Below are 53707 nucleotides of genomic sequence, written 5' to 3' on the forward strand. Positions count from 1 at the left end.
TTTTAAATATTCTACGCCAAAATAGCCGATCAGAAAGGAGACTAGTGGAAGTAGAAGAACCATATTAAATATGAAATAGATTTTTTCTTATCTTAGCACAACATCAATTTCACTTCAGGCTAAGTCTCTTGCACACATAAAAAAGCCATGACTTCAAACTGAAATAATTCCGTCAACTTGCTGTCATAAAGAACTGTTGAAATCATTCATGATCATTTTCAATAAGGAATATATCATGGCTGGATTATCAATTTGGCACGTACTTATTTTCGCAATTGTCGTTTTACTTTTGTTCGGTACGTCTAAGCTAAAAAATTTGGGTAAAGATGTTGGTGGTGCGGTTAAAGATTTTAAAAAATCAATTAAGGATGACGAAGACCAGAGCACATCTGCTCAATTAAAAGAACCACGCACGATTGAACATCAAACATCTCATGATTTGAATTCAACAGCGAAACATTAAAGGTAGGTAACAGTAATGCTGAATATTGGTATGGCTGAACTATTAATGTTTGGCATCATTGCATTGCTTGTTCTTGGACCTGAAAAGCTTCCTGAGGGTGCGCGATTTGCTGGTAAATGGTATGGCAAAATTAAGCGTATGGTCAGCAATGTACAAAATGATATTGATCGTGAACTAAGAATGTCTGAACTTAAAGAACAAATGCAGACTGAAATGAAGCGCATTCAAGAATTAGAAGAAAAAATGAAGGCGCAAATGCAGGAAATTGAAAAACACACAGCATTAAGCGATGAACATTTACATCCACCTATCCATCAACAGGTTCGCTCTGAAACAAGCCCTGTTTATGTGTATTTAATCGTTCAGCAAAGTACAGCAGTTCCTTTTAGAGGACATGCTACACCTAAGCAAAGCTCCATTTCTATTCAAAATTCAGCGCAACACAATAAACCGTATGTAGTCTTAGCGGAGGCAGTATGAGTCACAATACTCTCCCAAATATCATCTCTTCAAATGAGGAAAATCCTCAGCTTGAAGAAATGCCAATAACCAAGCATCTTATTATTTTAAGAAAATATTTATTTAGAATAGTTGGGGTCATTCTCGTTTTATTCTTTTGTTTATTACCATTTGCAAATCAAAGCTATCAAATGATGTCTGAGCCTCTTAGAGCTCAACTCCCAATAAATTCATCAATGATTGCAACTGATGTCACCGCGACATTTATGGCACCATTTAAGTTAAACTTCTTCGTTGCTCTAATGATCGCCATGCCATTTATCATTTATCAAATATGGGCTTTTGTCAGACCGGCGCTATATAAAAATGAGAAAGCTTTAGCTCTACCATTACTCATCGGAAGTATTACATTATTTTATGCGGGTGTTGCTTTTGCTTACTTTATAGCCCTCCCTTCGATTTTACATTTTTTCATTAGCGTTGCACCTGAAACGGTTGCACCCATGACTGACATTAATAGCTATCTGAGTTTCTGTTTAAAATTATTCTTGGTTTTTGGTTTAACTTTTGAAATTCCAATTGTGACTTTATTACTCATTATGATTGGGGTAGTTACCACAGAACAATTGGTTGAAAAAAGACGTTTTATTATTGTAGGTTGTTTCTTCATTTCTATGTTTGTGACGCCGCCAGATGCACTCTCGATGATTATGTTAGCGATACCAATGTGGATGTTATTTGAATTGGGACTTTTCTTTGGAAAATTACTCGAAAACAGAAGAGCAAAGTCAGTACTTTGATATCTTGACCCTTTTACACATAGGCGAGTCTAAAGACTCGCCTTTTTCATACTCTTTAAATAAAAGCTTAATTCAACTGACATAAATCTATCACTTGATTGTCATGATTGCGCATTAAGTTGTTTGTGACGCTAAAAACTACCAAGCAAGATGCTAGGAACGAACATGACTGATTTAACACCTTTTAACGATGATTACGATAGCAATGATTCGGGGAATCCAGAATTTCACCATTTACTTGAAAAGCAAATTACGCGTAGAGATCTCATTAAGAAGACTGCTGGTGGTGCAGTAGCATTGACAGTAGCGGCTTCAGTCGCAGGCTGTAACAGTGACGACAATAACAATAACAACTTAAATCCTTCTCTACCTGAATTCGACAAATCAAAAACGCCAACTGAACTAACATTTAAAGCGGTTGATAAAAATATTAAAAATGAATTCACAGTGCCTGAAGGGTATGAAGCACGTGTTATTTATGCACTAGGAGACCCGCTTTTTGAAGGTATGCCTGAATGGGATGCAGATAATATTCCGAGTGGTGCTTCATTTACCATGCGCTCAGGCGAATGTCATGACGGTATGACATATTTCGGCATGAAAAATAGTCGTTATGATCAAAATGAGTCAAATGTAGGTTTACTGGTACTCAACCACGAATATGTAGATAACAAAGCGATTTTGCATCCAGCGAATAATACCATTTCAGCGGATATTCGTTCTGAAGATGAAGCATTACGTGAAATCAATTGTCACGGCGTTTCAGTGATTGAAGTACAAAAAAATCCTACAACTCAACAAGTCACTCTAAACAAACGCTCTGTATTCAACCGTCGAATTACAGCTGCAACACCGATCGATTTCGCTGGTCCTGTAAAAGGGCATGAATTGGTACAAACCAAGATCAGTCCAGAAGGCACATTTACATTAGGTACGATCAATAACTGTGGTAACGGTTATACGCCTTGGGGCACATACTTAACCACTGAAGAAAACTTTAACCAATACTTTACTCGCGATGATAAAGATCGTTCTGAAAAGGATTTGGAGTCGTTAAAACGCTATAAAATTGCTTCAAATAGTTCTTATAAGTGGCACACAGTTCAAGCACAACTGTTCCCTCAAGATGTTTATGAGCGCTGGTTAACTAAAGTCTCTGCATCTTCTGCAACTCAAGATTTTAGAAACTCACCAAATACATTTGGTTGGATTGTTGAAATTGACCCGTTTGATGGTCGTCAACGCCCAGTAAAACGTACAGCTCTTGGACGTTTTGCACATGAAGATTGTCGTGTCAGTCGTGCCATTCCTGGGCAACCACTAGCCTTCTATATGGGGGATGACTCTCAAGGCGAATATATCTATAAATTTGTTTCAGATGCGGTTTGGGACCCTAAAGATATCAACGGTGGTTATGCTGCTGGCGATAAATATATGAATAACGGTAAATTCTATGTTGCTAAATTTAACTTTAATGAAGCAACTCAAAAGACGTCTGGTGAGTGGATTGAACTCAATATCTCCAATCCACTAATTGCTAGTTATTCAAAATACAAATTTACAGATCAAGCTGATGTATTGGTAAATGCCCGTTTAGCAGGTGATGCAGTTGGTGCAACCAAAATGGATCGTCCAGAATGGGTTGCAGTAAACCCAGAGAATGGTGAGGTTTATGTCACCTTAACCAATAACTCATTACGTGGAAGTGAGCATACAATTGATGCTGCCAACCCTCGTAATTATGCTGATAATGATAAAGGTGGTAGTCCTCGTGGTAATATCAACGGACATATTATCCGTTTCCGTGAAACTGGTGATACTGTTACAGCAAAAACATTTGTATGGGATATCTTCTTATTTGGCGCAGAAGAAGATTCACTTCCGGGTGTAAACCTATCTGGACTCACATCAGCAAATGATTTCTCAAGTCCAGATGGCCTATGGTTTGATCCACGTGGTGTTTTATGGGTACAGACTGATGATGGCGCTTATACAGATGAAACGAATTGCATGATGCTTGCTGCACTTCCAGGTCAAGTAAGTGATGGTAAAGTGACTTCTGCAAATGCTGGTTCAAATAATGCCACTCAACTTACTCCTGCTGGCGCACAGCTTGATGATTCAAAGTTACGTCGTTTTTTAACAGGCCCTTCAGGCTGTGAAATTACAGGTGTAACGATGACACCAGACTATAAAGCTATTTTTGTGAATGTTCAGCATCCAGGTGGCACTTGGCCTGCAAATCACAGCAACACTATCAGCGGTGGTAAAGGTACACGCCCTCGCTCTGCGACGGTCGTGATTACACGTAAAGACGGTGGCGAGATTGTTGGGGAAAGTCTAGAAAAGAAAGAAAACACTCCTGCTGCTTAATTCAAACATTGAAATAGAAAATGCCGACTACGATGTCGGCATTTTTTTTGAGAGATGCAAATCAATTTTGACTATTTGATTCTGATGCTTACCTTGCTGCATTTTTTCAAGCCAAGTCCATTGATTTCTTTTCATCAATAAATAGTTTGAACATCGTGTTCCATATATTGGGCTTCGTATAAAAGTAGAAGATAACAGCTGCTCCATTTCCACCGATATGCCCGTTTGAGGTAATAAATCTAAATCAATTTTTCTTTCATCTTGTAAGATATCCCAAACGGCGTGCTCTAAATCATACGCTTTTTGAGCATTGGGATTTAATTGCAATAATGGTAAGAACTCTTGTGTAAAGCGTTTACGCAAATGTTTGGTTTTTTCCCATGGATCACTTAATACACCATTGGAAACCACATATACACCTTTGGCAAGAACTTGTGGAGATTCACCACGATTACTCATATAAACCGCTTGATCAGAGGTTCCGATAAAAAGGTTAAATCCAGCGTAATCACATTGCTTTTTTTCTAATTCTTGGGCAAATCGGATCGGTGCTAATTCAGACTCCAGATATTGCTGAATGATATGTCCTCTTGAAGTTGGATATTCCTTCTTATCATTTGCATCACGGTAATTTGTCACAAGTGCCCAACGCCCTGCAGCAGTAATCCCCATCCATGTCCCACCAGATTGTAAATCTTGACCTGCAATAATTGGGCTATTTTCCCACTTATGAATTTGTGAAGCAGGTCGGTGATAAAACTCATCCCGATTTGAAATTAAGCATAATGGTGTTTCATCCAACACTTGCCATGCGATTGCTACAATACACATCGTTGCATCCTTAGAACTTTACACATTGAATGTACAACATTTTTTCAGTCTTTCCGTTAGAATCGACACAAAACATAATATAAAGGAAAAGCAATGCTGACCTATCCTTCTATTGACCCAGTGGCAATATCTGTGGGTCCATTACAAGTTCACTGGTATGGACTCATGTATCTACTCGCATTTTTATTTGCGTGGGGCTTGGCAACATTCCGTGCTAAGCAACGAGGATGGACACCAGACATGGTCTCTGATCTCATCTTTTACGGTGCATTAGGTGTCGTGATTGGTGGTCGAGTAGGCTATGTGTTCTTTTATGGTTTTGATCAATTCCTTGCAAATCCGATATGGTTATTCCAAGTTTGGACAGGTGGCATGAGCTTCCATGGCGGCTTCTTAGGTGTCATGTTGGCCATGTTATTGTGGTGTAAAAAATACAAAATGACTTGGTTCCAAACACTGGATTTTATTGCCCCATGTGTTCCAACAGGTCTGATGTTTGGTCGTATTGGCAACTTTATTGGCGGCGAACTTTATGGCCGACAAGTCACAGATCCAAATTTCGCATTGGGTATGATTTTCCCTACAGATCCTTTACAACTCGTACGACATCCATCCCAACTTTACCAAGCACTCTGTGAGGGTTTGATTCTTTTTATTGTTCTGTGGTGGTTTAGTTCTAAACCTCGTCCACGCATGGCTGTTTCTGCTCTATTCTTAATTGGATATGGTATCGCTCGCTTCACTGTTGAATTCTTCCGTGAGCCAGATAATGGACAATTATTTATCGGATGGATGAGCAAAGGACAATTCCTTACAGTTCCAATGATTCTCATCGGGCTATGGATGCTTTGGTATGCCTACCAAAAGAAAGTATATGACTGGGGTCCTCTACAAAATAATGGCAAATAAGTAAATCATGCCCTCAAAGGTGAACATCTTGTTCACCTTTTTTTGTGCTAGAGTTTTGACTTATTTACTTTGATTCAGATTACTATGCTCGAGTTTTGGTTTGATCCTAAAGTTTCAATACAACACAAAGCTTTATTTTTTATTTTGATTGCGAGTGCTACCGCTACGTTATATTGGATGCAACCGCTTAACTTCGATGCGATCTTAATGTTTGTGGGCACAGGTATAGTTTTTCTTATTTGCCGTTACTGTAAAATTCATTTCGCTTCACACCATCCAACAGGGTTGATGTACCGATTATTTACTTGGATTCCTATCGCTCTGCTACTTGCCTTAATTTTCATGCATGCAAAGGATGGAGAAATTCTTTTACCTGGCGCTCAAGGATTAGGATTTATGGCTTTATCTATTTGCTTATTTTCCCCACTGTCTCTACTTCATCAACATCAGCATTAAGACTTCATTATGTTAAATTTCTGGTATTCGGAACGATGCACACGCACGCTTAAATTGATCATTTGTATATCAACGTGTGTAATGATTCTGTTGACAGCTGAAATTAAAAAACTTGATTTTCTATCGACACTAATGAGCTTATGTTTAGGCTTAAGCGTACACATTACTCATCATGTTTTGATCCAATCTAAGCGTCTAAAGCATCAGCTGAAAGCATATTATGCTTTTAGTCCTTTCGTATTGATTGTATATTTTATCTTCATGCTTTCAGCGCTGAACTTTCAAAATAGCAGAGAGTTTTTTGCACTTTTTGTACAACTCATGGGTTATAGCGCAGTGGGATTGTTCGTAGTGAGTTTATATGCATCTCGTACACCCCGCTGAATTTCAAAACAACTAAGCAAATGAAAATAAATATAAAATTAATCACACTCACTTAACGCTTTGCTACAGAACAGTATTATTTCTACTCCAAAACTGTGCCTATACTCAAAGGACGTATCTAATTTAGATTAAATGGAGTACATCATAATGAGTCAAAATTTAACGACCGTATCTAACTTCCAACTTGAACGCTATTTAGGTACTTGGTATGAGATTGCACGCTTACCAATGAAGCATCAACCTGAAGACAGTACGGATATTTCGGCAGTCTATACCTTAAACAGCGATGGAACCGTACGTGTTCAAAATCGTTGTCTTGATGGCAACAAAGAACTAGATGAGTCTATTGGCGAAGCCACAGTTGTAGATGCTGAACATGGCAAATTAGAAGTCAGCTTTTTGCCTGAAGGATTTCGTTGGATTCCATTCACTAAGGGTGACTATTGGGTACTTAAGATCGATGAAAATTATCAAACTGCTTTAGTCGGTGAACCTAATCAAAAATATCTTTGGATTCTGCACCGTGAACCTGTGTTAAATGAATCTATCAAACAAGCGTATCTTGCATATGCTCAATCCATTGGTTATGACCTAAGCGATTTAATTCATACTGTACATACAGGACACAAAACTGCTTAAGCCCTAAAATTTTGTGTTAAATGAGAGCACCCTAAAGGGTGCTTTCTTATTTCTTTAATTACTCGCTTTCAAAGATTCTATTCCATAAGGAAGATATTAAAAAGCATGCTGCTTTAGTATAAACTGATGCCAATGAAATTTTTGGCATTGGTTTATTCTTCAAATGCCACATTCAAATCGATCAGGAAATTTATGAAAGCGTATTTAGACCTACTACAACATATCCTCGACAATGGCGGTGATAAAGGTGACCGTACTGGTACAGGTACTCGTTCTGTATTTGGTCATCAAATGCGCTTTGATCTTTCTAAAGGTTTTCCTCTACTGACCACAAAGAAAGTTCACTTCCGTTCAATCGTGATTGAATTACTTTGGTTCCTTAAAGGTGATACCAATGTTAAATATCTTCAAGATCATAAAGTTACAATTTGGGATGAATGGTCGACAGCTGAGCAGACTGCTCGTTTTGGACGTCCTGAAGGAGAGCTAGGTCCAGTATATGGACACCAATGGCGTAACTTTGGTGCAACTAAGAAAGACGATGGTTTATACGAGCAAGATGGATTTGATCAAATCAAATGGTTAATTAATGAAATTAAAACCAATCCAAACTCCCGTCGTTTGATCGTATCAGGTTGGAACCCAAAAGAAGCTGGACAAGTGGCACTCCCTCCTTGTCACACGCTTTTCCAGTTTTTTGTTCAGGATGGAAAATTATCATGTCAGCTTTATCAACGTAGTGCTGATGTTTTTCTTGGCGTTCCATTTAATATTGCAAGTTATGCACTTCTCACCCATATGATTGCGCAAGTCTGTGATCTAGAAGTCGGTGATTTTGTGTGGACAGGTGGTGATACTCATCTTTACGCCAATCATTTCGAGCAAGCACAACTTCAATTAACACGTGAACCACTTCCATTGTGCCAACTCAAACTGAATCCTGAAATTAAAGATATTTTTGATTTCAAATTTGAAGATATTGAAATCGTAAATTACGAATCGCATCCTGCAATTAAAGCACCTGTTGCAGTTTGATTTTAACTAAGGTCTTTTGGGATCACCGTTGGTACCAATCGTGATCCAACTTTACATTTCCCTCTTTAACTCATATTCGCTGGAAGAATAATCATGGCATTTCAAGGTTTAGAAGTCGTACACGTCGTTGCAATGGATCAGCAACGTTGTATTGGCAAAGGAAATGATTTGCCATGGCATATTTCAGCTGATCTCAAACATTTTAAAGAAATTACTCAAGGTGGTGTTGTGGTCATGGGACGTAAAACACTTGAGTCTATGGGTAGAACACTTCCTAAACGTGTAAATTGGGTCATTACACGAGATACGTCATGGCAGTTTGAAGGAACAAAAATCGCGCATACAATCGAGAGCGCACTTGAGCAGGCAGTCCATGATGTAAAAGCTTCAGAAAAGCCTGGATCTATTTTTATTATAGGTGGTGGAGAAATTTTTAGCCAAACGATCTCTATTGCGGATCGCTTAGAACTCACGCATGTTGAATTAGACGTCCAAGGTGATGCACATTATCCCGAGATTCCACCTGAATTTAAAAAAGTGGCATCAGAGCAACACATTGATGACAAAACAAATATTGCATTTGAGTTCGCAACCTACCAAAAATAAAGCTTTCTTACATATAGCCAATAACAATGCATAACATCGGTAAAAGAGAGTTTATTCTTGCACTTGCAAAGGGAGCTTTTCACTCCCTATTTAGTTTATTTGTCATCTTCTCTTCGATTTGGTTATGTATGGCCTTATGGGTTCAAGAGCCATTTGGCTGGTTAGTCAGTCGTATTATCATTGGCTTTTGGGCCGCTTTTGCCTTAAGTGTTTTAGGCATATATGCAACACAACATTTTTTTAGCCGTAGTAAAGATGTTGTCTTATACATTGTCTTTTTTGCGTTCAGTTTAGTTTGGTATTTTAGCATCCCTGCCAAACAAGACCGTGAGTGGAATCCTGAAGTCGCAAGAATTCTCAATTATGAACGTCAAGGTGATTTGGTCACTTTACACAATGTGCGTAATTTTGCATGGAATGAAGACGGAACCTATCAAGAACGCTGGGAAACACGTCAGATTGATTTGAATCAAATCAGTGGCATTAACATCATTACTTCATATTGGATGGGACCACAAATCGCCCATACTTTAGTCAGCTTTGATTTCAAAAACTCTAAACCACTGACCTTTTCGATTGAAATTCGCAAAGAAAAAGATGAAGAGTTTTCTGCTATTGGTGGTTTTTTTAGAAAGTACGAAGTCAGTTTAGTTGCTGCTGACGAGAAAGACATTATTTATACACGTAGCAATGTACGTAATGAGCAGGTCTATTTTTTCCCAATCAACATGGAAGCTGCTGAAATGAAAGCTTTATTTGAGGAATATTTAGAGCAAGCAGATCAACTTAGTCAAGAACCAAAATGGTATAACACCTTGACCAGTAACTGCACCACTTTGGTTTTTGATATGGTTCAAGCGATTTCCAAACATGAACTGCCAGTGGACTACCGATTATTAGCCTCAGGTTATTTACCTAATTATCTGTATGACTTGGGGGCATTACAACATCATTGGGATATCAAAACATGGTACAACAAGGCACATGTCAACCCAAGAACAGACCAATTTAATCAATTTAAATATCAAAGTAGTGAAAATTATTCAAAATTGATTCGTCTGGGTCTCCCCCAGAGTCAGCCAGAGCTTGCACCTTAGCGTTTCAGTTGATATACATAAAATTGACTTGAATTTAATTTACATTAGAAAGAAATAACACAGGGGCATTTCATATGTTAAAACAACTTTTAGCCGTATCTGTTATAGGTTCAGCATTACTTTTTACAGCATGTACCACAACACCATCTGCTGAAAAGCAGCAACAAGCACTTAATCAATTGCAAAATAAAACTTGGATTTTGACACATATCGGCGCAACAGAATTTAAGACCGACCCTACTGCACACAATGTTCCAAGTATTCAATTTGATGCAGCATCTAGTCGTTTGAGTGGTGCAGATGGTTGTAACCGTTTTATGGGTGCATATAGCATTAAAGCTGACAAAATTAGCTTGAGTGAAGTTGCGACTACACAAATGATGTGTGTGAATACTCAAGAACTTGCAAATCGCTATAATGCTGCCTTGGCAAAAGTCGCGGCATTCCAAGTCTACGACAAAACGCTTCGCCTACTCGATGAGAATGGTAATCCAGTATTGCAGTATGAGTCTGCAATACAACCGCGTTAACAGTTAAGCAACCATTCCACTGGTTGCTTTTTTCATTCTACACCCCATTATTTCAGTCATTGCAACTCAATAAGGTGAATCCCATGCAACAAGCTTTGCTCGGTGGCGGATGCTTCTGGTGTGTTGAAGCAGTTTTCCTTCAACTTAAAGGTGTCACTAAAGTCGTGAGTGGTTATGCTGGCGGGCATACGGTCAATCCAAGCTATGAGGATATTTGCAAAGGAGACACCCATCATGCTGAAGTGATTTTAGTGGATTTTGATGAAAGTCAAATTAGCTTTGCTCAATTGCTTGATGTATTTTTTGCAACACATGATCCAACCACACTCAATCGCCAAGGTAATGATATAGGTACACAATATCGATCTGTCATTTATTATTTTGATGAAGAACAGCGCCAGATTGCAGAGAAAGCCATTCAACAGTTAAAAGCAGAAGGTTTAGATATTGTTACAGAATTAAGCTCAGTACCGACCTTCTACCCTGCTGAAGAATATCATCAAAATTTCTTTGCTCGTAACCCGACTCAGGGCTACTGCAATTTTAGTATCCCACCAAAACTTTTAAAGCTGCGCTCTAAATTTGAAGGTTTACTCAAAGACTAATACAGGTTTAAAAAAAGCGACCTTATGGTCGCTTTTCTCATGTTAATTAGTTAATTATCTGTGGCAAAGGCAATGTCAGCAAGCCCGGCTTCGCTTGCACGTGACATCACTTGAGCAACAGTATCATAACGTGATTCTTTATCTGCTTTAAGAATAATCGTCGGTTGTTGTGCTGAACCACCGGCATCGTTAAATCTTTTTTGCAATTCATCTAAGCTGATAATTTCTGAATCCCATGCAATCTCACCCTGTGAGTTAATGCTTACTTGAATCGATTCAGGTGGCGGATCAATGATATCCGCTGTCGTTTTTGGTAAAGTTAATGGAATTGATGGGTTAGCAACGGTCGCTGTCACCAAGAAGATGATCATCAAAACCAACATAATGTCAATTAACGGGATGAGGTTCATCTCCGTCATGCCTGTATCGTTGTCTTCACCCAATTGAAAAGCCATTAAGCTTGACCTCCAACGTAACTTTCTTGAGTCGCTTTCACTTCAACTTTTTGCGCAGAAGAATCTTGTTGCAGCATCGTGTCGATTAACAGACTGTGAGCATGATCTTGTAGTTCATTACTTAATGTACGATTAAAGCGAATACAAATGTTGTATGCGATCACTGCTGGAATAGCAACTGCCAAACCAATACCAGTCATAATCAGGGCTTCACCCACAGGTGTTGCCACTTGTGCAAGTCCTGCTTGACCGCTTTTACCTACTGCAACCAATGCATGGAAAATTCCCCATACTGTACCAAATAGCCCTACAAACGGTGCAAGTGAGGCAATTGTTCCGAGTACAGCAACACCTTTTTCAGCAGATGCTTTTTCCAAAGCAATCTGACGCAATAAAGCTTGCTCAGCAACAGCTTTACGTTGTTCAAATCCCAAAGGAGCGAGTTTTGCTTTCAATCCTGCTAATGCTTTAGAGAGTTGAGCATAAGCAACTTCTTTCAGTTGACGTGTTCCCATCACACGTAAAACGACAATTGTCCATGTCGCAATAGACATTGCGAGTAAAACGAAATAAAGCGTCTTACTGACTGCATCAGCATGTTGCCAATAAACTGAAAAGTTCATACTCGAACTCCTAATAAAAGTTAGCCGTTAGAATTCAACTTAAGTTCAAATGGTTGTTCCGCCCTAAACGGATAAGCCACGCCATTTTCCTTATAAGGTCTGAATTTTGCATTACGCACTGAGCGTAAAATCTTTTGATCAAGCGAATCAATTCCACTTGATTTTGTGATTCTGGCATTCACTACATTACCGTTAGTGTCCGCTTCAATCGATACTACAACAGTACGATCAGAACCTTGTAAATCTCGGTTGGTATATGATGGCTTCGGTGTACGAGACCATGATATTTGCCCAATACTTAAATTCTTTGGTGTATTACGTGCTTGCTGCTCACGACGTTCTTGTTCGCGTCTTTCATTTTCCAAGCGCTCACGTTCTTGTTGCTCACGTAGCTGTTGGTCACGCAATGCTTGCTCACGTCGCTGCTGTTCAAGCAACTCACGATTTTTACGTTCTTGCTCTAAACGCTGTTGTTCCTGCTTTTGCTTTTCTAATTTATCTTCTTGAACAATTGCTTTTTGTTCGACAGGTTTAGGCTTTTCAGCAATGACTTTGGGTTTAACCACAGGAGGTGGTTCAACGACTTTAGGTTCTGGTTTTGGTTGAACTTGAGGTTTCACAGGTTCAACAGGCGGTGGCGCATCCTCTTTAATCTGAACAAAACGAACCTTAATTGGGTCTTTATCAATAGGTTTTAATTCAGGTGTTTTCATCTGACTCACGGCAAATAAAACACCAATATGCCCGATCACCACTGCAATGAGCGAAGTAAGCACTTTCTTTTTCATTGAGATTGGATTTTGCATCATAGGAATGGGAGATGGGCTCATTAAAATTTATGACCTGATATACATTGACGCTGTCTTCAGAAGGAAGATTTCAATCAAACTTATCGGTTAGTACAATTAAAGTACGCCAATAATAAATGAGAAGTGTTTTCATTTGCAACTATTAATTCTGCAGTTTTGATGAGTTTTTTTGATCATCAATAAAAAAGGCATGCTCGCGCATGCCTTAATAAATCAGTGATATTTAATTAAAAATCACTGGAATACCACAGTTTTATTACCATCAACAATGATACGGTCTTCTAAATGCCACTTAACAGCACGCGCCAAGACATTACGCTCAACGTCTTGACCTAATTCACGTAATTGATCAACTGTAAAATCATGGCTGACACGCTCAACATCTTGTTCAATAATCGGGCCTTGATCCAAATCAGCTGTCACATAATGCGCTGTTGCACCAATCAGTTTTACGCCTTTTTCATACGCTTGCTTATAAGGGTTAGCACCCACAAAAGCTGGAAGGAAAGAATGATGAATGTTGATCACTTTCATTTCCCACTTAGAGACGAACTCTTCATCAAGAATCTGCATATAACGTGCGAGTACAAGCAAATCATTACCTTGCATTAACTCATCAATTTTTGCATATGCTTCGCGCTTGTTCTCTTTATTGACAGGCACAACTTCAAAAGGAATACCGAAGTTTTCCACAGACTCACGTAGATCTTCATGATTCGACACAACCTTAGTGATTTCACAAGGTAATCCACCACGTGCATGACGCCATAAAAGTTCAAGCAAGGCATGATCGACTTTCGATACCAAAATACCTACTTTCTTTACATCTGACACTAAAGCTAGACGCCAATGCATGTTGTAACGTTCAGCTACGTTTGTGGCGAAAGTTTGTAGAATATTTTCCTTACGGCTTTGCAAATTGTCGAGTTCAAACTCAACACGCATGAAATAACGCCCGCCCTGAGCTTCTGTTGCATATTGATCAAGCGCAGTGATGTTTGCCCCTTGATGATACAAAAAGCTCGATACAGCCTGCACGATTCCTGGTTTATCTTCGCAAGTAATCAGTAAACGTGCTGTGTTAGCAGTTGTCATATTCATGATGATTTATATCACTTAACAGTTAAATTGAAAAACAGCCGCGTATTCTAACTCTTTTTTTAATGCTTTCAAATTATCTTTGCTGAAATCAATCTTCTCGATCAGCAGAAAGACTAGCAAATAATTCAGATGTTCCCAACGTTTCAAGCAAGCGCTCATAAGTCTGACGACTTTCACCACGTAAATAAGGACCTTCAAGAAACACCATTTGACGCAGTGCCTGCCAAACCCACTTTTCATCTAGATGGTTGGAATCTTTTAAATGACCAGACATATAGAGAAAGTTCGTCCAATTGGTTAGGACAATCCATAGGTTAATGATCAACGCTTCAATTTCAGACTCTGTCATTTGCATGAGACCTGCATTGACGAAGGCTCGGTAAATCTTTTGACCTTGTTGCATCACTTTACCTGCGAAACGCGGGTAAATTTTTCTAAAGTCATCATTATTTTCGGTTAAATGATATACATCACGATGCAGAAAACGATAGGCCCATAACTGACTACTGAGTACTTGAAAGTATCGGATTTTATCATTGGCATTTACATCACGGTCTTCTGGCAATGCTAGCAGCTCTAAAGTTGCATGCTGATATTGCTCCATCAACTCTTTAATGATCTCTTGCTTGTTACGAAAGTGATAATAGAGATTACCAGGGCTAATACCTAACTCTGCTGCGATATGGTTAGTTGTGACAGATCGCTCTCCACGTTCGTTAAAGAGTTGCAAACTAATTTGCAAGATTCGGTCTTTGGTTTTTAACGTTTTGGAATGCGACATCCTAATACCATCTATAACAAGAATAATGACGTTTAGCCCAAGCTAACATAAAAGTGACTTGACTTTTAGAGTATTTACTCTAAAAATAAAAATCACATCAACCCTTACATTAGTGGTACTGGTCATGAACAGTCAAACAAAAACAAATTTAATGACGACTGAAGCATCGGAAGTTCAGCATTTACATGATCTTCTAGCGCTTCAGAAAGCAGCCTATCGACGTTATCCGAACCCGACAGCAAAACAGCGTATTGAACGTTTGGCTCGTCTTAAAGCAGTTTTGATTAAATATCAGGACCAAATTGCAGAAGCAATTAGCCAAGATTATGGTAATCGTTCGGTTTCTGAAACCAAAATTGGTGAACTACTCACTTCACTCGAACAAATCAAATATTACAGCAAACATTTAACAGAGTGGATGAAGCCTTCTAAACGCCATATCGGTATTTTACATCAACCTGCAAAAGGTTGGGTTCAGTATCAACCTTTAGGTGTTGTCGGTATCATTTCCCCTTGGAACTACCCTTTATTATTGGCGATTAGCCCATTAGTATGTGCATTGGCAGCGGGCAACCATGCCATGATTAAAGTTTCAAGCACCTCTCGTAACTTTGGCTATGTATTACAAAATGCTTTATCTGAAGCGTTCCCTCAAGAGTTAGTTGCCGTTGTTACAGGTGGTGGCGTAATCTCTGACACATTCAGTCATCTTGCATTTGATAAATTAGTCTTCACAGGCTCTACCAATGTTGGTAAGACTGTGATGAAAGCAGCATCTGAAAACTTAGTTCCAGTTATTCTAGAACTTGGTGGTAAATCACCAGTTATCGTGCACCCTTCAATTGACTTAAAGGATGTCGCGGAGCGTGTTGCATTCGGTAAATTGTGGAATGCGGGTCAAACTTGTGTCGCACCAGATTATATTTTCCTACCACGTGGTAAAACTTCAGAGTTTATTCACCAGTTTGAAACTGTTGCGAAAACGATGTATCCAACATTACGTGACAACCAAGATTACACCTCTATAGTGAGCGATAAGCAAAATAAACGCTTACAAGGTTACTTAGAAGATGCGATTCAAAATGGTGCTCAAGTCACTGAAATTAACCCATTAAAAGAAGAGCTTGCTTCTGTACGTAAAATAGCGCCAACCCTTCTGACCAATATCAGCCCTGATATGGAAATTATGAAGAACGAAATCTTTGGTCCAATTTTACCAATCTTAGAATATGATCAAATAGACGAAGTTATCGAGTTTATTAATGACCGACCACGTCCACTTGCATTATACTATTTCGACTTTAACGATGCTCGAGCAGAATACGTTTCGCAACGTACTCACTCTGGACACTTTGGTCAAAACGCTGTTGTTACTCATGTTGCACAAGATGATCTACCTTTCGGTGGCGTTGGTGCATCTGGTATGGGCAGATACCATGGTCCCGAAGGCTTCTTCAGTTTATCAAATGAACGCTCAGTCATGTCTATTCCAAAGCTATTCAGCTTGAAATACGTACTGCCTCCGTTTAATAGACCGATCCCTAGTCTTATCCGTAAAGCCTTTCTTCGTTAAATGATCAAGGCATGATCTATCACAACAGGTCATGCCCTGTTTTTATCAATTTCGCTTGTCTTTTAAGCGTATTTTTGATATAAAACGCCCCTTGAATGAATTCAATCCGTTTTATTTTGACTGGCCATACAGATTTGCTGTTGGCTAAATCAATGGAGTTACACCATGTCTAAGGTTTGCCAAGTTACCGGCAAGCGTCCAGTCGTTGGTAACAACGTCTCACACGCCAACAACAAAACTAAGCGCCGGTTCGAGCCGAACCTGCACCACCACCGTTTTTGGTTAGAAAGCGAAAAACGTTTCGTACGTCTTCGTCTAACTACTAAAGGTATGCGTATTATCGACAAATTGGGCATCGAAAAGGTTGTTGCTGACCTACGTGCTCAAGGTCAAAAGATCTAAGGAGCAACGAAAATGCGTGATAAGATTCGCCTAGTTTCTTCTGCTGGTACAGGTTATTTCTATACCACTACTAAGAACAAACGTACTATGCCGGAAAAAATGGAAATCAAAAAATTTGATCCAAAAATCCGTCAACACGTAATCTTCAAAGAAGCTAAAATCAAATAATTTTAGTTCTTTAAAAAAATACGACCCATTGGGTCGTTTTTTTTGCCTTTTTTTTCTTCAGGTTGTTAAAATTTAATCTCAGTTTGGCATTTTTTGTGCTTATACAGCTCAAAAGCCAATTCATAATTTATAAATATTTAAGGGGTGATTAGTGCCACATGATGTAGATTTAATTATATTGCTTGCGGTTGGTTTTGGCTTAGCCCTTATTTTTGGCTTTATCGCCGCACGTTTACGTCTACCCCCTCTCGTTGGCTATCTCATTGCCGGCATTATTATTAGTCCCAAAACCCCCGGTATCGTCGCCGACATCACATTAGCTAATCAACTCGCAGAACTGGGTGTCATGTTTTTGATGTTCGGTGTCGGGATGCACTTTTCACTGAAAGATTTAATGCAAGTTCGGCGTATTGCAGTCCCTGGTGCAATTTTACAAATCACAGTGGCCACCATCCTCGGGATTGGCGTCTCTATGCTATGGGGATGGAGTTTTGGGTCAGCATTGGTGTTTGGCTTAAGCTTATCTTGTGCGAGTACTGTGGTACTCCTGAAAGCTTTGGGTGACCGAGGCTTACTGGATTCAGTCAATGGAAAAATTGCTGTGGGATGGCTACTCGTCGAAGACCTAGTTATGGTGCTCGCTTTAGTTTTATTACCAGCTACAGCCGTACTCCTCGGCGGAACAGCACTCGAAGGCGCCAATCCAGATCAAAATGTCTTTGTGACTTTAGGAATAACCTTACTTAAAGTTGCCGGCTTTATTGCCTTTATGCTGATTATAGGTAAGCGGCTCATTCCTAAAATCATTCAGTTTGTCGTACGCTTAGGTTCTCGCGAGCTATTTACATTGACTGTGGTTGCAGCAGCCGTATCCATTGCCTATGGTTCGTATGCAGTTTTTGGCGTTTCAATGGCATTAGGTGCATTCTTTGCTGGGATGGTGGTTAAAGAGTCTGACTTCAGTCATCGTGCTGAAGAAGAAACGTTACCACTGCGTGAGATATTCTCCATCCTATTCTTCGTCTCTGTCGGAATGTTGTTTGACCCAACAATTATCGTTGAAGAACCACTTCACATTCTGGCTGTGATTGGCATTATCATGATCGGAAAAACATTAGCAGCAATGGCGCTGGTTTTATTCTTCCGCTATCCATTAAATACCGCACTTACAGTAGGTGCCTCACTCGCTCAAATCGGTGAGTTCTCATTTATATTGGCAACACTCGGTCTATCTATAGGATTATTAACCCCTGAAGCTCAAAACTTGATTTTAGCCGGGGCATTATTTTCTATTTCGCTCAATTCTGTTTTATTTTCAGCCATTGAACCCGTACAGAAATGGATTCGTGAGCGCTCGCATTTGGCTCGTTTGCTTGAGCGTAGTGGTGATCCATTGGCGATGTTACCTGACGAGGTCTCACAGGATTACCTGCGCGATCAAGTGGTCATGGTCGGTCATGGAGAAGTTGGACGTCGCTTAACGAAAACACTGATGGAAAATAACATCAAAGTGGTGATTGCTGAAGAAAATCGAGAAATTGTTGAAAAACTACGTGCAAAAGATATTGCTGCAGTATCAGGTTCAGCAACAGAACCAGGCGTATTAATTCAAGCACATATTCAACATGCGAGGCTTTTAATTATCTCGCCGATGGATATTTTAGATATTCATAAGATTGTAGATACTGCCAAACTTCTGAATCCACAGATTCAAGTTTTGATCTGTGCGGAAAGTAAAGAAGAAGCTGAAGCAATACGTGCAGATGAAATTGGTGAAGTGTATTACGCGAAGGAAGAAATGGCGAAGAACATGAGTAATCATATTCTAAATCAAATTGAAATCGCACATCATCATGCACCATCTCACTAAGTAAAATAAAAACCGCGCTATTTGCGCGGTTTTTTCTTAGCTATAAAACTGTGGTTTTTCATCTACGACTTCCGCATGCCATTCATTCGATTGTTTTTCGAGAAGTGCAAATAACGCAGCCTGAATCATGTGTTGGGCAATCAAAGGCATATGATCACCTAATAAAGCTTTCACTTCATCATTAAATTGAATTTTCACAAGTGGCTCATCTTCAGATGCAGCGTGACGAAGCGCTAACTCGCCATTCTCAAGTTGCACCAATTCTAAAATTGCTTCTTGTGTTCCGAATAATTCTTTCAATTGCTCTATAGACATATACCCTCCATGATTCACATGGTGGCAAAATGCTGAATGCACTTTGCATTGCTTAGACTATTTTATATAAGTTCTAAAATTTATATTTCAAGTCTAATCACTTAAAACTGGCATGATTACAATTAAAACTCAACCATTTCGTTACGAAAACCGTCAATAAGATGGGTTAAGTCACGATGCCACTCTCGAAGAATTTGAGTATCTGGCAACCACGCTTGAGGTGTCTGCGTGACTTTAATAATAAGATTCGAAGAAGTTTCATCCTCAGGTTCTGGTGCACTTGGTTCTGGTGCATACTGGCACATACGATAAGCGCGCTTTAGTTCTGCAATAAAACCATCCTTTGCAAGATGCTGTAACACGGTGATTTCTGGAGAAACTTGCCCTTTAGCGGCCATATGCTCTTCAATAGATTTTAATGTCGGTGAAAAATCATTTAAACGGTAATAACGCACCAACTCTTGCAAAAATGCCAAGACCGCTCCATGCAAATGAAAGACTGCCGCTTCACGATGGGCTTGAGCTTGTTGAATATGATCTGTCTGTTCTGCTTGCTGACATGATAGACGGGCAAAATAGAGTTTTTGATTAGTGCGATCTGCATGAAAACGAGCAACACGAGACATGAAAACTTCCTAGCAACATTTATGTCATACAACTTAAATGTTGACGCCATATCACGCAATGCTTTTAAGAAAAAAATAAAGATTAATTTTAGATCAACAAGATTGATTGAAAGCTTGATGATTAATGCATACTGCTTAAATAAAAAAGCCAGCCAAATGCATGGCTGACCCTTTCGAATGAATCTGAGGTTATATTAGCGAACAATACCCTTAAAAATTCCTAATGGATTATAAGTCCCATCGCCTTTTTCATTATCATAATGAAATTTGACCTGATCTTGATCACCACCTAACAGTGTTCCAGCCTTGTAAAGACCTTCTGAAATCGCAAGGAAGCCAACATCAATTGCTTGATGAACTGTACCAACACCAGGAATTAGGCTCAGTGGCTTCCAAATTGGAGCTTGAACATTCAATGTGCTCGAAAATAAGTTTGATGCGTTTTGAAGCGTGTCACCGATTAACGTACCTGCACCTGATACGATTTCTGTTTCTAGATGATTTAATTCTTGAATAGACATTTTTATAACCTTTTGGGGTTTTATAATGGAGCTTTTATACTACACACTTCACTCAAACCTATTCAATCTATTATTAAGATATACTTAACAATAATTTGTATATAAATGTGATTTTAAGTGTATGTTTTTAATAAAAAATATTAATATATAACAGAAATACATTTCAAAAATATGTCAATTCTTCAAAGTACAAAAGTCGGTCAAAAAAAGCTAAAAAAGATTAACATTTATTAGTGAAATTAAATAAAATATCAAATAAAAAGGAGCAATAACTGCTCCTACTTTATTTAGACATCAAGTTATGCTTCTGGCTTTTCGTCTGCAGCTTTTACTCGAATACCTGCACCTTTAACTTTACGGGTGTTCAGCCCCTTAATTGCTTTCACAGCTTCACGGCCATGTGGCATTTCAACAAAGGCAAATCCTTTCGATTTGCCTGTTGCAGCATCTAACACCAATGTACATGAGTCTACTGTTCCAAACTGCTGAAATAACTCCAGAATCTCAGCTTCAGTAATGCTGCGCTCTAAGTTACGAACTAAAATTTTCATGAAAAAACCTTAAGAAGATAGGCAAAAAAACCAAAAAGTACGCGCCTACTCTACTTTTTGTATGAAACAATCTAGATAGTTTAATCGAGATCAATCCCAAAATCTAAATTAATCGACTGTCGCTCAATCAAAGCACTCTTAACCGTTTGCTGTCTGGTTTTATAATGTGTTTCACTTGTACACAAATGTCTTGAAAGATCATTAAGAAAATAGCTTTCGATTTTTCGCCCCTGTTCATCGACTTGTTCCCTCGCCCACGTCACCAAATTTTGCTTGGTTAGAATCAATTCATTTTGTGCACGGGTAAGTGCCACATAAAGGACACGGCGTTCTTCTTCAACTTCATCAAAATCCCCTTGAGCTCTTGCGTGTGGATACTGACCAGGTGTCACATTCGCCACGTAACAAACTTTTTGTTCAGTTCCTTTCGCAGAATGTATCGTGATCAAAGTCACAACATCAGTATCTGACTGGCGTTCGATTTCACTGATTGAAACTGGATCAAGCACGTAGGCTTCTAAAAAATCACTTAACTGAGTATGTTTTGAAGCTAGCTGTTTCACCAACTCAAAGTCTCCTTGACGACGCCCCCAATCCTTTTTGTAATTTTCACTTAACTGAATTTCTATTGCCTGAATTGCCAAGCTTACGCAAGCTTTAACTTCGGTCTTTAACACATTCAACTGCTTCATAATGAGTAGAGCCTCAGCAGGAATACGTCCAAATTTTTCTAGTTTTTCCGCAATGACGTCATCTTGAGGGTCCTGTAACAACTGTTGCGCTAAACGGCTTGCCCCAACATCACCAACCCCATCCCAAAGCGTCAAAAAACGCATCCATGCAATATCGTCTGAAGGATTGGCAATGACGCGTAGTAAACTCAGTAAATCCTTAACATGCGCAGTTTCAAGAAGTTTCATACCACCAATAAATCGATACGGAACATTGGCTGCAATGAAAGCTGCTTCAATATGACGAGCTGCAAAACTTGAACGTACCAGAACCATATGATCGCGCCAAGGACTTCCCTCAAGTAAATGTCTCTCTTTAATATCTATGGCAATCCATTTTGCTTCATCAAACTCATTCGGGAAAATATGAATTTTAGGCTTTATGCCTGCACCTCGATACGCATCTAAGCGCTTGTCGTATTTAATCTCACTTTGATCAAGCAACCAATTTGATAAATCTAAAATTTCTTGAGTAGATCGGTAGTTTTTTTCTAATTTAAAGATCTGAGCTGCTGGCACACGCTCTTTAAAATGATGAATGTTTTCGAAATCTGCGCCACGAAAACCATAAATCGATTGAGCATCATCCCCGACACAAAACAAACTTACTCGGTCCTTCAAAGGCTCTAATAGCGCCCATTGCAATGGATTGGTGTCTTGCATTTCATCCACAAGCATATGTCTGCAAATCGAAGCTACATAATCGACTAGACCCTCAGACTGTGCTAAAGCTGATGCCACGATCGCAAGAATATCGTCATAATCAAGAAAGCTACGTGCCTGCTTTCGAGTTTCATATTCTTTCATGATTTCTGCAATCAGGTCTTTCATTGCTAAGAATTCTGGCATTTGCTTTTCTAAGGCAACACTTAGCTTTTGACGCGTATTTCTAGCATATGAATACAGATCACATAATTCAGCAGGCTTCGGGAGCTGATTGGGATTCTTTTTATCATCTTTACCACGTATCAAGCGAAACATCATGAGTTGATCATCACGATCAATAATTGAGAATTGCGCTAAGCCGAAAGCTTTTGGTATACGACGCAGCAAGTACATACAAAAAGTATGGAATGTTGATGCTCGTAATCCTTTTGCTTGTTCACCGAGTGCCAATTCGACACGCGCCACGATTTCACTGGCAGCACGACGCGTAAACGTCAAAATTTGAATTTGATTGGCGGGTACACCTTGATCAATGAGATAAGCAGCACGTGCCACAATCGTTTTGGTTTTACCACAGCCCGCACCCGCCAACACCAAACTATGTAAGGCTTCTGTGGTTGCAGCTTGTTTTTGTTGAAGATTTAATTCATCAATCAGGCTGTCTAAACTCATCGCTACTCATCAATTTTACAATAACAATAGTTTAACAGAGCTAGATTTAGAAAATACAAACACGCTTCAGTTTTAAACCTCAAAGCCCACTTACATAGAGAATTAGATATACTGCCTTACGATATTTTGTACCGTTAAATCTAAATTCTGAACTGCATTTTTCAAGGATTCTGACAAACTTTGATCCAGTGGATTAATACTACAGATGTGATGAAACCCTTGTTCGTACAATGATTCCACCCCTTCACCAACTCTACCAGCGAATGCAAATACAGGCTTGTTGTGCCAATATGCGACTTGAGCAACGGCAAATGGGGTTTTACCAAATTGAGTCTGAGTATCAATTTTCCCTTCACCCGTAAATACATAATCAGCTTGCGCAATTTTTTCAGCCAATTGAGTTTCCTCAATGATTAATTCAGCACCCGATCGAATATCTGCGCCTGTAAATGCCATCAAACCAAATCCCAAACCACCTGCTGCACCAGCACCAGATCGATGACGTAAATCGACTAAAAGCTGCTGCTCTACCACCCCTGCAAAGTGCGATAAGTTAAGGTCTAATACTTGCACCATTTCAGGTGTAGCCCCTTTTTGCGGACCAAAAATATACGATGCGCCAAGTGGACCACATAATGGATTGTTTACATCTGAAGCGATAACAATTTCTGTTTTAGTCAATCTTGGGTCGAGTTGTGTCACATCAATGGAATCGATTTGGTTTAAGTTTCCACCTGTTGGCTCAAATGCTTCATGATATTGATTAATAAATTTCACGCCCAAAGCATGCGCCATACCAGCACCACCATCATTGGTCACACTCCCACCTAATCCGATGATAATCTTTTTCACACCGAATTCGAGAGCTGCGACAATCAGTTGCCCTGTCCCTACAGTATTAGTGAACAAAGGATTTCTTAAATGAGGTGGTATTAAATGAATGCCATTGGCTTTCGCCATTTCAATGACTGCTGTTTGTCCCTGATCAATTAATCCAAAATGAGTCATGACACGCTGATCAGCGAATGGACCTTGTACTTCGCACGCGATTTTTAATCCTGATTTTGCCATGACCAATGCATCAATGGTTCCTTCACCACCATCTGCCATTGGATTCAAAATACATTGTGCATCGGGTAAGACTTTATGGATTGCATTTTTCATAATCATGCATACCTGCTCAGCAGGCATGCTTTCTTTGAAAGAGTCGGGAGCCAAAATAAAAGTTTCTATCCTTTGCTGCATACTTTATTGCTATTCTCATATTTAAATTAATTCAGATACTTATTTATTACATTGAGATTTTCAATTTTTCAAATAGAACCCTTATATATATTGTAATAAACTTACAATTCCCCAAAAAAAATAACGGTATAACAATGCAAAAATATCAAATATTTAAAAAAACTTTCGTGCTGTGTACATTCATTTTTGTATGTAATCAAGCTACCAGCTCGTCTGCAACCAATTCACACAGTAGTGAAAATATTCAATTATCAGCACTTTCAGCCAAATGGAAATGTACTGAAGAAATGGATTACATGGGTTATGCTGCGAAAAGCGAAATAGTGTCTGAGTTCAAACCAAATGGTCAATATTTTGAAAAAAATCAAATGACCTTTATTAAAGATAACGAGAAAGCAATTGCTTATACCCAATCTGAAGCTCAATGGAGTTTACAAGAACATATACTCACAATTGATCAAAATAAATTACTGAAATTTGAAATGGACAATGCTCAAGTTGAAGAGCAATTAAACCTTAAATCAGCTTTAGCTGATCCTGATGCTGTGAAATTACTAATTAAAGAACTCGATAACAAAGAAATGATTGCGAATTTCATTCTATTTGATACAGAAATAGAAAATCTCTCAAGAGTATGTGTAAGACAATAAATTTAATGTCATAAAAAAATGCTGACCTAAGTCAGCATTTTCTGTTATTTAAACGTTAAGCTTCAATCCATTTACCATCTTGGTAAATCAAAGACCATTTCGTTTGTTTACCTTCAGGCGTTTCAGAACCAATATATTGCGCTTGATTTTTACGACTAAACTTCACTAAAGTTGGGTTTCCATCAGGGTCAGTATCTGGCGCTTGCAGAATAAACTGATACTTTGGATCTAGCTGTTGAGCAACCGTACGCAATTCCGCAACCTTAGGAGCACGAGTTTCACGTACTTTAGGGAATTTACTTGCTGCTAAGAATAAGCCTGCTGCTCCATCACGTAATACGAAAAAGTCGTCATGTTTCGTTGAGCGCAAATGTTCCATTTTAATCGGGTCGACACGAGGAGGTGCTGGTTGACCGTTCTTCAATACTTTACGTGTATTTTCACAGCTTGTGCAGGCAAAATAAGGACCAAAACGCCCTGTCTTTAACTGCATCTCACCATCGCATTTGTCACATGGAATTGTTGGACCATCGTACCCTTTAATTTTGAACTCACCTTCTTCAAGCTCAAAACCTTCGCAGTCTGGATTATTCCCACAGATATGAAGTTTACGACCACCATCAATAACGTAGCTATCCATTGCTGTTTCGCAAATTGGGCAACGTTTTTTCGACATTAAATCCGCGGTTTCTGCAGACTCATCATCAGATAATGCAGCCAAGGACTCTACTGGCGTTAAGTTAAGTGTACCTTTACAACGTTCTTTCGGTGGTAAGTTATAGCCAGAACAACCTAAGAATACACCTGTGGTACCGGTACGAATCTGCATCGGACGATCACATTCTTTACAATGCACAGCATCAACTTCAACAGGTTGATTACGGCGCATGCCATTTTCACCCTGTGCAGTAGTCAGACGTTTCTTAAAATCACCATAGAAACTATCTAACAACTCTTTCCAATTACGCTCACCATCTGCAACTTTATCCAGTTGACCTTCTAGATCTGCAGTAAATGCGTAGTTCATTAAGTTGTTAAAACTTTCATCCAAACGATCTGTTACGATTTCACCCATCTTCTCTGCATAGAGACGACGGTTATCCAATTTCACATAACCACGATCTTGAATCGTTGAAATAATCGCTGCATAAGTCGAAGGACGACCAATACCTTTTTTCTCAAGCTCTTTCACCAAAGATGCTTCTGTGAAACGTGCAGGTGGTTTAGTGAAATGTTGCGAAGGATCTAACTTTTGAAGTTGCAGAACTTCACCAACTTTCACAGCAGGCAGTAAAACATCATCATCCGACTTGTTCTGGCCACGTACTTTCGTAAAGCCATCAAATACCAAAGTACGACCTTTAGCTTTAAGCTCTACACCATTCGCGTCAACCAAGATCGTTGAAGACAAATATTCAGCAGGTGTCATTTGACATGCAACAAACTGACGCCAAATCAGATCATATAGACGTTGAGCATCACGATCTACACCCGCAAGTTGATCACCCTTCAACGCGACGTTTGATGGACGAATCGCTTCATGGGCTTCTTGCGCACCTGCTTTATTTCCAAAACGGTTTGGCTTTGCAGGGAGATATTTTTCACCATACTCGGTTTCGATATGTCCACGTACCATATTGACCGCATCATCACTCAAGAATGTTGAGTCGGTACGCATATAGGTGATATAACCTGCCTCATACAAGCGCTGTGCCATCGTCATCGTTTTCTTTACAGAGAAACCAAGTCGAGTACTTGCTGCTTGTTGTAAGGTCGATGTGATATAGGGCGCGCTCGGATTAACTTTGGTCGGTTTATCTTCACGGGCAGCAACTTTGAATTCAGCTTCTTTTAAAACATCCAATAAAGCATCTGTTTGTGCTTTGTTTTGAAGTTTTAATGTCTTACCTGACTGTTTGACTGCTTCTAAACGAATATCATCTTTTTTAGATTTGGTATCTGCAAAAACTTGCCAATATTCTTCAGGAATAAAAGCACGAATTTCTCGCTCACGCTCAACCACAAGTTTTGCAGCAACTGACTGTACACGACCCGCAGATAAACCACGTGCGATCTTCTCCCACAATAGTGGTGAAATCATAAAGCCAACAATACGATCAAGGAAACGGCGTGCTTGTTGTGCATTGACTTTATCAATATCTAAACGAGCAGGCTGTTTAAATGCTTCTTGAATGGCATTTTTAGTAATTTCGTTGAAAACCACACGTCTATAACGAGAGTCATCACCACCAATGACTTCTTTTAAATGCCAAGCAATTGCTTCTCCTTCGCGGTCCAAATCGGTTGCGAGATAGACCTCGTCAACCTGCGAAGCAAGCTTTTTCAGTTCTGAAACAACATTTTCTTTACCAGGAAGCACTTCATAGTGTGCTTTCCAACCGTGCTCAGGGTCTACCCCCATACGATTGATCAGTGCCTGTTGAGCTTTTTCAGCTTTCTCTTCAGCAGTCTGTTTGGTACGTGTTACTGGTTTCTTTTCCGTACTTTTTGAAGCACCTGTTGGTAAGTCACGGACATGACCCACAGATGATTTCACAATGTAGTTTGAACCTAAGTATTTATTAATGGTCTTCGCTTTAGCAGGCGACTCGACGATCACTAAAGCACGTTTTTTTCCAGCTTCTGACGATTGAGCTGTAGCACTTTTGGATGTGGACTTAGGAGCATTCGCCATAGTGAACCGTTATTCCTATAAGATTAAAAAAATTAAATTTCAGCCAATTTATGTAAAAGTGCTTTCATTTCATCAAGTTGTGTAGCGTGAAGATCTTCTTCTTCCTTCCAGTACAAACCGACGCAATTAGACTGCATATCAATAGCATAAATCCCTTTTAATGCAATGGGGAAATCATTAAATTTCTCATTTCCGTGAACAACCTTAAGTTTTTCATTTTCAACCAATGCGCGCATTAAAGGTAGGCGACCATCAGGAATGATAACGCTGTAATACGCCACCATACTGGCACGATTTTCTGATGCCATTGGAATATTGGTCCATGAAGGTGCAGCAATCAAACGCGGGTGTAATCCCATTTTTCGCGCTTTCTCACGCATGATCCCCAAAGCTTTTTCTCTTGGATTTACACGTAATCCGAAGATCGAGCCCAGCACAAAAACAACGATAAGAATCGTTATCCAAAGTCCAGCATTTTCCATAGTTCACCTTTTGCTTCTTATATTAGAGTTGCATAAGCCGAATATAAAAGGCAAGTTCAGAATGCGTCAATTCTCCAAATTACGCTATCAGGTATAAATGATGCTTTCTTTTTATTTTCATTATTTTCATTTAAAACAAATATATAACCATTCTTTACTTTAGAAACCATAATAACTTTTCGTTTAGTATTATTAGTTAAATATAATGTTTTGTATTCTGTTGAATCTAAATATTTTTGGGCATGAACTTCACCTTGCTTACCAATATGAATAACCCAACTTAACCAACTAATGAACAGAAACATCACAAATAAAAAAACCAAATATGATTTAAATAAATTATGACTTCCTTCCTCTTTCCTACTTGAAGATTTTAGATATTGTTCATCTTCACTCAATTCTTTTTTTACATTAGACAAATGGCCATCAAAAGCTTTTATTTCTTTTAGCTTGAGAAAAATACTATGAAAAAGTAGAACAATTAAAATTGGTAAAATAAAAAATGGGAATATAAAAACAACAAAAAAAGGAATAATTTTTTTTGATCCGCCTAAAAAACACCATATCGAAAAAAGACAGACATACATAAAGTCATACAGAAAAATCAATGCTTTAGGGTACAAAACAAACGATATCGACAGTGCTAGGGATGTGATAAACACAATAAAAAAATTAAATTTATCTGAAATGACTACATATATAAAAAAATCATAGAAGTTCAAATCAAACAACGAAACATTAAAGCCTAGCGTATTGGATAACCCATCAATATACATTAGACCTGCGAAAGAAATGGAAATCGTAAAAAAGGTAACAACAAAGACCAAACGACTCAGTCGATTAAAAACTTGATCAAACATTGGTCATCACCGTATCAATTAAAATTAATATTAAATGAGAGAATATAATTCTTAATTCAGAAACATCTCATGACTATATAGAACTTCATGCCCATTCCAGTAAATATATCCCTTATCAATCATTTCCTTAAGCAATAACCGCACATCGGATTTTGGAAATAGTTGTTCTAATAAATCACGCAGTTCATAAATATCTTTAGGCTTTCCGGATTTTAAAGCATTCAATTTTTGGATGACTTCCAGCTGGACGGGATCTATTTTTTCGAAATTTTTAAACAAATCACTCTGAATGTGCTGAATATCTTGTGACTCTTCAACTTCAACTTCAACTAAAATGTCTTTTGCTTCGATATGTAGCTTCGCCAATAACGCATCTACCTGACCAAGCTTGTGGTCTGCTACTACATCTTCATCAACATTCATATCCAATTGAGCCCACTGCTTTAATACCTTTTTACGAAAGGAAATTTGCTCACCATCTTTTTTAATTACCTTTAAATTAATGAGCATGCCAATCAATTTAGCGCTGTGCTCGTCATTTATTCTCAACGTATTCTCGATCGAGTTTTTAAGCTTAGCTAAGGTGTTTGGCTTCCCTTCCATACGAACCACAACATCACAATATTGCTTTACTCTAAATAAATCATGATTTTGACGAATAGTTTCAACTGAAGGCACGTTGTATTTGAGTTTTGACACAGGTTGCTCTGGTTGTACCTGTATCAAATTACATTGAATACCAGAAGCTCGCATCATGTCAGCCAACATCGTGCTACAGTCTCGCGCGGAAATCACATCAATCTCTGCGCCATGCTCAACCAATGCCAAGATTTGTCCCACAATCACAGCGTACTCAAATTCTTTTTCTTTTGCCTCAAGCATTTCTAAAATGACAATTTGACCACTACTAATCCAACTCGAAAATTCAGTTAAATCAGTGAGACTGTAATGAAAACTCCCTTTCGAATGAAATAGATAGGTCGTGGTGTAATGTTGCACAATCTCCCGAAATAACGTCGAAGTCGGCATGTTATTTTCAAGATCTATTAGGACAACTTTAGCGCTCATAGGATAAGATTCAGAATTCGGCAAGTGAAAAGACTATTACAACGACCTTCATATCAAAGGTCAAACTATTTACGCATACTTCTTAATAAATAATCAGTATTTATGTCACATCTTAATAATGTGGAGGTTTATCCAAAATTGGATCAAATGGAGCAACACCATCGTCAGCATGAGTAGCTTCAACACGTTGATACAAAATTTGCATTTGTTTCTTTAAATCGCTGATTTCACGGCTTTGTAATGCAATTTGAATATTTAACTGATCAACTAATTCATCTAAAAATGCAATTCGGACTTGCAAATCTTCTATGGGTGCGGAAAATGACGCCTGCTCATTTAGATTTTTTTGATTCGACATTATAAGTCCTCATCAGGGGATTTCAGGAAACATTATGGCCTATATTACCTTAAGGGACGTCCAACTCGCATTTGGTGGACCGTACTTACTCGACGGCGCGAATTTTAGTTTAGAGCGCGGCGAACGAGTGTGTTTGATTGGCCGTAATGGTGAGGGTAAGTCTACTTTACTTAAACTCATTGATGGAAGTTTATTGCCTGATGCTGGTGAAGTTTCCCTGCAAAATGGTATTACCATTTCTATGCTGGCTCAAGACGTGCCAATGGACTCGGGACGTGTTGCAGATATTGTGGCAGATGGCGCAGGTGAAGCAGCTTCTGTTCTTAGAGCTTATCACGAAGCAAGCGAAGCTTGTGTACTCGGCGATATGGAAGCGTGCGATCGCATGGGTAACTTGCAACATAAAATGGACCAATTAGATGGTTGGGCACTTGAAACTAAAGTGAATTCAATCCTGAGTAAAATGGGACTTGATCCTGATGCTGATTTAGCTGATCTTTCAGGTGGTCGTAAACGTCGTGTGCTTCTTGCACGCGCACTACTCACCCAACCTGATGTTCTGTTACTCGACGAACCAACGAACCATTTAGATGTTGAAAGTATCGAGTGGTTAGAAAAATTCTTACTCGATCAAAATAATTTAACATTACTCTTCATTTCGCATGACCGTTCATTTGTAGACAGTATTGCTACACGTATTGTGGAACTGGATCGAGGCATCTTACGCAGTTATGAAGGGAACTATTCACGTTACCTCGAACTCAAAGCTGCACAAATGGAAGCTGAAGAAAAACAAAATGCGCTGTTCGATAAAAAGCTAGCAGAAGAAGAAGTTTGGATTCGTCAAGGCATTAAAGCACGTCGTACCCGTAACGAAGGTCGTGTACGTGCCTTAAAAGCATTACGTGAAGAATCTAAAGCCCGCCGTTCGCAGCAAGGCAAAGTGAGCATGGCTACCCAAGATGCTCAACGTTCAGGCAAAGTGGTCTTCGAAATTGAAAACCTCAGTGTGCAATTTGGCGACAATGCACCGATTATCAAAGATTTCAATGCACTGGTGCTCCGTGGAGATCGTATTGGTCTCGTGGGCGATAACGGTGTCGGTAAAACCACGCTAATCAAAGCAATTTTGGGTCAACAAGAACACTCAGGTACGGTCAAAACAGGGACACAACTCGAAGTGGCTTATTTTGACCAACTTCGTAATGTACTCGATCTTGAAAAATCGGTAAAAGATAATGTGGCTGAAGGGTCAGACTTTGTCGATATCAATGGCGGGCGTCGACATATCTATAGCTATTTACAAGATTTCTTGTTCTCACCTGAGCGTTCTCGTACGCCTGTAAAAGCCCTTTCTGGTGGTGAACGTAACCGTATCTTATTGGCGAAATTACTGCTTAAACCATCGAACCTCATCGTGATGGATGAGCCAACAAATGACTTGGATATGGTCACGCTTGAACTACTTGAGGAGATGCTCAGCGACTACAAAGGAACATTACTTCTTATTTCACATGACCGTGCCTTCATGGACAATGTTGTGACTTCAACTTGGGTATTTGATGGCAAAGGCAATATCGATGAATATGTGGGTGGTTATCAAGACTACCTCATGCAACGTCCTGATCAAACTGTTGTCGATCAGAAATCTGCGGTGAAGAAAGCGGCTGCAAAAGCTGAAGCGGCAGCAACCCCTGCACCAGCGGTGAAAAAAGTAAAACTAAGCTATAAAGATCAACGTGCTTTAGAACAACTTCCTGCTGAAATGGAAGCTTTGGAAAAGGAACAAGCTGAAATTAATGCGCTTTTAGCAGATGGATCTTTATTTGTGACAGATAGTGATAAAGCAACTCAACTTTCAATTCGCCTTACTGAAATTGATGAATTACTTTTAGAGAAATTAGAGCGATGGGAAGCACTTGAAAGTCTTGCGAATGGTAGCTGATTACCCTAGTAAATAAAAAACTCCGCGCTTGCGGAGTTTTTTTATTTTGCCAAGTTTGATCACGCTAAACCAATTACTGCAACCAATGCTGCTAGCACACCTACAATCTTTTTACCTTGTGGAACAAATTTCACCATCAATGCCCCTAAACCCAGTCCAAGAGCATAAATCATTGCCATGGCAGTAATCATGCCTAAAATCTGAACGCCAACATTTCCATTCATCGCTAATTCAGCTCCGTGTGCTGAACCATGAAAAACTGATAGCAACACTGCTGCAACTGGAAAAATTCTGTTCGATTTGGTCCATAAACTTACAGCTAAGATGAACAATGAACTTACAATTCCAATTTCTGCAACGCCATTCGGAATAATTCCATGCGCACCTAAACTGAATCCAGCAACGAGCGCTGTAAGCAAGCCCCATGCCCCAATCATCTTCCAAATTTTAGACATGCTCCACATCAAAACGCCGAAACTGAGTGCCATCATCAAATGATCCAATCCTGTAAACGGATGAATGAAGCCCGTCCAAAAATTAGCGTCATGGTGATGATGGCCTGGATGTGCCATTACAAGGCTCGGAACACTTGCCAGAATGAATAGACCGAATTTATTGCATTGTTTCATCCTTTAAGCCCTCTTGCTTAAGCTTTGAATAAACCTTGTTTTTCAATAAAACTGATAATCTCGTTTAAACCATCTTCAGTTTTCATGTTTGAAAACAAGAACGGTTTATCTCCTCGCATACGCTTGGCATCTTGGTCCATCACCTGCAAATTCGCTCCAACCATTGGCGCCAAATCTGTTTTATTGATAATCAGTAAGTCCGACTTGGTAATGCCTGGACCGCCTTTACGTGGAATTTTTTCACCACCAGCAACATCAATCACATATAGCGTCAGATCAGACAGTTCAGGGCTAAACGTTGCTGCCAAATTATCACCACCACTTTCAATGATAATTAACTCTAGACCAGCAAACTTTTCACATAAGTCATCAATCGCTGCCAAATTGATTGAGGCATCTTCACGAATAGCCGTATGAGGGCAACCGCCAGTTTCCACCCCCACAATACGATCGGGTGACATGGCTTCATGACGAGTTAAGAAGTTGGAATCTTCTTTGGTGTAAATATCATTGGTCACCACCGCCATATTGTATTTATTACGTAATGCACGGCATAAATTTAAAGTCAGCGCTGTTTTACCAGAGCCGACTGGTCCACCAATTCCGACACGTAAAGGAGAACGTTCTGACATGATTGATTCCTTATGATAATTTTTAAGATCTAAATAAACGCGAATATTGTGTTTCATGAGACATGCTGAGCATGGCATATTGAGGTAAGGCACTGCTAAGTTGATGATCTTCTATACACATTGCATGCGTTATGGCATCTGGGACTAAGCCATGTAAATGCCACAAAATTCGTTGACCACTCATCTGACCGAGCGGCACAGTTTTGACTGCGCCAAGTACTTGGTTTTCTAAAACAGTAAATGTATACGCCGTTAAAACATCTTCGATATTCAGATCCAATCGCCCACATAACTGAGCATATACGGGTACAAATCCAAGTTGTTTTTTTACCGTAACGGGCATTTTCAATACATCTTTAATCCATGCGTTCAAGGAAAATGCCAACTGCTGCGATTCAGCCAATAACTCACGACTTTCACGACTGGCTCGATACAACTGCGCCCAATGATTAAACTGCTGTTCATTATCATGGGCCTGCATCAAACGCTTCAATACAGGTAGCTCAAAACGAACCAAAAGCATTTCCAGAACTTCTTCGAAGTACGCAATACTGGATTGCTCATCATGGATCAAACCTTGATCGATCGCACTTTCAACACCTTGCGAATAGCAATAAGCGCCTACAGGCAAAGCTGTAGAGGACAAAGTTAACAGTTTGAGTAAGTGAGCTGCATTAGTGATGCGCATGAGCATGAATCGCTTTGATTGGGCTTAAACGATGATCATGTGCATGCTGAGCATAAGCACCACTTTCTGGCTCAAATGGATGATCCACTTCCGTGACCATTAAACCCAATCCTTGGACCATTTCGGCTAAGACATGATCAGGTTCAAAATATAGTGCACTAGGCGTGAGCATAAGAGGGACATGACGATTCCCTAAATGATAGGCTGCTTTCAAAAGCTCAAATTCAGATGAAGCTTGGACACACATCAGGCGTTCAGGCAATGCATCCACACGCAGTAAGTCACCTGTTTCAGTTGCAATAAATGATCCTCCGCGAAGAATGCCTGTGCGCGGTAAATCTGCACCAATATCGCACCCTGAAACTAAAGTTGCACGAAAACGGCTCTTTTGTCGTGTATCAAAGTTGAGTTGCACAGTTTCGAAAGCTTGATCTTCTGTCACTGCTTCTATTCTTTGAGTATAGATTTTCATGCCTTTCCTATTGTCGCTTGAATACTTTGCTTTAATTTCAACTCGCGAAATGTCTTGTTCAACATCAATCCATTTACGCATCAAAATTAAGCATTATTCATGCCAACATGAAATCTATTGGTGCATCCCCTTCTTCTTATTAAAGAATATTCAATGATCTATAAAAATGTTTAAGCCCAAATCACCAAGATTGCTGCAATCACAACTAAAGCTAATCCCCAATGTTCGGCTTTCGCTAACTTTTCTTTAAAGAAATAAGCGGAGATCAATAAGCTAAACAAAATCTCAATCTGACCGAGCGTTTTGACCACTGGGACACTCATCATACTCATGGCAGTAAACCATCCGAGAGATGCCATAAAACTACATACACTGACTTTAAAGGTCAGTCCTAGACGTTGCCACATCGCCAGCAACGTTTGATGACTGAATAAACTGAGATACAAAAGCATACTCAAACATTGTAAGCCAATCACCGACAGTAATACCCATGCAGCGCGATGAATTGTTGGCAACATTGTTAGTTCAAGACTGGCCTCTCTGACCAATAGTGAAGTGATAGCAAAACACAAACCACTTCCGATGCCAATCATCAGTGTTTTGGGTGAAAATCCAGTAAAACCATGTCCCCGACTCAACAGAAACACAGCAAAACCACCCAGTAACACCCCAAACCATGCCAACCATGACAAATGATCAGAGAGAAAAGCAACGCCAATGATTGCAGCTAAGATCGCTTCACTTTTAGCCAGTCCCACGCCAATGGCATAGTTTTTTTGCTTAAACAACTGCACCATTAACGCAGTCGCTAAAATTTGGCTAATGCCTGCGATAAAAATATAAACCCAATATTTTGTCGTAAATTGAACAGTCGCTGTTACCGGTGAAAAGTGATAAAGGCTACTCAAATAAATCAATGCAAAAGGCAAGGCGAAGATAAAGCGTGCAAGGGTCACGCCCCATACATCGACAGTGGTACTCAGTTGTTTTTGAAAAGCATTGCGCCATGCCTGCATAAAAGCAGCCATGAGGGTAAAGAGAATCCAACTGAACGCCATAAAAATATCACTTTAATGAGTAGGACTGACGGGTTTTATTCTATGCCTCATCCAGTGTAATGACTAATCAAAAAAGGATTGTATGTAGATAGCATAAAGTTTGATTTTATTCGTTAGATAAAAAGATGATATTTTTTGAGCTAACATTCCTCGTGTAACTGTCACCTAAATCAGTTGAAGTAACATGGTATCTAAATTGCATAAGATTGAGATCACTGATAAATTTTTCACATGAATATTTTTATATGTTAAAAGTATGTAATTAGACCCTAAGTCTAATTGCAAGATGCTGCCCCTTAATGCAGTATTTACTTATAAAAAAAATGATTTATCAGTGACGATATTTCACCCTATACCCGATAGCCGGAAGCCATCTCAGGTAAGGACCTACAATGACCAGCTTACACTATTATCAAACTATTTTTGATAAAGCGGGCGATGCAATTTTTGTACATGATATTGGCAGTGTCCAATTTATGGATGCCAATGAAGCCGCTGTAGAACTTACTGGATATAGTAAATCTGAATTGACACAAATGAACGTTGAAAAGATCAGTGCTTTTCAACATGGTTTTGATTTGCATCATGCACTCCGAAAAGTTCAACAGGCCGCCACTACAAAAGACGAAGCAATCACATTTGAATGGTTAATAGAGTCTCAAGACCAACGTCATATCCCAGTTGAAGTATGTCTTAAAAAAGTTGAGATTGAAAATAAACCAAAGCTTCTCGCTCTAGTACGTAACATCAGCGAAATCAAAAAGTATCAATATGCTCTACAGTCTAAAGATCAATATTTCAAAATGCTGCTTGAGCATTCGGGAGATGGGATTGCTATTCTCGACTTACAAGGCAAACTACTTTATGCCAGCCCATCATTACAAGGTATTCTTGGTTATCGGGATCGCTTTGTACTCAATAAGAATGTGTTAACTGCAATTCATCCTGATGATCGTATTAAAGTCAGACAGCTTCTATTTAAGAAAACAGAACAACGTGCAGTTGGTGTGATTCATTACAAAATCTTGCACCACAATGGAAAATGGCGACACCACGAGGCAACCTATCGTAACTTATTAGATCACCCTGATATTCAGGGAGTATTGGTGAATTATCGTGATATCACTGAGCGTATTGAGGCTGAAGAAAAAGCACGTGCTCGTGAAAAGCAACTTGGTCATATGTCACGTTGCAAAACGATGGGCGAACTGGCTACAGCGCTCGCCCACGAATTAAATCAACCACTGGCTGCACTCAACAATTACGTTGGAGGTAGTATTATTCGCATTCAAAACGGTTTAGCCAACACACAAGAGACTCTTGATGCCCTCAATGCTGCTTTAAATCAAACACATCGCGTCAATGGCATTATTCACAGCATGAGAAGCTTTTTACGTAAAGGCGAAGCGAATTTCCAGATTCATTCTGTGAGTCATCTTATTCAAGAGTTACATCCTTTGATTAAGCTTAAAGCAGATCAAGGTGGATGTACCATCCATTATGAATTAAGTGTTTCGCCTATTTTTATATCAGCAGATGAAACGCTCTTTAGCCAAGTCATTATCAATCTCGTCTTCAATGCGGTCGATGCTCTACAAACTAACCCTGAGGGTGAAAGGGACATTTATATCCGCACTTGGCAACATAACCAACATGCTCGAATTGCAATTGCAGATAATGGGCCTGGACTCGAAGGGCAAAATCCAGAACAAATTTTTGAATCTTTCTATTCAAGTAAAAACAACAGCATGGGTATTGGCTTAACTCTGTCTCGAAGCATCATTGAAAACCATCATGGTTATTTATGGGTCTGTGAAGGTGAGTCCGGCGCTATTTTTAATATCTCTCTGGCAGCACAGGAGCGTACAAAATGTATTTAACCAATTCTCATGTTCCCGAGCCCATTGTGTATGTGATAGATGATGATCAAGACATTTGTAATTCACTCACATGGTTGCTCGATTCCGTGCAACTCGAAACCAAAACATTCAATAGTGCTACTGAATTCCTGAATTATCAGCGCCCGCAAACGCCTGCATGTTTGATTCTTGACATTCGTATGCGAGGAATGAGTGGCTTGCAATTACAACAACAATTGAACCAACAAAAAACCCGTATGCCGATCATTTTCATGACTGGCCACGGCGACATTCCAATGTCGGTCAACGCGATGAAAGCTGGAGCATTTGATTTTTTAGAAAAACCTTTTAATCCACAACATATGCTTAATCAAATCCAAGCCTGTCTACAACTTGCTGAACAAGATTTTATCGAAGAAGAAAAACGTCAAGAACAGATGATTAAATTGAAATCTTTATCACCAAGAGAAAGTGAGATTATCAATTTATTGGTCGATGGACTTTCGAGTAAACATATTGCACAAATGTTGAATATCAGCCATAAAACAGTAGAAATTCACCGCACTCATATTCGTCAGAAGTTAGGAACTGAATCTATCGCACAGATCGTCAATATGGTCTTGATGTGTCGTGATCGCTCAGTACCGGCGATGGGTTAACCATCGCCTGAGCGGGAGAAAGATGATATGTTCGATTAAAAAAAACGATCAAAATGAATTTGTTGTTGTGGAATACCAGCTTGGTGAGCCATTTGTTCAATTGATTTCACCATCGGTGGTGGACCTGCACAATAGATTTCATGCTCAATCAATTGTTCACCTAATACATCTTGAATGACATCATGAATAAAGCCTGAACGGATACCTTCAATGAATTCAGAGGAGGTTGCAGGTACATAATTGAGGCGTTCCCCTAATTCTGTCCAGTCACGTAATTGATTTTCAGTGAACAAATCACGCTGTTCACGTCCACCATGGAAAAACCAGACTTTGTGATTTTTCAAATGTGGATTGACTGCAACACCACGTGCAATCGCTAACATGGGGGCAAGTCCAGAACCACCAGCCACACAGACAATAGGGCGAGGCTTCTCTTGTAAATGCGCTAACCCATATGGACCATCAATTTGAATATCAGCCTTTTCACGTAACTGTTCATCAAATAACAAATTGGTCATTTTACCATCAGGAACACGTCGAATTTGGAAGATCCATAACCCCTCTTCATTCGGTAGGTTAGACATTGAGTACGCACGAAGTAACTGTTGATTCACCCAAATTAAAGCGTATTGTCCAGGAATAAATTGTGCAGGTTCATCGGATTGCAAATGCACTTCCAAAATATCATGAGTCACCAATTGCACATGTTTAAGCTTCACTTTTTGTACTTTTGGAATCACTTTGGGTACGCATTTTTCATCTAAACGAAGCTTAATCACGCAATCCGATTTAGGACGACATTGACACGCCAGTAACCGACCTTTACGTTTATCACGATCGCTTAATCCAGGTGCATCTGCCCATAAATTTTCCACTTCTCCTGACAGGACATCGATTTTACACGTTCCGCAACCACCCGCATTACATTCGTAAGGAATGCCTAACCCTTCACGTAAACCACCACGGAGCAATACATCATCCGCTGCGCAGTTGAATGTGCCCTGACCTTCGATTTGAATTTTATACATCGGCATCACTCCACCAAATAGACTTTGTCTTCACGCACGATGGATTGATAGGTTTTCAGTGGAATCGTACATGGCGCCCCACAAGGTTCACCTGTTTTGATATCGAATGCACCTGCATGAAATGGGCACTCCACTTCACAGCCATCAATTTCACCATCTGCCAATGATGCATCACCATGTGTACAGGTATCATCGGTGACATAGAACTCGCCATCTTCTAAGTGAAATACTGCCAATGGCGGATAACCGTCAATGATGACTTGTAGTCCCTCACCCTGTTCCACATCAGAGGTTGAACACAAAAATTTCTCAGCAACATTGGTCATTTTAATGTTCATTGGCTTAACTCCTCTATGGGCGAATCTGTGGCTTCAGGACCTAGAATGTGATAACCACCATCGGCATGAATCACACTGCCTGTCAGTAATTTTGCTTTCGGGCTACACAACAAACTTAATGCTTGTGCGACTTCCTCTGCATCCGCAATACGCCCTAACACATGGAAACGTCCTGCCACGCGGTCCGTCTTGGTACGGTCTCCGCCAGAGATCATTTGCATTGGTACTGACCAAGTCCAACCTAATGAGAGTGCATGTACACGAATACCATCTTGCGCTAGATCAAGCGCCATGCTTTGTGTGAGTTGTTCTAAAGTTGCTTTAGATGCTGGATAGACCCAGCGTTCTTTTTGTGCAATACGTGCGCTTACGCTGCTGATATTAATTACTGCACCATCAACGCTGGCCTGCAGCAAAGGTCGACATGCCTGGACCAGTGCTGCATGACCAAACACGGTCACATTAAAAGTATTTTGCCAATCTTGACGTGTAGATTCAGATCCATGATCTTCATACAAACACGCTAGGTTAACCAAGACGTCTAACTGAGTGAGTTTTCCACTTAAGGTACGAATACTTTCATCATTAGCGAGATCTAGAAATTCGTACCGAGCTTGGGTTGATTGTGCAACTTGCTGTCCTTGAGTTTGATTAATATCGGCAATAATGACCTGTGCGCCTAAGCTTTTTAATTCTTGCACCACGGCTTGACCAATATGCGTTGCACCACCTGTCACCAGTACCACTTTGCCATTTAAGTCTGTCATGAAACCTCCTTATACTCAGGCCATTCATTAAATTGACCTTTGCAAAACAACAGTGGGCGTTGATTACTGTGACGACATTGCTCAATTTTTCCTAAGAAAATTTGATGATCACCTGCTTCAATTTGTTGAGCTCTTTTACAAATAAATTGCACTACACAATCTTCTAAAACAGGAGCTTTTGAAGCTTGAATATTCCACGTACCATACTGAAATTTATCTGCTATTGGCTTAGCGAAGTTCAAACCTACTTCCTGCTGATGTGCACCTAAAATATTAATGGCGAAGTATTCAGCATTTTCAAAAATAGATCGGCTTGGAGAATGATTGACTAAACTCCATAACACTAATGCAGGATCTAAAGACACTGAACTAAAGGAATTAATCGTCAACCCTACAGGTTGTTGATCTTGGTCTAGGCAAGTGACGATCGCCACTCCTGTCGCAAAGCCACCAAATGCCTGACGGAGCGATTTCGCTTCCGCCAGATCAACATCCTGCCAAAGTAATTCAGGCAGCTGCATGTTGAAACTCCTTTCGTGACAAGTATTCTTTTGCCCCAGCTTCACCATCTACCGCTGGCCAGAAACCACATGGATTGTTGAAATGCCCCATAAAATCATCTGCAATGGCTTGGTTTTGCGATGCTGCGCCTAACACTTGCAATAAGCTTTCACTTGGTGGGTTTAACAGCAAGTTGGTAAATTCTGTGGTATAACGACCTGACTTTTCCCAGAATTGCTCGAATACTTCTGTCATCCAATCTGCACTAAAGTCTTCATCACCTCGTGCTAAAATCGCAGCTAAATAATGCTCCACCATACGAGTTGCATTGTTTGCGCCTTGTCCTGCGATTGGATCATTTACAATGACAGTGTCTCCAATCCCCCAAATTTTTGCACCGTTATCTAAGGTTGCAACTGGATCTCGAACTTCAGGGCGGAATGCACCTTTGAGCCATGCATTTGGATCACTTAATTCCATATTATCGACCATACGGAAGCTTTGATCTGGTGTTACTTTGGCAACCGCTTCTTTCATGCGTTGGACCAATTCTTCGCCAGATGTCACATCATCGAAGATATCCATTGGACCATTCGGTACACATTCAAATAAGAAACTACGACATGGACCATGCGTGTGACTATAGAACGGCATACTGAAGTATTCACCTGCACCTGCAACAAAATTAAAATGCAAAGTCTGAGATGGTTGACCTTGCCAACTATTTGGACCACACAAATCATCACCTACGACGAGTGCAGCAGCCAATTTACGTGGCGGCGTTTGATGCACTGAACGTGTTTCATTGCGTTTGAATAAACTCGTGATATTGCCCTTACCTGCCGCCAAAATCGTCAAATCATTTTCAGCAGTGATTACTTCCAAATCTTCTGGACTGACATTTTGAATGATGAGCTTGCCACCACGGCGCGGATATTCCTCTAACCAACGGTGATATTTGGTTCGTTGGTCCATGGCAATACCGTCATTATCATGTAAAAAACCAGTCACAGGTAACATGATATCGCCGTTTGGTGCACGAAAATCGACATGCAATGCTTGACCACGATGCGCTTTCCCATCCCAGAAATTCAAACCAAGTTTGCGTTCAAACTCTAATGTATTGGCGAAGAACATCGTGGTACTGACCATACGACCGTGTAACAATTCATCCGCAGGGCGATCTACATATAAAGTGACATCATATTTATTTTCGAGTAGCGAGAACGCGAGTAATAAGCCTGCTTGTCCACCACCGATAATTGCAATTTTTCTCATCTTAAATTCCCCTTAGGCCGTATTGATTCAGTGCCTATTTAACTGTGTTCGGATAGGGTTGATTGAAGGTCAAATTCAATTCGACGCGTTCAAATTTCCATTCACCCTGCTCATTCCGACTTACTTCTGTTTTATAAAATCCACCTAAGCAACAGGTCGTTGCAGGTTTAACTTGATCTGTTGCGGCTGTTGTTGATTCCTCGGCTAAATTACAGACTTCCCATAACATCCAAGTTGCCTTTGCATGATTTTGATCAATGACTTCAATATCTGGCATCGCCATGATATGTAAGCTCCAAAGTACTTGTGCTTCTGCAATCTCTGACAATGCATTCAAGATATTTTGGCGTCCTTGATATTCTCCAAAACCCTTAGCACACCATATGGCATCCTCATGAAATACATGCTGTAAAATGGCTGAATTGTTGCGCTGATCAGCCGCTGTTGCATAACGACCGATCAGGCTACGAATCACCTCGCAGGTCTCCAGATAGTGCAAACGCTGTTCTAGATTGTGCTGGCTCATCTTCGAGATCCTTTTAAACGTTAACTACATCACCAGTTTCATAAACGAAACGCTTTTCTTCAAAGGCGTATGGCACACCCACTGAACCTTTATAAAGTTCAATATGTGGAGCAACTTCGGCAAAACTCAGGCTTAACCAGTACAACTTGTGCAGCTCTTCAGGCAAGGTCCCTAAAGCGTATTGGTCAAGTGCTGCAAGTAGCTTGCGCATTTCAGGCAAAATAGCATCGTAAAAAGCTTGCAATTCAGCTGTAGTCGAATTTAAGCGTGCTGCATGACGTTGTTTCGATGTCCCTAAAGCCCATTTCGCGACATAAGGTTCTAAGCTTGAAAAGTCAGCTGGCAATTGTGAAATGATGTTTGACATGTGCATTCTCCTTATGCGCGATTCAGGTATTGTTCAAGAACGTGGTAACCGTGACGAATCAGGATTTCTTCGTCTTGTAGATGCATCACTTTTTTCGCTCGAGACTCAAGTGCTTCTTGGGTATCTTCCATGGTGGCAGTATCTTCTAACCACGCATTACGTTGTAATACTTGTGCAAACTCTTGCGCCCAACGCTCTGAATAGGTTTTCGCTTTAGGCAGGTAATAGCGACCCTCCCAACGGGTTTGGTTATGACCGACCGGCCAGAACTGATGGGTGAACCATACACCTTCAGTCACATGCACCAAGATATTCGGGAAAATGACAGATAATTCAAACGAGAAGTCATCACGATCATTTGGATTGACTGATTTAGGTAGCTGAACACGTTCATAGTGATTCACCAATGATGCGCCAGTGATCTCACCTGACAATGCAGCCGCTGGTTTTGGATTGGCGTTTTTGGTTAAGCACACAGCGCAAGTACGATGATCACCAAACAATTGCACTTCTTGTAAACCTGATGCGAATACATTCGGGAAAGAGCCTGCATGAATGGTCGCCACGTGATACGCTTCAGCAAATGCGTCATGAGCGACTTTCCAGTTACAGTTCAGAACTGTGTTATAGGCAAAGCATTCTTCCATTTCATGGAATGGATAACCGCCTAAATGCTGTCCCATACCACCTAAGAATTCTTCTACCGATTGAGTGCCATCATTATCCAAATTGATGAAAATAAAACCTTCCCAAACTTGGGTACGAATAGGTGCAAGACCGTTATGACCTTTATCAAAACAAGAAGTGAATTTTTCTTCTTCAGGTACACTAACCAAATCACCTTTAGCATCGTAAACCCAGCCATGGAAACGGCAAGTCACGACTGCAGCTTTATTTGAACCAAAAGTTTCATTGCCAGTCTCCACCACAACTTTATTGCCACGGTGTGAACAAATATTATGAAATCCACGAATTTCACCATCTTTACCGTGCATTAAAATGACTGAGGTTTTAGCAAAATCTAAGCGTTTAACTTTGTAGTCGCCTTTCTTTGGTATTTCTTCTACACGCCCCACTTTCAGCCAAACTTTTGAGAAAACTTTTTCAATTTCCTCTTGATAGATCTCTGGCGAAATACATGGTTCGGTTGGAATCGGCTCAATACCAAGTTCTGGATATAAATCGCCCCAACGGAGTTTTGCATTACTGTTCATATGACATTCCTGTTCAAGTTCTCGTTTCTAAGTTTTAAGTTCAGTAAATTTCATGCTTATTTGCGAACAGCGTTTGAATCATCTGAATCAACCGCCGTTCACGTGATGAATTAAAGTTGGTAATGTTCGCGAACTAAGTTTGCGATCCCCAATTTTTCTAAAATTGGCATTGGGCATAAGAAGGTTGCACGTACCATTCCTGGTAAACGGCTGATTTCGATAGAGCCTGTGATGGTGCAACGGTTCATAACCTCATCCACACTTAAACCTGTGACTTTTGCCGCTCGATTTAAAGCATTGTCCGTTGCATCATTGAGGTTCTTACCTGTTCCCATAAATGTGATTGGACCACTTTCCTCAATCTCAGTTTGTCCCCAACGCGCACCTAATGCTTTCACTTTTTCACGCTCTTCCTTGGTAAATGGACGTGCCATTGGTGGTAAGTCATCTGGTGCTTGAAGTAAAATTGGGCCGTCAATTGTTAAACCTTTAATCACTTCCACTTGTAATTCTGTTTCGCCTGAAACGTCCGTGGCATGCCCTGCAATTTCACCATTGCCTTGTTGCGCATGCATATCTCCCATGTAGACACCTGCACCTGGTACTTTCACAGGACAAATCAAAATACAGCCTGGACGAATCGAATTGGTATCCATGTGACCGTCTGTTTTGGCTGCGATAAGTTCTTCTTCAGTCATTCCGAATTTATGCGGTGCATCAATCAAATACTGACCAAAGTCGTGGCAGTTGTGAGAGTCTGGTAAGTCACGTGAAGGTGTCGTACCAATATTTCCGAGGAATGGACGCATATGCGCAGCAACCCCAGGCATATCAGCACGTGCAAGCGACAAGATTGAATGTTGCGCTGCATGTTCAGGCAGTGCAGAAAGCTCATTGGCATTGCCTGCTAACTTGTTGGCAATCTCTTGATTGACCGTCAAGCTCACTTTGTTTTCTTCATCCAACACAATCACATAACCATGTGAAAAGCGAAAAGCACTGACTTCTGCCCCACAGTTTTTACAGTGAATCGCATCTTCACCAATTCCTTCTACATAACTTGCCGGTTGCTCTGTACCACATGCTTCACAGTATTTCGCAACAAACGGATCGCCTTTATAACGCCCTTCAACAAATTGCATCACACCCGATGAGGTTGCTGTAGAAGTGACATGCATATCCTTAATCTTTAAAGCGACAGCATCACCTACCTCTGCACCTTCAATAAAGACAGGGAGTGTCACTTCATGACCACCTTGGAATGCAGGTGTAATCATTGGACCCCAACAGCCAGGCGGTGTGCCTGTTTTTAACGTTCCACCATTTTTTAAAGGTCCCAGCATACGTTGGCTTGGTCCCACAATACCGCCTGAAAACTCATTCACCACTAAATAATCGACAGCTCCAGCACTGCCTGCTGCATATTCTTGATTCTCAATTTTCATGGCCTTACCTCTATATGCTTGCTCTAATGTTTAGGTAACAATGTTTTAAAATGGGATGGTGATATCAATTGCGAACTTCTGACCTTCTGGTCGGTTTTCAACATCAAATTCTTTTTGATATTTCGCTGCGATTGCATACCCTTTAGGGAATTGATAGCGAACTTGCGGACCTATGCTGGCTGCTTTAGCTTTAAAATCACCTAAAACAGCACCTTCACCTGAGTCACCTTCAAGCTGACGATGTACGTAACCACCAACACCAACCGCCAAAGGTCCCATGTGTTTCGCAACTAAGTAATCGACATGCAAAGCGTTGCCCGATTCATATTTGGTATCCTTATTCTCGAAATTGATGTCGTACATCCACTTTGTACTGACTTCGATACCTTGTTTATTTAAGTATGTGGTCGAGATAATTGGTTGAATGGTGTAATAGTTACGTCCAATATTCGCGAGTCTATTTTTGTTGTAAGAGCCAACTGGAATATAAAAGTCGATACCTGTAGCCACATGCCAATCCCCTTTATGCCAACCCAATAAGAATGGATCGATAATGAGATCACCCATTGACATGTGATCATCTTGACGACCACCTAATGTAAGATCTGCATGGGCATATACAAGGAATGCATGCATGCCCCATGTCGCGCCTAAAAATGTTTTGTCACTGACATAGACACCACGAGCAACTGTGGCAAAAGTATCAATTTTAAAATCATCAAATACTGGATGATCATTTTTAAATTTATCTGCGTTGTAGTATTGGTTATAACTGACGAGATACATCCCAGGTGGCGGCATTGCTCCACCAAAAAAACTCTCTGTCCCATCAGGATAAGCACTTCCGCCATTTTCAGCGGCAAGCGCTAAACTTGCACTACTGAAAAGACATATGGTCAATGCCACAGAAGTTAGATATTTCCTTACCATTTACCGCATCCCCCTCGTTGCTAAATTCCTTGCTGGCGATGTTCTAAATCGTCTAGCGCATGTCTTAATCTAGTCTTGAAAGGAGGCAGGGAAATATAAGGATGAATCTATGTTGAATTAAGGGATTATCTTGTAGAAATATTGACTTTTTCTCACTGGTATAGAGGTTTTAGAGAAATAAAATAGGTTTTCTTCACTATAGTGATAGGTAAAATCCCCTATAAATGTGAATGATTTTTTATTTAAATTACATGTTTTGAAACATTTGAAAGTTAGCGTTGTCATATCGCTGTTGTACTTTTTAGAACACAGAGCAGCTAGATGTGCACAATCATGAATATTAAAAGCAACTCCATCATCGGCGTGGGCATCATGTTGATTGATCAACGTCAAAAAGTTCTATTGGGTTATAGAAACAAAATTGATGAACCTGCCTCATGGTGTTTTCCGGGTGGAAAAATGGATGCGCATGAATCAGTTGAAGATGCTGCAGTACGCGAATTGTTAGAGGAAACTGCTTTAGATCTGAGTCAATATATTGAGTCTATTCAACCCTTAAATACGATCATTGATCAAGATTCTGAGGCAGTAAAAGTTACGTTCGGAACGATTTATCAACTTTTAGATGAACGTTTAAAAACTCAAATTTGCATGACAGAACCTGAGATTTTTGAGCGTTGGGAATGGTTTAGTTTTGATGAGCTTCCACAACCACTTTTTCCTGAAACTGAAGTCATGATTAGACATTTTTTAAATCAGTCTCAGGAAAAAAGATGGGCTGTTTACTCAAACTAATCCAACACTAAGACTTCCTAAATTCACTTACTAATTTCGCCAATTGCTCCATACCATCAAAAGTGGTTGGAATCTTGTCATCTGAAGAAACAAGCGGTGAGAAGATAATATTCTCAAATTTCTCAAAACCCTTTTCATTTTTCTTATGCAATTTTTCTGAATCATCTGCATAGTTTTGAATAAACTGACACAATGCCATTCTGAGTTCAAGTTGCATCATCTGAGACTTGATTGAACGAATTTCTTGCAAGTTAATTCTATAGAAATAGAACAAAAATAAGATCAGTGAAATTGAAGGTACAACCATATACCATATTGCTACACTATTTATTTCTATTTGATTGGCAATCAACCACCCAAAAAAAATAATTTCCAAAACTGGTATAGCCAAAATAAATCTGAACAGCCACTTATAGTTACTCTCTGGATTTTTTAAATCGTCTTTCTTTTGATCATAAAGATTCTTAAAACCTTCATTTAAAAGAACAAAATCATAAGTTGTCTTATAACTTTCTAACTTTTTTTCTAATTCTTTGACTTCATAAATTTTCACATCAAATGTTGAATTCCAACCGCTGATCAAATCAGATGCCTTCTCTGATTCTTTAATCAAAGCCTTATAGTCACTAAAATCTTTTTCTTCTAAAAATTTTCTAATTTCATTTAATTTAGAGTTGCTGTAAATTTCTCCACAAATAATAAAAGGAAGCTCATCCACAAAATCATAATGTGTTTTGAATTCTAAATATTTTTGATTTTTTTCAGTATAAATAAAGTTATAAAAATTTCTTACTATAGGATTCTCTTGTTCATTTTCTTTAATTCCACGTCTAAATTCCCATTCTTTTAAATATACAAATAAAGTCAACGCTCCATATTTTAAAAATGCTAGATCATCTGAGATTATGTTTTCGCTTAGCTGACTTAAATCAAATGCATTCCACTTCTTAGTTTCATTTAGATTCTCTTCAAGGTAAATTAAATTCTCTTCTGAGAAAAAACTCTTTAATGATCTAACACTATGTGCCCATCTCTTCAATTCTTCCTCTTCCCACTTTAGTTTCCCTTGGGATACTTCGAATAACTTATTTAGTGTTTTTTTTGACTCATCAGAAAGAAAAGAAAAGCCCATACCACCCTCTTTTTATATATGTATATAATTTTATTATAAATAAAAAGCCCCTGAAATGGGGCTTCCAGAATTAAAATAAGAAATACCTTTGCGCCATCGGTAATACTTCCGCAGGCTCACAAGTCAGCAAGTTCCCATCTGCTCGCACTTCATAAATTTCAGGATCAACCTCCATCACAGGACAGTAGGTATTCAGTTTCATATCTTTCTTCTGAATATCGCGTGTACCTTTACATGGACTGATCAACTTTTTCAGACCCAATTTTTCATGCACGCCTGCTTCAATCGCGACTTGTGACAAGAACGTAATACAGGTGTTATGCACACCGCGCGCATTTGCCCCAAACATCGGACGATAATGCACAGGCTGTGGTGTTGGAATCGAAGCGTTAATATCTCCCATCGGCGCAGCTGCAATCATGCCACCTTTAATAATCATCGACGGTTTTACCCCAAAAAATGCAGGCTTCCACAGTACCAAGTCAGCAAGTTTACCTACTTCCACCGAACCAATTTCATGGCTTAAACCATGCGTAATTGCAGGGTTAATTGTATATTTAGCGATATAACGTTTTACACGATTATTATCATGTGTCGCATTGTCACCCTCTAAAGGTCCACGCTGCACTTTCATTTTATGCGCGGTTTGCCACGTACGAATCACCACTTCACCGACACGCCCCATCGCTTGCGAGTCTGATGACATCATGGCAATGGCACCTAAGTCCTGCAAAATATCTTCTGCAGCAATGGTTTCACGGCGAATACGACTTTCCGCAAAAGCCACATCTTCAGAAATCGCAGGGTCTAAATGGTGACAAACCATCAGCATATCCAAATGCTCATCAATGGTATTGATGGTATAAGGACGAGTTGGATTGGTGGAAGATGGCAACACATTCGGCTGACCAATGGCTTTTAAAATATCAGGGGCATGTCCACCGCCTGCTCCTTCGGTATGGTAGGTGTGAATGGTACGATTTTTAAATGCAGCGAGGGTTTCTTCCAAGAAACCACTTTCATTTAAGGTATCGGTATGAATCGCCACTTGGACATCAAACTCATCGGCAACGGTCAGACACGTATCAATCGCTGCAGGGGTTGAACCCCAATCTTCATGTAGCTTTAAACCTACTACCCCTGCACGAATTTGCTCACGAATTGGGTCGGGCTGACTTAGGTTTCCCTTACCGAGTAGACCAATATTCATCGGTAAATCATCTATGGCTTGAAGCATTGTCCCAATATGCCAAGGCCCCGGTGTCACTGTTGTTGCAGAAGTCCCTGCCGCAGGGCCTGTACCACCACCAATCATGGTGGTCACACCGGACATCAGTGCGGTTTCAACTTGCTGCGGGCAAATCCAATGAATATGCGTATCGACACCGCCTGCGGTGAGAATCTGTCCTTCACCAGCGATCACTTCCGTCGCTGCACCAAGTGGAATGGTGATATCGGGCTGAATATCTGGATTTCCCGCTTTCCCAATTTTCCAAATGCGACCGCTCTTTAAACCGACATCAGCTTTGACAATACCCCACCAATCCACAATCAGCGCATTGGTAATGACCGTATCCGCAACATCTTCAGCCAACAGTTGTGATTGTCCCATGCCATCACGAATCACTTTACCACCGCCAAACTTCACTTCCTCACCATAGGTAGTGAGGTCTTGCTCGACTTCAATAAACAGCTCAGTATCCGCGAGACGAACTCGATCACCTACCGTTGGACCAAACATTTCCGCATAAGCACGGCGTGACATTTTCATTATTATTTTCCCTTAATCCAACTTACCCATAACACGACCCGCAAAGCCATACACCTCACGCTTACCTGCGAGTGCAACAAGTTCAATATCTCGACTCTGTCCTGGCTCAAAACGCACCGCTGTACCTGCCGCAATATTCAGTCGATATCCTCGTGCTAACTCACGATCAAACTGCAACGCATCATTCGCTTCAGCAAAGTGATAATGTGACCCAACCTGAATCGGTCGATCCCCTGCATTTGCTACCGTCATTTTGAGCGTTGCCCGTCCGACATTCATTTCAATGTCTGTATCGGACGTAATGATTTCACCTGGAATCATATTTAATTTTTCCTCTCAGACATCACACAATCGGTTGATGTACAGTGACCAGTTTTGAACCATCAGGAAATGTCGCTTCCACTTGGACCTCTGCGATCATTTCAGCCACGCCTTCCATTACTTCATCCCGTTTTAGCAATGTTGTTCCAAAATGCATGAGGTCACTCACACTCATTCCATCACGTGCACCTTCTAATAGTGCGGCAGAAATATAAGCCACTGCTTCTGGATAATTCAGCTTTAAACCACGGGCCTTGCGTCTTTCCGCTACAAGCCCCGCAGTAAAAATCAGCATTTTGTCTTTTTCTGTAGGTGTTAGTTCCATAATGCTTTCCTCACTATCTTTAAATATTGATGCAAGATGTGTGCTCAAATGTTTGTGTTAAAACAACTTAACTATGTTGCTATGACAAGAATAAATTTATGTGCGCCAAATTCTTGGGAACTCTTCATCAAGATCAAACCAATAACGACGAAGCTTTGCACGAATTGCAGCAAATGCATCATGACACTCACGTACATCATCTCCGAGATAACGTGCGGTTACGACGTAATCGAGTAACGTCAATGTGACGTTAATATTCATACGCATGATTAATTCACGAATTTGATCAACATGTTGATCAAGATAGAAATTTGACCGGTATTGTTCTGGAGGCACTGCCCAAAAACTGGCCATCACTGCATGACCGTTCATCCCTAAACAAGACTTTAACCAACGATCATTACCTTTAAAATTTAAACAGTCTGCAACCAATATTTTTTGATTTTGATAAAGCTGAAATTTATTTTGATAAGCACCCTGCGAGAAGGTTTCATGTCGTGCTTGCCGTCCAATCACCAACATATCCCAACCAATAAAACTGGCAGCAGCGTCCAAATGTACGATCGTTTCTGAATTTGCATTCGCACCATTAAAGAGCATCGTCTCTTGAGGAAGCCACTCGAAAATCGCCTCATCTTGGACATGTATATGAATATGTTGAAATGCTTGTTTAAGATTGGTTTTGTACCATTTCCCTGCGCCAGGTGTGGTGACCAAAGCATGCGAATCCTGATCTATTTTCATTTCAAAGGTGAGATGATCTCCACCAGCAATTCCAGCAGGTGGATGAACAATAATGGCGTGACATACTCCTGTTTTTTCAGGCCACAGCATCTTTTGCACGCGAACAGGTCCAAAGTGCTTACGATGCGCCAAAATTGTGCGATTTGAATCTTTGGTAAAACCTAACTCTAATTTAGCAAACCAATACTGTGCATTTTTGACTGGCTCATTGAACAATACTTGATTCATTCACGGTCATCTTCGTATTCCTATCATTTTCAGTAAATGTTCTGCAAAAATTGCACCAAGTTTGCTCAAGCTAATTTTGGTTAAAGGTTCTTAGGCACTTAATGTTGATATTGATGAGTAATTCATGTGAAAAATCTAAGAACGTTTTTCTAAAGAATCCGATTGTTGCCTTCGCCGAAAAAAAACAGTTCGTGCTAATATAGTGAATTACCTTAAATTGTTATCAAGTTTGAATATGAGTAAACAGAAAAACTACCAACCGGGAGAGTTCCAGTGGTCTTTCTTAGTGCCAAAATATTGGGGCATTTGGATTGGTATTATATTTCTGATGCTCCTTGCGATATTACCTTGGGCAATTCAGCATCGTTTAGCGTATCTGATGGGAAATGTAGCTTTCAAATACTTGCGTTCACGTCGTGAAACAACTTTAAGAAATTTAGAAGTCTGCTTTCCTGAATGGATGCCCGAACTCCGTTATGAAAATGCTCGCCAAGTCTTTATTGATCAAATGGTCGGTGTTTTTGAAACACTGAATGCTTGGTATTGTCCCAAATGGTTTAAAGATCGTGTAACGATTGAAGGTTTAGAACATATTCAACAAGTGCAAGCTGAAGGGCGTGGGGCTTTACTACTTGGTACACACTCTACCCTACTCGATGCAGGTGGATATGTATGTGCCCAGTATTTTGATCCAGATGTCGTGTATCGTCCGCAAAATAATCCATTGCTAGATATGCTGATTTACCGTTGTCGTGCCACGATTTATACCAATCAAATCGACCATGATGATATGCGTGGATTAATCCGTCATTTAAAAGAAGGACGACCTATTTGGTATAGTCCCGACCAAGATTTTGGTCTTAAACAAGGTGTTATGGCACCCTTTTTTGGTGTACCCGCAGCCACTGTAACTGCACATCGCCGTATATTAAAAATGACCAAAGCTGCCGCGATTCCACTTTACTTCTACCGTAAAGGTGATATTACAAATCCGAAATATCATATTTTGATTGAACCTGCATTAGACAATATGCCAAGTGAAGATGAAATTGCAGACGCGACACGAACAAATTTGATTATTGAAAATCAACTTCGTTTAGCACCAACCCAATATATGTGGTTCCACCGTAGATTTAAAACACGTCCCGAAGGTTTTGAAAAAATTTATTAAAAAAAGCGGCGGAGCCGCTTTTTTATTGTGTTTCTAATACATCTGAATTTTTATCAGTATCAGGCTTTTTCGCCTCTACCATCTTATAGCGGTTGATACGACCTAACTCATCTTTTAAAGTGATATGCTGCATGTCCAAGACATTTAATATCAGCTTTTCTGAAGTTTTATTTTGATTCTGATCTGTCCAATTTACATTGAACTCCGTACCTAAACGAGTCCATTGATTTGCATGAATTTCCCCGACAGCAACAGGGGTTATAAATTTTGGTACTTTTCCGTTGAGATCAATTTGAATCTCTTTTAAATCCACCCTTGGACATTGCTCAGCAAAACATTGATAGGCTGCTGGTTCAGGCGTTACTTTTTGAGCAAAAGACTGTGCTTTAGCTTCTTTAGCTTCTTTAGCTTCTTTAGCTTCTTTAGCTTCTTTAGCTTCTTTAGCTTCTTTAGCTTCTTTAGCTTCTTTAGCTTC

Annotated in this window: 62 protein-coding genes (1 of these 62 only partly in view); 23 read left to right on the top strand and 39 right to left on the bottom strand. The window is 39.9% G+C overall.

Annotated elements, in window-relative coordinates; genetic code table 11:
* Positions 1-63 carry the 5' end (the start) of an AEC family transporter gene (locus AC1M9C_RS08090; protein ID WP_481953506.1) on the bottom strand. It extends 813 nt beyond the left edge of the window, so 63 of the gene's 876 nt are visible here — the first part of the coding sequence; the start codon lies at positions 61-63; its stop codon lies off the left edge, out of view.
* Positions 64-235: 172 nt separating this feature from the next.
* Between AC1M9C_RS08090 and tatA the strand changes: the two genes are divergently transcribed.
* The 4 genes from tatA to AC1M9C_RS08110 all read left to right on the top strand — a co-directional run bounded on the left by tatA (position 236) and on the right by AC1M9C_RS08110 (position 4095).
* A complete protein-coding gene (gene tatA, locus AC1M9C_RS08095) occupies positions 236-463 on the top strand; it encodes a Sec-independent protein translocase subunit TatA (protein ID WP_035266725.1) in 228 nt (75 codons plus the stop codon).
* A gap of 15 nt (positions 464-478) precedes the next feature.
* Positions 479-943 carry a Sec-independent protein translocase protein TatB gene (tatB, locus tag AC1M9C_RS08100; RefSeq protein WP_481953507.1) on the top strand — a complete coding sequence of 155 codons (465 nt, stop codon included), beginning with the start codon at positions 479-481 and terminating at the stop codon, positions 941-943.
* A complete protein-coding gene (tatC, locus tag AC1M9C_RS08105; protein ID WP_481953508.1) occupies positions 940-1722 on the top strand; it encodes a twin-arginine translocase subunit TatC in 783 nt (260 codons plus the stop codon). The genes tatB and tatC overlap by 4 nt, the downstream gene beginning before the upstream one ends.
* Positions 1723-1887: 165 nt before the next feature.
* Positions 1888-4095, top strand: coding sequence for a PhoX family protein (locus tag AC1M9C_RS08110; RefSeq protein ID WP_481587588.1), 2208 nt, complete (start codon positions 1888-1890; stop codon positions 4093-4095).
* A 27-nt stretch (positions 4096-4122) separates the two neighbouring features.
* Here the strand turns inward: AC1M9C_RS08110 and AC1M9C_RS08115 are convergent, their stop codons facing one another.
* Positions 4123-4926 carry an NRDE family protein gene (locus AC1M9C_RS08115; RefSeq protein WP_481587589.1) on the bottom strand — a complete coding sequence of 268 codons (804 nt, stop codon included), beginning with the start codon at positions 4924-4926 and terminating at the stop codon, positions 4123-4125.
* A 93-nt stretch (positions 4927-5019) separates the two neighbouring features.
* Here AC1M9C_RS08115 and lgt point away from each other — a divergent pair, with 93 nt between their 5' ends.
* The 9 genes from lgt to msrA all read left to right on the top strand — a co-directional run bounded on the left by lgt (position 5020) and on the right by msrA (position 11187).
* Entirely contained in the window at positions 5020-5835 is an 816-nt protein-coding gene (gene lgt, locus AC1M9C_RS08120; RefSeq protein ID WP_035266733.1) for a prolipoprotein diacylglyceryl transferase, read from the top strand.
* An 84-nt stretch (positions 5836-5919) separates the two neighbouring features.
* Entirely contained in the window at positions 5920-6291 is a 372-nt protein-coding gene (locus tag AC1M9C_RS08125; RefSeq protein ID WP_179998670.1) for a hypothetical protein, read from the top strand.
* An 81-nt stretch (positions 6292-6372) separates the two neighbouring features.
* A complete protein-coding gene (locus AC1M9C_RS08130; RefSeq protein ID WP_481953509.1) occupies positions 6373-6675 on the top strand; it encodes a hypothetical protein in 303 nt (100 codons plus the stop codon).
* A gap of 147 nt (positions 6676-6822) precedes the next feature.
* Entirely contained in the window at positions 6823-7314 is a 492-nt protein-coding gene (locus AC1M9C_RS08135) for a lipocalin family protein (protein WP_035266738.1), read from the top strand.
* Positions 7315-7506: 192 nt separating this feature from the next.
* A complete protein-coding gene (gene thyA, locus AC1M9C_RS08140) occupies positions 7507-8349 on the top strand; it encodes a thymidylate synthase (RefSeq protein WP_035266815.1) in 843 nt (280 codons plus the stop codon).
* 93 nt (positions 8350-8442) lie between these two features.
* Entirely contained in the window at positions 8443-8955 is a 513-nt protein-coding gene (locus AC1M9C_RS08145; RefSeq protein ID WP_035266739.1) for a dihydrofolate reductase, read from the top strand.
* A 26-nt stretch (positions 8956-8981) separates the two neighbouring features.
* Positions 8982-10052 carry an Lnb N-terminal periplasmic domain-containing protein gene (locus tag AC1M9C_RS08150; protein ID WP_481953510.1) on the top strand — a complete coding sequence of 357 codons (1071 nt, stop codon included), beginning with the start codon at positions 8982-8984 and terminating at the stop codon, positions 10050-10052.
* A 74-nt stretch (positions 10053-10126) separates the two neighbouring features.
* Complete coding sequence (locus tag AC1M9C_RS08155; RefSeq protein ID WP_035266743.1) at positions 10127-10582, top strand: META domain-containing protein; 456 nt, start codon at positions 10127-10129, stop codon at positions 10580-10582.
* A gap of 83 nt (positions 10583-10665) precedes the next feature.
* On the top strand, positions 10666-11187 hold the full coding sequence (gene msrA / locus AC1M9C_RS08160) for a peptide-methionine (S)-S-oxide reductase MsrA (RefSeq protein WP_481953511.1): 522 nt from the start codon (positions 10666-10668) through the stop codon (positions 11185-11187).
* Positions 11188-11237: 50 nt separating this feature from the next.
* Here msrA and AC1M9C_RS08165 read toward each other — a convergent pair whose 3' ends face one another.
* The 5 genes from AC1M9C_RS08165 to AC1M9C_RS08185 form a co-directional block, all read right to left on the bottom strand.
* Positions 11238-11642, bottom strand: coding sequence for an ExbD/TolR family protein (locus AC1M9C_RS08165; RefSeq protein ID WP_035266746.1), 405 nt, complete (start codon positions 11640-11642; stop codon positions 11238-11240).
* Positions 11642-12265 (bottom strand): MotA/TolQ/ExbB proton channel family protein, encoded by a 624-nt coding sequence (locus AC1M9C_RS08170; protein ID WP_180028347.1) that lies wholly within the window; start codon positions 12263-12265, stop codon positions 11642-11644. The genes AC1M9C_RS08165 and AC1M9C_RS08170 overlap by 1 nt, the downstream gene beginning before the upstream one ends.
* A 20-nt stretch (positions 12266-12285) precedes the next feature.
* Positions 12286-13095, bottom strand: a complete 810-nt coding sequence (locus tag AC1M9C_RS08175) for an energy transducer TonB (RefSeq protein ID WP_481587593.1) — start codon at positions 13093-13095, stop codon at positions 12286-12288.
* Positions 13096-13308: 213 nt separating this feature from the next.
* Positions 13309-14175: a formyltetrahydrofolate deformylase gene (purU, locus tag AC1M9C_RS08180; RefSeq protein WP_092766746.1), complete on the bottom strand. Its 867-nt coding sequence runs from the start codon at positions 14173-14175 to the stop codon at positions 13309-13311.
* An 88-nt stretch (positions 14176-14263) separates the two neighbouring features.
* Positions 14264-14956 carry a TetR/AcrR family transcriptional regulator gene (locus tag AC1M9C_RS08185; protein ID WP_035266753.1) on the bottom strand — a complete coding sequence of 231 codons (693 nt, stop codon included), beginning with the start codon at positions 14954-14956 and terminating at the stop codon, positions 14264-14266.
* Positions 14957-15080: 124 nt separating this feature from the next.
* Between AC1M9C_RS08185 and AC1M9C_RS08190 the strand changes: the two genes are divergently transcribed.
* The 4 genes from AC1M9C_RS08190 (at position 15081) to AC1M9C_RS08205 (ending at position 18969) form a co-directional block, all read left to right on the top strand.
* On the top strand, positions 15081-16529 hold the full coding sequence (locus AC1M9C_RS08190) for a coniferyl aldehyde dehydrogenase (RefSeq protein ID WP_035266754.1): 1449 nt from the start codon (positions 15081-15083) through the stop codon (positions 16527-16529).
* Positions 16530-16694: 165 nt separating this feature from the next.
* A complete protein-coding gene (gene rpmB / locus AC1M9C_RS08195) occupies positions 16695-16931 on the top strand; it encodes a 50S ribosomal protein L28 (RefSeq protein WP_000048256.1) in 237 nt (78 codons plus the stop codon).
* Between the two features lie 12 nt (positions 16932-16943).
* Positions 16944-17099: a 50S ribosomal protein L33 gene (rpmG, locus tag AC1M9C_RS08200; protein WP_001205031.1), complete on the top strand. Its 156-nt coding sequence runs from the start codon at positions 16944-16946 to the stop codon at positions 17097-17099.
* Between the two features lie 151 nt (positions 17100-17250).
* Entirely contained in the window at positions 17251-18969 is a 1719-nt protein-coding gene (locus tag AC1M9C_RS08205; RefSeq protein WP_179998680.1) for a cation:proton antiporter, read from the top strand.
* Between the two features lie 36 nt (positions 18970-19005).
* Here AC1M9C_RS08205 and AC1M9C_RS08210 read toward each other — a convergent pair whose 3' ends face one another.
* The 6 genes from AC1M9C_RS08210 to AC1M9C_RS08235 all read right to left on the bottom strand — a co-directional run bounded on the left by AC1M9C_RS08210 (position 19006) and on the right by AC1M9C_RS08235 (position 24296).
* Complete coding sequence (locus AC1M9C_RS08210) at positions 19006-19284, bottom strand: hypothetical protein (protein ID WP_035266758.1); 279 nt, start codon at positions 19282-19284, stop codon at positions 19006-19008.
* Positions 19285-19406: 122 nt separating this feature from the next.
* Positions 19407-19910: a DUF6586 family protein gene (locus AC1M9C_RS08215; protein ID WP_035266761.1), complete on the bottom strand. Its 504-nt coding sequence runs from the start codon at positions 19908-19910 to the stop codon at positions 19407-19409.
* Between the two features lie 194 nt (positions 19911-20104).
* Positions 20105-20431: a hypothetical protein gene (locus AC1M9C_RS08220; RefSeq protein ID WP_035266764.1), complete on the bottom strand. Its 327-nt coding sequence runs from the start codon at positions 20429-20431 to the stop codon at positions 20105-20107.
* Between the two features lie 299 nt (positions 20432-20730).
* Positions 20731-20982, bottom strand: coding sequence for an RNA recognition motif domain-containing protein (locus AC1M9C_RS08225; RefSeq protein WP_035266766.1), 252 nt, complete (start codon positions 20980-20982; stop codon positions 20731-20733).
* 80 nt (positions 20983-21062) lie between these two features.
* The gene (locus AC1M9C_RS08230; protein WP_481953512.1) at positions 21063-23051 is read right to left on the bottom strand and encodes an ATP-dependent helicase; all 1989 of its coding nucleotides are present in this window, start codon (positions 23049-23051) and stop codon (positions 21063-21065) included.
* A 102-nt stretch (positions 23052-23153) separates the two neighbouring features.
* Complete coding sequence (locus AC1M9C_RS08235) at positions 23154-24296, bottom strand: glycerate kinase family protein (RefSeq protein ID WP_481587599.1); 1143 nt, start codon at positions 24294-24296, stop codon at positions 23154-23156.
* A gap of 134 nt (positions 24297-24430) precedes the next feature.
* Between AC1M9C_RS08235 and AC1M9C_RS08240 the strand changes: the two genes are divergently transcribed.
* Entirely contained in the window at positions 24431-24946 is a 516-nt protein-coding gene (locus tag AC1M9C_RS08240) for a hypothetical protein (protein WP_481953513.1), read from the top strand.
* 55 nt (positions 24947-25001) lie between these two features.
* On the opposite strand, the gene topA is transcribed toward AC1M9C_RS08240, so the two are convergent.
* From topA to AC1M9C_RS08265, 5 genes are all read right to left on the bottom strand, one after another.
* Positions 25002-27641, bottom strand: a complete 2640-nt coding sequence (topA, locus tag AC1M9C_RS08245; RefSeq protein ID WP_481587601.1) for a type I DNA topoisomerase — start codon at positions 27639-27641, stop codon at positions 25002-25004.
* Positions 27642-27673: 32 nt separating this feature from the next.
* Positions 27674-28123: a hypothetical protein gene (locus AC1M9C_RS08250; protein ID WP_035266779.1), complete on the bottom strand. Its 450-nt coding sequence runs from the start codon at positions 28121-28123 to the stop codon at positions 27674-27676.
* Between the two features lie 56 nt (positions 28124-28179).
* On the bottom strand, positions 28180-28983 hold the full coding sequence (locus tag AC1M9C_RS08255) for a hypothetical protein (RefSeq protein ID WP_481587603.1): 804 nt from the start codon (positions 28981-28983) through the stop codon (positions 28180-28182).
* A gap of 51 nt (positions 28984-29034) precedes the next feature.
* A complete protein-coding gene (locus tag AC1M9C_RS08260) occupies positions 29035-30051 on the bottom strand; it encodes a hypothetical protein (protein WP_481587604.1) in 1017 nt (338 codons plus the stop codon).
* A gap of 112 nt (positions 30052-30163) precedes the next feature.
* Complete coding sequence (locus tag AC1M9C_RS08265; RefSeq protein WP_035266784.1) at positions 30164-30409, bottom strand: SlyX family protein; 246 nt, start codon at positions 30407-30409, stop codon at positions 30164-30166.
* 34 nt (positions 30410-30443) lie between these two features.
* Here AC1M9C_RS08265 and AC1M9C_RS08270 point away from each other — a divergent pair, with 34 nt between their 5' ends.
* Complete coding sequence (locus AC1M9C_RS08270; protein ID WP_481594935.1) at positions 30444-32354, top strand: ATP-binding cassette domain-containing protein; 1911 nt, start codon at positions 30444-30446, stop codon at positions 32352-32354.
* A gap of 59 nt (positions 32355-32413) precedes the next feature.
* Here AC1M9C_RS08270 and AC1M9C_RS08275 read toward each other — a convergent pair whose 3' ends face one another.
* The 5 genes from AC1M9C_RS08275 to AC1M9C_RS08295 all read right to left on the bottom strand — a co-directional run bounded on the left by AC1M9C_RS08275 (position 32414) and on the right by AC1M9C_RS08295 (position 35833).
* Complete coding sequence (locus tag AC1M9C_RS08275) at positions 32414-32983, bottom strand: HupE/UreJ family protein (RefSeq protein ID WP_481607788.1); 570 nt, start codon at positions 32981-32983, stop codon at positions 32414-32416.
* A gap of 17 nt (positions 32984-33000) precedes the next feature.
* Complete coding sequence (ureG, locus tag AC1M9C_RS08280) at positions 33001-33615, bottom strand: urease accessory protein UreG (protein WP_481609983.1); 615 nt, start codon at positions 33613-33615, stop codon at positions 33001-33003.
* A 22-nt stretch (positions 33616-33637) separates the two neighbouring features.
* Positions 33638-34303 (bottom strand): urease accessory protein UreF, encoded by a 666-nt coding sequence (locus AC1M9C_RS08285; RefSeq protein WP_481587607.1) that lies wholly within the window; start codon positions 34301-34303, stop codon positions 33638-33640.
* Complete coding sequence (gene ureE, locus AC1M9C_RS08290; protein WP_481587608.1) at positions 34290-34775, bottom strand: urease accessory protein UreE; 486 nt, start codon at positions 34773-34775, stop codon at positions 34290-34292. The genes AC1M9C_RS08285 and ureE overlap by 14 nt, the downstream gene beginning before the upstream one ends.
* Before the next feature lie 170 nt (positions 34776-34945).
* Positions 34946-35833, bottom strand: coding sequence for a DMT family transporter (locus AC1M9C_RS08295; RefSeq protein ID WP_092766734.1), 888 nt, complete (start codon positions 35831-35833; stop codon positions 34946-34948).
* Positions 35834-36225: 392 nt separating this feature from the next.
* Between AC1M9C_RS08295 and AC1M9C_RS08300 the strand changes: the two genes are divergently transcribed.
* A complete protein-coding gene (locus tag AC1M9C_RS08300) occupies positions 36226-37713 on the top strand; it encodes a PAS domain S-box protein (RefSeq protein WP_481596227.1) in 1488 nt (495 codons plus the stop codon).
* Positions 37704-38351, top strand: a complete 648-nt coding sequence (locus AC1M9C_RS08305; RefSeq protein WP_481587611.1) for a response regulator transcription factor — start codon at positions 37704-37706, stop codon at positions 38349-38351. Before AC1M9C_RS08300 ends, AC1M9C_RS08305 begins: the two co-directional genes overlap by 10 nt.
* 35 nt (positions 38352-38386) lie before the next feature.
* Here the strand turns inward: AC1M9C_RS08305 and AC1M9C_RS08310 are convergent, their stop codons facing one another.
* The 10 genes from AC1M9C_RS08310 to AC1M9C_RS08355 form a co-directional block, all read right to left on the bottom strand.
* Positions 38387-39379 (bottom strand): 2Fe-2S iron-sulfur cluster-binding protein, encoded by a 993-nt coding sequence (locus AC1M9C_RS08310; RefSeq protein WP_481953514.1) that lies wholly within the window; start codon positions 39377-39379, stop codon positions 38387-38389.
* Positions 39380-39384: 5 nt separating this feature from the next.
* Complete coding sequence (locus AC1M9C_RS08315; RefSeq protein ID WP_168379990.1) at positions 39385-39717, bottom strand: non-heme iron oxygenase ferredoxin subunit; 333 nt, start codon at positions 39715-39717, stop codon at positions 39385-39387.
* Entirely contained in the window at positions 39714-40484 is a 771-nt protein-coding gene (locus tag AC1M9C_RS08320; RefSeq protein WP_481587613.1) for an SDR family oxidoreductase, read from the bottom strand. Before AC1M9C_RS08320 ends, AC1M9C_RS08315 begins: the two co-directional genes overlap by 4 nt.
* A complete protein-coding gene (locus tag AC1M9C_RS08325) occupies positions 40481-41005 on the bottom strand; it encodes a flavin reductase family protein (RefSeq protein ID WP_481953515.1) in 525 nt (174 codons plus the stop codon). Before AC1M9C_RS08325 ends, AC1M9C_RS08320 begins: the two co-directional genes overlap by 4 nt.
* Positions 40992-42263 (bottom strand): styrene monooxygenase/indole monooxygenase family protein, encoded by a 1272-nt coding sequence (locus AC1M9C_RS08330; RefSeq protein WP_481953516.1) that lies wholly within the window; start codon positions 42261-42263, stop codon positions 40992-40994. The genes AC1M9C_RS08325 and AC1M9C_RS08330 overlap by 14 nt, the downstream gene beginning before the upstream one ends.
* 34 nt (positions 42264-42297) lie before the next feature.
* On the bottom strand, positions 42298-42789 hold the full coding sequence (locus AC1M9C_RS08335; protein ID WP_481953517.1) for a nuclear transport factor 2 family protein: 492 nt from the start codon (positions 42787-42789) through the stop codon (positions 42298-42300).
* 13 nt (positions 42790-42802) lie between these two features.
* Positions 42803-43156, bottom strand: a complete 354-nt coding sequence (locus tag AC1M9C_RS08340) for a hypothetical protein (RefSeq protein WP_481587617.1) — start codon at positions 43154-43156, stop codon at positions 42803-42805.
* An 11-nt stretch (positions 43157-43167) separates the two neighbouring features.
* Positions 43168-44370 carry an aromatic ring-hydroxylating oxygenase subunit alpha gene (locus AC1M9C_RS08345; protein ID WP_481587618.1) on the bottom strand — a complete coding sequence of 401 codons (1203 nt, stop codon included), beginning with the start codon at positions 44368-44370 and terminating at the stop codon, positions 43168-43170.
* 110 nt (positions 44371-44480) lie between these two features.
* Positions 44481-45815 carry an acetamidase/formamidase family protein gene (locus tag AC1M9C_RS08350; RefSeq protein WP_225530670.1) on the bottom strand — a complete coding sequence of 445 codons (1335 nt, stop codon included), beginning with the start codon at positions 45813-45815 and terminating at the stop codon, positions 44481-44483.
* Positions 45816-45860: 45 nt separating this feature from the next.
* Entirely contained in the window at positions 45861-46745 is an 885-nt protein-coding gene (locus AC1M9C_RS08355) for a SphA family protein (RefSeq protein ID WP_481610824.1), read from the bottom strand.
* A 333-nt stretch (positions 46746-47078) separates the two neighbouring features.
* Between AC1M9C_RS08355 and AC1M9C_RS08360 the strand changes: the two genes are divergently transcribed.
* A complete protein-coding gene (locus tag AC1M9C_RS08360) occupies positions 47079-47540 on the top strand; it encodes a nucleotide triphosphate diphosphatase NUDT15 (RefSeq protein WP_481587620.1) in 462 nt (153 codons plus the stop codon).
* A 7-nt stretch (positions 47541-47547) separates the two neighbouring features.
* On the opposite strand, the gene AC1M9C_RS08365 is transcribed toward AC1M9C_RS08360, so the two are convergent.
* The 5 genes from AC1M9C_RS08365 to AC1M9C_RS08385 form a co-directional block, all read right to left on the bottom strand.
* The gene (locus AC1M9C_RS08365; RefSeq protein WP_481587621.1) at positions 47548-48672 is read right to left on the bottom strand and encodes a hypothetical protein; all 1125 of its coding nucleotides are present in this window, start codon (positions 48670-48672) and stop codon (positions 47548-47550) included.
* 70 nt (positions 48673-48742) lie between these two features.
* Positions 48743-50443 (bottom strand): urease subunit alpha, encoded by a 1701-nt coding sequence (gene ureC / locus AC1M9C_RS08370; RefSeq protein ID WP_481587622.1) that lies wholly within the window; start codon positions 50441-50443, stop codon positions 48743-48745.
* 12 nt (positions 50444-50455) lie between these two features.
* Positions 50456-50764 carry an urease subunit beta gene (locus AC1M9C_RS08375; RefSeq protein ID WP_035270651.1) on the bottom strand — a complete coding sequence of 103 codons (309 nt, stop codon included), beginning with the start codon at positions 50762-50764 and terminating at the stop codon, positions 50456-50458.
* Between the two features lie 22 nt (positions 50765-50786).
* Positions 50787-51089, bottom strand: a complete 303-nt coding sequence (ureA, locus tag AC1M9C_RS08380; protein WP_035270654.1) for an urease subunit gamma — start codon at positions 51087-51089, stop codon at positions 50787-50789.
* Positions 51090-51185: 96 nt separating this feature from the next.
* Entirely contained in the window at positions 51186-52061 is an 876-nt protein-coding gene (locus tag AC1M9C_RS08385; RefSeq protein WP_481587623.1) for an urease accessory protein UreD, read from the bottom strand.
* Positions 52062-52296: 235 nt separating this feature from the next.
* Between AC1M9C_RS08385 and AC1M9C_RS08390 the strand changes: the two genes are divergently transcribed.
* Complete coding sequence (locus AC1M9C_RS08390) at positions 52297-53232, top strand: LpxL/LpxP family acyltransferase (RefSeq protein WP_481587624.1); 936 nt, start codon at positions 52297-52299, stop codon at positions 53230-53232.
* Between the two features lie 22 nt (positions 53233-53254).
* On the opposite strand, the gene AC1M9C_RS08395 is transcribed toward AC1M9C_RS08390, so the two are convergent.
* Positions 53255-53707, bottom strand: a 453-nt coding sequence (locus AC1M9C_RS08395) for a hypothetical protein (protein ID WP_481587625.1), incomplete at its 5' end; no start/stop codon positions are given.

Source organism: Acinetobacter sp. 24-47-39 (assembly GCF_056783825.1).

Excerpts from the sequence above, each read along its gene's own strand:
- rpmB (WP_000048256.1), top strand. The coding sequence starts at position 16,695 with ATGTCTAAGGTTTGCCAAGTTACCGGCAAGCGTCCAGTCGTTGGTAAC.
- AC1M9C_RS08125 (WP_179998670.1), top strand. The coding sequence starts at position 5,920 with ATGCTCGAGTTTTGGTTTGATCCTAAAGTTTCAATACAACACAAAGCT.
- AC1M9C_RS08345 (WP_481587618.1), bottom strand. The coding sequence starts at position 44,370 with ATGAACAGTAATGCAAAACTCCGTTGGGGCGATTTATATCCAGAACTT.
- AC1M9C_RS08320 (WP_481587613.1), bottom strand. The coding sequence starts at position 40,484 with ATGACAGACTTAAATGGCAAAGTGGTACTGGTGACAGGTGGTGCAACG.
- topA (WP_481587601.1), bottom strand. The coding sequence starts at position 27,641 with ATGGCGAATGCTCCTAAGTCCACATCCAAAAGTGCTACAGCTCAATCG.
- AC1M9C_RS08325 (WP_481953515.1), bottom strand. The coding sequence starts at position 41,005 with ATGCAGCTGCCTGAATTACTTTGGCAGGATGTTGATCTGGCGGAAGCG.
- AC1M9C_RS08155 (WP_035266743.1), top strand. The coding sequence starts at position 10,127 with ATGTTAAAACAACTTTTAGCCGTATCTGTTATAGGTTCAGCATTACTT.
- tatC (WP_481953508.1), top strand. The coding sequence starts at position 940 with ATGAGTCACAATACTCTCCCAAATATCATCTCTTCAAATGAGGAAAAT.
- thyA (WP_035266815.1), top strand. The coding sequence starts at position 7,507 with ATGAAAGCGTATTTAGACCTACTACAACATATCCTCGACAATGGCGGT.
- AC1M9C_RS08210 (WP_035266758.1), bottom strand. The coding sequence starts at position 19,284 with ATGTCTATAGAGCAATTGAAAGAATTATTCGGAACACAAGAAGCAATT.
- AC1M9C_RS08360 (WP_481587620.1), top strand. The coding sequence starts at position 47,079 with ATGAATATTAAAAGCAACTCCATCATCGGCGTGGGCATCATGTTGATT.
- AC1M9C_RS08135 (WP_035266738.1), top strand. The coding sequence starts at position 6,823 with ATGAGTCAAAATTTAACGACCGTATCTAACTTCCAACTTGAACGCTAT.
- AC1M9C_RS08255 (WP_481587603.1), bottom strand. The coding sequence starts at position 28,983 with ATGTTTGATCAAGTTTTTAATCGACTGAGTCGTTTGGTCTTTGTTGTT.
- AC1M9C_RS08270 (WP_481594935.1), top strand. The coding sequence starts at position 30,444 with ATGGCCTATATTACCTTAAGGGACGTCCAACTCGCATTTGGTGGACCG.
- AC1M9C_RS08265 (WP_035266784.1), bottom strand. The coding sequence starts at position 30,409 with ATGTCGAATCAAAAAAATCTAAATGAGCAGGCGTCATTTTCCGCACCC.
- ureC (WP_481587622.1), bottom strand. The coding sequence starts at position 50,443 with ATGAAAATGTCACGCCGTGCTTATGCGGAAATGTTTGGTCCAACGGTA.
- AC1M9C_RS08185 (WP_035266753.1), bottom strand. The coding sequence starts at position 14,956 with ATGTCGCATTCCAAAACGTTAAAAACCAAAGACCGAATCTTGCAAATT.
- AC1M9C_RS08385 (WP_481587623.1), bottom strand. The coding sequence starts at position 52,061 with ATGAATCAAGTATTGTTCAATGAGCCAGTCAAAAATGCACAGTATTGG.
- AC1M9C_RS08225 (WP_035266766.1), bottom strand. The coding sequence starts at position 20,982 with ATGAAAATTTTAGTTCGTAACTTAGAGCGCAGCATTACTGAAGCTGAG.
- AC1M9C_RS08175 (WP_481587593.1), bottom strand. The coding sequence starts at position 13,095 with ATGAGCCCATCTCCCATTCCTATGATGCAAAATCCAATCTCAATGAAA.
- AC1M9C_RS08390 (WP_481587624.1), top strand. The coding sequence starts at position 52,297 with ATGAGTAAACAGAAAAACTACCAACCGGGAGAGTTCCAGTGGTCTTTC.
- AC1M9C_RS08170 (WP_180028347.1), bottom strand. The coding sequence starts at position 12,265 with ATGAACTTTTCAGTTTATTGGCAACATGCTGATGCAGTCAGTAAGACG.
- AC1M9C_RS08350 (WP_225530670.1), bottom strand. The coding sequence starts at position 45,815 with ATGAAAATTGAGAATCAAGAATATGCAGCAGGCAGTGCTGGAGCTGTC.
- msrA (WP_481953511.1), top strand. The coding sequence starts at position 10,666 with ATGCAACAAGCTTTGCTCGGTGGCGGATGCTTCTGGTGTGTTGAAGCA.
- AC1M9C_RS08285 (WP_481587607.1), bottom strand. The coding sequence starts at position 34,303 with ATGCGCATCACTAATGCAGCTCACTTACTCAAACTGTTAACTTTGTCC.
- AC1M9C_RS08150 (WP_481953510.1), top strand. The coding sequence starts at position 8,982 with ATGCATAACATCGGTAAAAGAGAGTTTATTCTTGCACTTGCAAAGGGA.
- AC1M9C_RS08190 (WP_035266754.1), top strand. The coding sequence starts at position 15,081 with ATGAACAGTCAAACAAAAACAAATTTAATGACGACTGAAGCATCGGAA.
- AC1M9C_RS08305 (WP_481587611.1), top strand. The coding sequence starts at position 37,704 with ATGTATTTAACCAATTCTCATGTTCCCGAGCCCATTGTGTATGTGATA.
- AC1M9C_RS08375 (WP_035270651.1), bottom strand. The coding sequence starts at position 50,764 with ATGATTCCAGGTGAAATCATTACGTCCGATACAGACATTGAAATGAAT.
- AC1M9C_RS08240 (WP_481953513.1), top strand. The coding sequence starts at position 24,431 with ATGCAAAAATATCAAATATTTAAAAAAACTTTCGTGCTGTGTACATTC.
- tatA (WP_035266725.1), top strand. The coding sequence starts at position 236 with ATGGCTGGATTATCAATTTGGCACGTACTTATTTTCGCAATTGTCGTT.
- AC1M9C_RS08215 (WP_035266761.1), bottom strand. The coding sequence starts at position 19,910 with ATGTCTCGTGTTGCTCGTTTTCATGCAGATCGCACTAATCAAAAACTC.
- ureE (WP_481587608.1), bottom strand. The coding sequence starts at position 34,775 with ATGAAAATCTATACTCAAAGAATAGAAGCAGTGACAGAAGATCAAGCT.
- AC1M9C_RS08355 (WP_481610824.1), bottom strand. The coding sequence starts at position 46,745 with ATGGTAAGGAAATATCTAACTTCTGTGGCATTGACCATATGTCTTTTC.
- AC1M9C_RS08115 (WP_481587589.1), bottom strand. The coding sequence starts at position 4,926 with ATGTGTATTGTAGCAATCGCATGGCAAGTGTTGGATGAAACACCATTA.
- AC1M9C_RS08300 (WP_481596227.1), top strand. The coding sequence starts at position 36,226 with ATGACCAGCTTACACTATTATCAAACTATTTTTGATAAAGCGGGCGAT.
- AC1M9C_RS08295 (WP_092766734.1), bottom strand. The coding sequence starts at position 35,833 with ATGGCGTTCAGTTGGATTCTCTTTACCCTCATGGCTGCTTTTATGCAG.
- AC1M9C_RS08145 (WP_035266739.1), top strand. The coding sequence starts at position 8,443 with ATGGCATTTCAAGGTTTAGAAGTCGTACACGTCGTTGCAATGGATCAG.
- AC1M9C_RS08315 (WP_168379990.1), bottom strand. The coding sequence starts at position 39,717 with ATGAACATTAAAATGACCAATGTTGCTGAGAAATTTTTGTGTTCAACC.
- AC1M9C_RS08130 (WP_481953509.1), top strand. The coding sequence starts at position 6,373 with ATGATTCTGTTGACAGCTGAAATTAAAAAACTTGATTTTCTATCGACA.
- AC1M9C_RS08235 (WP_481587599.1), bottom strand. The coding sequence starts at position 24,296 with ATGCAGCAAAGGATAGAAACTTTTATTTTGGCTCCCGACTCTTTCAAA.
- AC1M9C_RS08340 (WP_481587617.1), bottom strand. The coding sequence starts at position 43,156 with ATGTCAAACATCATTTCACAATTGCCAGCTGACTTTTCAAGCTTAGAA.
- AC1M9C_RS08260 (WP_481587604.1), bottom strand. The coding sequence starts at position 30,051 with ATGAGCGCTAAAGTTGTCCTAATAGATCTTGAAAATAACATGCCGACT.
- AC1M9C_RS08220 (WP_035266764.1), bottom strand. The coding sequence starts at position 20,431 with ATGTCTATTCAAGAATTAAATCATCTAGAAACAGAAATCGTATCAGGT.
- AC1M9C_RS08365 (WP_481587621.1), bottom strand. The coding sequence starts at position 48,672 with ATGGGCTTTTCTTTTCTTTCTGATGAGTCAAAAAAAACACTAAATAAG.
- rpmG (WP_001205031.1), top strand. The coding sequence starts at position 16,944 with ATGCGTGATAAGATTCGCCTAGTTTCTTCTGCTGGTACAGGTTATTTC.
- purU (WP_092766746.1), bottom strand. The coding sequence starts at position 14,175 with ATGAATATGACAACTGCTAACACAGCACGTTTACTGATTACTTGCGAA.
- AC1M9C_RS08165 (WP_035266746.1), bottom strand. The coding sequence starts at position 11,642 with ATGGCTTTTCAATTGGGTGAAGACAACGATACAGGCATGACGGAGATG.
- AC1M9C_RS08310 (WP_481953514.1), bottom strand. The coding sequence starts at position 39,379 with ATGTATAAAATTCAAATCGAAGGTCAGGGCACATTCAACTGCGCAGCG.
- AC1M9C_RS08250 (WP_035266779.1), bottom strand. The coding sequence starts at position 28,123 with ATGGAAAATGCTGGACTTTGGATAACGATTCTTATCGTTGTTTTTGTG.
- AC1M9C_RS08275 (WP_481607788.1), bottom strand. The coding sequence starts at position 32,983 with ATGAAACAATGCAATAAATTCGGTCTATTCATTCTGGCAAGTGTTCCG.
- tatB (WP_481953507.1), top strand. The coding sequence starts at position 479 with ATGCTGAATATTGGTATGGCTGAACTATTAATGTTTGGCATCATTGCA.
- lgt (WP_035266733.1), top strand. The coding sequence starts at position 5,020 with ATGCTGACCTATCCTTCTATTGACCCAGTGGCAATATCTGTGGGTCCA.
- AC1M9C_RS08335 (WP_481953517.1), bottom strand. The coding sequence starts at position 42,789 with ATGAGCCAGCACAATCTAGAACAGCGTTTGCACTATCTGGAGACCTGC.
- AC1M9C_RS08110 (WP_481587588.1), top strand. The coding sequence starts at position 1,888 with ATGACTGATTTAACACCTTTTAACGATGATTACGATAGCAATGATTCG.
- ureG (WP_481609983.1), bottom strand. The coding sequence starts at position 33,615 with ATGTCAGAACGTTCTCCTTTACGTGTCGGAATTGGTGGACCAGTCGGC.
- AC1M9C_RS08330 (WP_481953516.1), bottom strand. The coding sequence starts at position 42,263 with ATGAGAAAAATTGCAATTATCGGTGGTGGACAAGCAGGCTTATTACTC.
- AC1M9C_RS08230 (WP_481953512.1), bottom strand. The coding sequence starts at position 23,051 with ATGAGTTTAGACAGCCTGATTGATGAATTAAATCTTCAACAAAAACAA.
- ureA (WP_035270654.1), bottom strand. The coding sequence starts at position 51,089 with ATGGAACTAACACCTACAGAAAAAGACAAAATGCTGATTTTTACTGCG.